Here is a 57,172-nt window from a genome sequence, read left to right as displayed (position 1 = left end):
GTTTGCGTCGTCGTCGTTTGCGCGCCCGTTTGATTCATTTTGGCGCCTTTCATCATATTTTGAAAATTGTCCATAAATTGCGGAAGCGAATCGATCACCCGCTCGACAAGATGCGTTTGGTTGTCGAGCGATACGATTTTCACCCCGTGCGTACCTACGACCAAAAACGCAATCGGCGTTATGGTAACGCCGCCGCCCGTACCGCCGCCGAACGGCAGCGCCACGCTCGCGTTATGAGCGTCGGATTTCGCAGCCGATTTATCGTCCGAAGGAAATTCGCTCCCCCCGGCCGCGAACCCGAAGCCTACTTTACTTATAGGCAATATCACGCTGCCATCCGCGGTTTGTACCGGTTCGCCGACGATCGTGTTGACGTCTACCATATTTTTCAAATTTTCCATAGACGTTTTCATTAAGCCTTGAATAGGATGTTCTGCCACGTCCTGAGACCTCCTTTCACTTTTAGAACGCGAACTATAAGTGCAAGTCCCGCAACTATAGCCTGCCCGAAGCGGATTTTCGCTATGCAGTCCAGTTCTGTGGCAAATTGCGGTGTATGAAATTGCGGATATACGGCGAGCTGCGGGTTCTGCATAAATCGGAACGTTGCGGCCGCCCAGCCGGCCGCAACGCTCTTGACCGCCCAGACGACGCCGGTCGCAATCGCCGTATCGGCCGCGCTGCCGATCCCGATATCGGTCGACCAATTCATTCTCGTTACCCGGATTTTGCGCAAAAATTGTTTGTACCAAATCGACCAGCCGCTCGTGGCATTGACAAGCAATTGAAATCGATCGTAAGCTTGTTTCACTTTTTCAAAATCGAGTTGTCCTTCAGCTTCCTTGCTATGAGAGCCGAATACGTTATCCGTTTCTTTCTGGCGGTACGCCAAACCTTTGTGCCATCCTTCGAACGAGAGCCGCGGCACTTTGTAATCCAACTTGACAAGACCAAGCAGCAGCCGGATTTGCACTGTGATGTCGTCGTTCTGAGCATATTTACGAAAATGAACATGTATTTGGATATCGGACAACCATATGGTTACGAGTACAACGAGCAGGATGCCGATGCAAATCCAAACCCACACTGTGGAACCCTCCTCACCTTGATCCGAAGAAACATCGCTTCGAATGAGCCCGTCTGCATAAAATTAGTATGGCATAGCGAGGGTAATATTATCATGTCGCACCTCAGGTCAAAAAGAAAAACCCCGACACTTGTCAGGGTTATGATATGATTTGAAATTAGTCCACATCGTCGATCGTAAGTTGACGCCCTTCCAGCTTCTCGAACAGCAGTTGCGTTTCTTCCTCCAGCAATTCGCCGCTCTCGAACGCCGACGAATCGGGCAAGCCTTCCAAGCTGTCCAGGCCGAAATAATCGAGGAACGCTTTGGTCGTGCCGTACAGAATCGGACGGCCGACCGCCTCCGCGCGTCCGACTTCTTCGATCAAGTCTTTGGCGGCGAGCGTGTGGATCGCCCGGTCCGACTTTACGCCGCGAATTTCTTCGATTTCAATCCGCGTAATCGGCTGGCGGTACGCAATGATGGACAGCGTCTCGAGCGCCGCTTGCGACAAGGCGGAACGGGAGGGCGAGTAGGCGAGCCGCTCAAAATAAGGCGCATGTTCGGGGATGGTCGTCAACTGAAACGCTCCGGCTATTTCCACGATTTGCAAGCCGCGGTTCCCCCGTTCGAAATCGCCCTTCAGATCGAATACGACGTCCCGGACCAAATCGGCGGGCTGCTCGACCACCTCGGCGATTTGTTTAGCGGTTAAGCCTTCATCCCCCACCAAAAACAGCAGCCCCTCAATAATCGATTTCAGCTTCTGAAAATCCATTCGCAGCTTCTTCCCCTTTCCACTGAATCACAATATCTTCAAACAGGCGATTTTGATAGCAGCTGATTTGCTTCATTTTCATCAATTCCAAAATCGCCAGAAACGTAACGACAATCTCATGCCGATACATTTCCTCATGAATCAGCTTCGAGAATAACATTCTATCTCCCGGAAGAAGCGTGCGCAGCGTATGAACGATGTCGCGAATCCGGTCTTTCACCGAAATTTCGTCGCGCTCGATCCGGGCGACCGTATGTCTGCGGGCCGCTTTGCGCAGCGCTTTTTGAAAGGCGATAATAAGATCGGCCGTATGCAGCCCTTGGACCGGATTTTCTTGAACGGTCGGCATGAACGGCGTCAAATCTTCGGGTTCCTTCGTATAAATAAGGCTGCGCTCCAACTCTTTATCGCGAAGATGCTGCGCAATTCCTTTATACTTGCGGTATTCCACCAGCTTCTGGATCAATTCTTCGCGCGGATCTATTTCATCTTCATATTCATACTCAAAATCGTCAATTTCAATAACGGGCGGTTTCGGCAGCAAAACTTTGCTTTTGATCGACAAAAGCGTCGCGGCCATCACTAAAAATTCGCTGGTGATCTCAAGTTCGAGTTCCTGCATGGTGTCTAAATATTCCATATATTGGTCCGTAATTTCGCTAATGGAAATTTGATAGATGTCGATTTCCGCCTTATCGATCAGATGAAGCAGCAAATCGAGCGGCCCCTCGAACGTTTCCAGCTTGTACAGTACCGCCAATGAACTTCCTCCCGCTTTCCGTCAAAAAATAGAACGATGCGCCGCTTAACCGACTGACGTATCGGCAGCATGAAAAATATCGTCTTCTATTTTAAATAGCACTAATTGAACTGTTTCGTCAAGTTCGCCATTTCGATTGCGGTTACGGCCGCTTCCCATCCTTTGTTGCCGGCCTTCGTTCCTGCGCGTTCGATCGCTTGTTCGATGCTATCCGTCGTCAATACGCCGAATACGGTCGGTACCCCCGTTTTTAAATTAATGGCCGCAACCCCTTTGGACACTTCGCTGCAAACGTAATCGAAATGCGGCGTCGATCCGCGAATGACCGCGCCGAGCGTAATGACCGCGTCGTACTTGCCGCTCTCCGCCATTTTCTGGGCGATCAACGGAATTTCGAACGCGCCCGGCACCCATGCGACATCGACTTCGCCGTCTTCCGCGCCGTGGCGTTTCAAGGCGTCCAACGCGCCGCTAAGCAGCTTGCTGACGATAAATTCGTTGAAACGTCCGGCGACGATGCCGTATTTTAATCCTTGCGATACTAAATTTCCTTCAATAAAGTTTGCCATTTGAAATCATCCTCTTCTCATAGATTTGGTATATTGCCGACTATACGGTCTCGTTTTGCTCGATCTCGTCAAATTGCAGCAAATGCCCAAGCTTGTCTTTTTTCGTATGCAAGTAATTCGTATTGTCTTCATTTTCTTCCATTTGCAGCGGAACGCGTTCGACCACTTGCAAACCATATCCCTCAAGCCCTTTAATTTTGCGCGGATTGTTCGTCAGCAAGCGCATTTTGCGCACGCCGAGATCTTTCAATATTTGCGCCCCGATGCCATAGTCGCGAAGATCGGGCGGAAAACCGAGCTTGACATTGGCGTCCACCGTATCCAAGCCTTGCTCCTGCAGCTTGTAAGCTTTCAGCTTATTGATCAATCCGATGCCGCGGCCTTCCTGGCGCATATACAGGAGCACGCCCTGGCCGGCTTCTTCGATTTGACGCAGCGCGGCGGCAAATTGCGGCCCGCAATCGCAGCGATGGGAGTGGAATACGTCCCCCGTCAAACATTCCGAATGCACTCGTACCAGAATCGGCTGGCTGCTGTCGATCATGCCTTTCACGAGCGCCAAATGCTCTTTCCCGTCGACATCGTTCGTATAGGCGACCGCTTTGAACAAGCCGAAATCGGTCGGCATCCGCACTTCGACTTCGCGGTGCACCAACTTCTCTTTCTCATTGCGGTAACGGATCAAATCTTGAATCGAGATGAGCTTCAGCCCGTGCTTCCGGGCGATTTCGACCAAGTCGGGCAGCCGCGCCATCGTCCCGTCCTCTTTAATGACTTCGCAGATGACGCCCGCCGGGTACGATCCGCACATGCGCGCGAGATCGACCGCAGCTTCCGTATGTCCGGCACGCCGCAGCACGCCGCCTTTTTTGGCGATCAACGGAAAAACATGGCCAGGCTTGCGGAAATCCGCCGCCTTCGTCTTCGCGCCGATCAGAGCCTTAATCGTATCCGAACGCTCGAAAGCGGAAATTCCGGTCGTCGTATCGACATGATCGACGGATACGGTAAACGCGGTGCCGTGATTGTCGGTATTATGCGCCACCATCGGCGGAAGCTCGAGCTCCTGGGCCCGTTCTTCCGTAATCGGCATGCATACGAGCCCGCGGCCTTCCTTAATCATAAAGTTGATGACTTCCGGCGTGGCCTTATCCGCAAGCGCCAAGAAATCTCCTTCGTTTTCCCTGTCTTCATCGTCGACGACGATGATCACTTTGCCCATCATCAGATCGTAAATCGCTTCTTCGATCGGATCTAAACGGAAATTGTCGTCCATCGCTTTCTTACCCCCTAATGATGTTATCGTTACTCGTTACAGAAAACCGTTTTCCGTCAAAAACTGCTCGGTCAAGCGGGAAGATTGCGGTTTGCCGGGAGACTTCCGGAATCCCAGCAAATGCTCCACATATTTGCCCAATACGTCGCACTCCATATTGACCGTATCTCCCGCCTTCTTATGCTGAAGGACGGTTTCCGCCAGCGTATGCGGGATAATCGAGACGGTAAACGTTCCGTCATCGATATCGGCAATCGTCAAACTGATGCCGTCAAGCGTGACCGACCCTTGCGGGATCATGTATTTGAACAAATCGCCATTTTCCGGTCTTACTTGAAACAACACCGCATTCGCCTCGTCGACGCGTTTCAGAATCGTGCCTACCCCGTCCACATGCCCTTGAACGATATGTCCGCCGAAGCGGCCGTTCGCCTTCATCGCCCGTTCCAGATTGACGGGGCTTCCCGCTTGCAGCAGCTTCAAATTCGTATGCCGATACGTTTGCGGGGTAACATCGACGTGAAACGACGATTCATTGAATGCTGTAACCGTCAAACAGACGCCGTTGATCGCGATGCTGTCGCCGAGCGCCACGTCGTCCATAATTTTGGAGGCGCCAATCGTCAACACCATCGCCTCTCCTTTGCGGCCGATCCGCCATAGCGTGCCGATTTCTTCCACAATTCCTGTAAACATGCTCTCCGCGGCCTCCTTTCTAGCTTTTCGTTTCCGCGGCCTGCGGATATCCGCTTATCCATACGTTATCGCCAATCCGTTCGACGGCCATATCCGTCAACGCGATCGCATCGCTCATCCGCGCAAACCCGTCGAATTCGAAGCTGCCCGGCGCCTGCGCGCCTCCGATAATTTTCGGTGCGAAGATCAGCATCATTTTATCGACCAAGCCGGCGGCCAGCATCGCCCCGTTCAATTTGCCGCCGCCTTCCAGCAGGATCGAGGCGATCTCCCGCTCGCCGAGCAGTCGCATCGCCAGAGGCAGATCTACGGTCGGTCCGGGTCCGCAGCGAATCACTTCGGCGCCCCGTCCGCGCAGTTCCTCCGCCCGCCCCTCGCTCGCTCCGTCGGTTGTCAGAATCACGGTCTTGGCCAGGCCGTCATTCAACATTCGCGCCTCGCTTGGAATGCGCAGCGTCGAGTCGACGACGATCCGGATCGGGTGCAGCCCCGGAACCGGAAGCCTTGTCGTCAGCTGCGGATCGTCGGCGATCGCCGTTTGGGCGCCGATCATAATCGCTTGATGGCGATGGCGCAGCGTATGAACGATCTGCCGGGATTCCGCATTGGATATCCATTTGCTGTCTCCCGTTTTGGCGGCGATTTTGCCGTCAAGCGTGCTGGCCGTTTTCAACGTGACGAAAGGAAGCTTTGTCGTAATATATTTATTGAATGCTTCGTTCATTTGCTCGGCTTCGCGCTTCAACACGCCGACCTGCACTTCGATGCCATGCTCCCTAAGCTTCGCAATGCCCGATCCCGCCACTTGCGGATTCGGGTCGGCGCAGGCCACGACGACGCGCTTCACTTTGCTGTCGATAAGCCGATCGCTGCAAGGCGGCGTCTTGCCGTAATGGCTGCAAGGCTCGAGCGTAACATAGGCCGTACCGCCTTCCGCTTCTGCTCCGGCCATGCGAAGCGCGTGAACTTCCGCATGTTCTTCTCCGCGCTTTAAATGCGTGCCGAGGCCGACGATGCGGCCGTCCTTGACGACGACGCAGCCGACGACCGGGTTAATGCCGGTCTGGCCGAGCGCTTTCTCCGCCATTTGCAGCGCCATTCGCATATAGAACTCATCGCCAATCGTCTCCATCTTCTCACCACCGTCCCGATTTAAATTCATGAAAAAAAGCCCCTTTGGCACTCATTACCAAAGGGGCTTGTAGGACGAAATCAAAAAACGCAGCCGGTATCAAATAAGCGCATGTGCAAACAAGCCTGAGAAAGGGCGAACTTTCGCAGGAAAAATAAGCACTATTTTTTCATGTGAAAAAAAGTACGACTCTACCGATATCAAATTGAATCACTGCGTCTCCTTCTCCCATCCAGACTGTTACTGTCGGTCTCGGACTTGCACCGAGTCAACCGTCAAGAATCGTTCGATTCGAGCCGGGTCACGGACTGAACGCAATCGTAAGGATCGCGTATCACCGTCGGTAGGGAATTGCACCCTGCCCCGAAGGATTGATGTTTGCCAGTAAACATCTTGTATGAATAGTAGCACTAAAAAAATGAAAAAGCAAGGATATTCATCCTTGCGCATCCCCGTTCTACCGTTTATCATGCAAACGGCTATGCCCATCGTCTTTCCTATCGCAAAAATACGATTTCCGGACTGGCCGCGAAGCGCATAACGCCAAGCCCCGGCACATATGGTTTTACAAAACGCCATAGGTGAGAGGATGGTACGAATGGAGAAATTCGATTTAAGAACGACGATTAAAATTCGCAACCAGTTAGACCAGATGCATGTCATGTTAATGACGCATGCTCAGGACGGCAATCCGAACTTGCTGCGCATCGTCGACAATTTATGCGGCATCGCCGCCATGTTCGCGGATATGAAAGTGCAGGAACTGAAGGGCGACGTTCAAACTCCGGATCCGCAAGACTATATTCAGAAAAAACTGTCCCTGATCCGGAGCGAATTGGATACGTATTTCACGCACTCCAAAGTGTAGCCGCACGCCGATTTTACGGCACGCGGCCCGTTACGAACAAGACGAGAATTTGATTCGCGCCGGTACGCTTTAATACGAAATAGCCGGTTTGCGCCGCCGTCGCTATGCCTTCGTCGTTCGGCAGGCAATAACCGTGCGTCTCGCATGTGCCGTCGTCCCTCACCAATAGTTGTCCCAGCAAGCCGACCGCTTCCCATTCCGGCCGTTCGAACCGTGGAATATAAGGTTGTGCGGGATCCCATTCCGGATCGGTCTCCGCATGGAGAATCGTGCGTCTTGGAACGGCGACGTTTCCTTCCGGATCGTAGACTTCCTGCATCTCCGTTTCGATATACTGTTTCCTGCCCCATTCGTCCTTCTTATATCTTCGATGCCAACTGAGCCCTGCGCTATTGCCGACGACGCTGGGCGCCCCGCTGACGATGCCTAGGATAAAGCGGTCTTGCGAAGTCGCTTTGCGGATTTTGTCTTCATGCGCGGGCGTTACGAAATATCCGGGACCGATCGGTTGTCCGTCCGCCGTCTCGAACATTTCGGCATAATCCGCCGCGGGGCTTAAATAAGCGCCGTCCACGAACATATTGCCGGTCGAACCGCTGAATTTCGCCCCCAAACCGCGCGCGTTGGCCGCCGTCCCGTTGCCGACGAACCAGGAGTTCGCCTCGTTCGCATCGCCGAACCGGCCCATAATATGGGAATTGTCGAACGTTGCCGTGGACGTATCGAAACCTTCCGCATGCGAGAAGTTGCCTCCGGCTACCGTAGCCGCTCCTTCGGCATGCGCGGTTACGCCGATTGCAACCGTGCTTGCTCCTTCAGCATGCGATGCGAAGCCGCTTGCATTCGTGCTCGCCCCTTCCGCGTGCGCGGCAAACGCGGCGGTCACCGTAAGCGCCCCTTCGGCATGCGAACCTTCGCCGTTGGCCGTCGTTCCAATTCCTTCGGCGTGAGAGTTCGCCCCTGCGGCGGTGCTCCCCTCGCCTTCCGCATGCGACGACAGCCCGCTCGCCACGCATCGGGCGCCTTCCGCGTGGGACGCCGCCCCGCTCGCCACGGTAATATTGCCTTCCGCATGCGAAACGATACCGCTGGCAAGCGTGCCCGAGCCTTCCGCATGCGCCCCGATCTGCGTCGCTTGGGTAACATTGCCTTCCGCATGCGAAGCAATGCCCATCGCCATGCAGTTAAAGCCTTCCGCATGCGCGTGATCCGCGCCGGCGACCGACGCCGCTCCTTCGGCATGCGAATTGGCGCCGGCCGCTTGCGTGCCGCTGCCTTCCGTATGCGACGCCACGCCGCTCGCCGTCGTGTTCACCCCTTCCGCATGCGAGGATCCGCCGCCGGCGAGGGTGCCGGAGCCTTCCGCATGCGCGGCCGCCGCGCCTGCCCGCGTGCTGAACCCTTCCGCATGGGAGAAGTCGGCGTTCGCCTGCGTGACGACCCCTTCGGCATGCGAAGCCGTTCCTATCGCTACGGTGCCGCTGCCTTCCGCGTGAGAGGCAACTCCGCTCGCGGTCGTATTCGCCCCTTCCGCAAAGGAGCAAACGCCGGAATTCACCGCATTACATCCATTTGCCATTTCTTTGTCTCCTTCCTGTAACGAAAGCATATCTATTACTATTCCGATTACTGCAGATTGGCAAGGGACAATAGAAACGGAACATAAGAAAAACCGCCGGACAAATCGCTCCAGCGGTTTACGCGGCGGTCGGCGCAACGGACCATTGAAAAACGCGCAACAGCGCGTTTAATCCGGTACGTGAACCGTACGGCAGATAAATCCGTGCATGAAAACGTACATAAAACCGTCATTCAAACCAGTACATAGCACCATATTCACAACCTTGCAAGAACCAGTACATAACACCGTACTTACAACTGCACAAGAACCGGTTAATTGCACCGTGCTTACATTCGCACAAGAACCGGTTCATAACACCGACTTACACCCACACAAGAACCGGTTCATAGCGGCGATCATGAGACCAGCACACAGAACCGGGCTTAGAACCATGCACAAAACCAGTTTGTAGAACCGCTCGTTGAAGCATGAACGGCACTGGCGTTGCATTAACTTCTACCGCCCTGCTCTCCAAGTTCGCGGACACAGGAGACGCTAATTGTGACAAATGACCCGATTTCGGCCAGTTTGCGGACAGATGATCCTTTATTCATTGCAAAAGCGTAAAAATAAGCCCTGCGACGAACGAATAACGGAACCAATGCCCGCCGAAACAGCGAATAAGCGGTTTTGACGCAAAATAACGGTCGTACGGTCCGGATAACAATTTCTCAATGCAACGCCATTGCATGAACGGTAAAAACCGGCGTTATATCTCTACAATCCTCAGCTTGAATCTTACTAGCTCGAAAATTTGGCGTTAATTCCCGGGAAATCACCCAGTTTGATCGAACCGCTAGAATTTAGCTCCAGAAATTGGCGCAATTCTCAACCCTACCCGCCAATTCATGAAATTAGCGGTACAATTTACCGTTAATGAAGCGGAATTTGCCCCATCTTATACTTCGTATACTTCCACCGACTCCATCTTGTCGCGCCCTTGGAATGCGTCGACATGCTCCATCCCCTTGGCCACTTTGCCGAAAACGGTATGTTGTCCGTCCAAATGCGGCTGCGGCTGGTAGCAGATGTAGAATTGGCTTCCGCCCGTATTGCGTCCGGCATGCGCCATCGCCAGCGTGCCGCGTTCATGCTTGTTCGGGTTAATCTCGCAATTGATCGTATAACCCGGCCCGCCAGCGCCGGTGCCGTTCGGGCAACCCCCTTGCGCAACGAATCCTGGAATGACGCGGTGAAAATTCAAGCCGTTATAAAAGCCGGAATTCGCCAATTTCTCAAAATTGGCTACCGTATTGGGCGCATCTTTCTCGAAAAGGTCGATTACGATTTCCGCACCGTTCGCCATTTTGATTTTCGCTTGTTTTGCCATGAATAGAGCACTCCTTTAACAATGTGAATGCCTACATTTTACTATGAATCGGACGGTTATACAAATGCGACGGCGGCATCATCTTTACAAATACACGACGGAGTCGTCATGTTCGGTTCCGGTACCAACGAATCGTTTCCGCAATCGCTTCATCGTGCGGGGTTACATCGAGCCCGAATTCCCGCACATATTTGCTGTGATCGACCATAAACGGTTCGGTGAATTGATACATCATTTCTTTCATTTCGCGCATCATCGGATCGAACAGCGCCAAGCACGACACCAGCCCTTTGCCTGCGATGCGGTACTGCGGCGCTATCTCCAGTTGCTTGAAGATGCGTTCCGCAAGTTCATGCGTGCTTACCGTCTCGGCGGCGGGTATATGCCAGATTTGGCCTAACGCCTTGTCGTGCCGCCCCAAGACGGCCAGTCCGCGCGCGAAGTCGCGAATATACAGATGCGTATGCGGCAACTTCGGGTTGCCGAGAAGATCGGCCTTTTTGCCGGCAAGCGCGTTGCCGAACACTTGCGCTCCCAATGCAGCGGTGAGTACGCCCGGACCGTAGAAGTCCGATCCGCGCCCGATAGCGGCCCGAACGGCTCCATTTCGATGCGCTTCCATCAACATATCCGCCGCTTCGCCGCGAACCTTCGTTTTCCTCCCGACCGACCGGCGAGGCAGCCCCTCGTGAATTTTCCCCTGCACCGGGCCGTACGCGTATAAATTATCCGCGTAAATCAATTTGGCATTCGCCGACGCGGCGCCTTCGATCATTCCCCGCATCATGGCCGGCATCGCGTCTTGCCATTCCGAATACGGCAATCCCATGCAATGATAGACCACCGTAGCGTCCTTGCAAACTTCGCGAACCGCCGACTCGTCGCGCGCATCGCATTGCCGCCTTTCCGCCCCGTGCGGAATGTCGCGAAAGTTGCCGCTCCGATTGACGGCACGAACTTGTTTGCCTTGCGCTAGAAGCTCGCTTATCACCGCCTGGCCAAGCGCTCCTGCACCGAATACGACGTGCAATTCCTTATCCTGCATGCCTATTCTCCTCCTATCGTTTACATATGGCTTTTCAACATTCGATAAATCGCAGCATACGTTTTGTCCGCATCCGTCCGGACATAGCCGAGCCGATCCTCAAGAAGCAACCCTAACAAATAGGTGGCCAATGCGGAACTAACCTCCGCCGCATCAATCGACGCGGGTATCGCCGAAGCGGCTTGCCCGACTTGGATCCAACGTTCAATCGCGCCTAGCAACGCTTCATGGAATTTGGATAGTATGGGCGTGACTTCGGAAGCGTCCTGAAAACCGATCAAGTAGAGCAGAATATCCCGGCAAACCCTGTCTTCCCCGATCATAAAGCCGTAGAAGCCGTCGACGATCGTCCGCAGCGGGCCGTCAAGCTCGCCTAGTTCCGTCTCGCACACTTTGGTGTGAAACCGTTCGTCGATCTGTTGAATCTTCTCCTGCAAAATGAGGCCGTAAAGCTCCTCCTTGCTTTTGACGTAATGATAAATGCCCCCCATCGATATTCCGGAGGCCTGGATCAGATCGCGAATCGTCGTTTTTTTGCAGCCTTTCTCTACGATAAGCCTTTCCGTCTCGCGCATTAAAAGCGTCAAGGTTGAACGATCGGCAATACCTGCCATATCCCATCTCCTCCTTCATCACAAACCGAACAACGTTCGGTATCAATTGTAACAGAACAATGTTCGGTCGTCAACAAAAACGAAAAAGACTGCCTTACAGTCATTCGACTGCAGGCAGTCCCGCATAGGGCTTTTATTTCGCCACCGCTTGTTTCCGAAGCCGTTCCGGCACGACATCGTTGCCTACGATATCGTCGAACGATTCGCGTTTGACGACGATGTCGGCTTCGCCGTTATGGACGAACACGACGCCCGGACGGCGAATCCGGTTATAATTGCTCGCCATTGCGTAATTGTAAGCTCCCGTGCACGACACGGCAAGGAGATCGCCGCTGACTACTTTCGGCAGTTCCACATCCCAAATAAGCATGTCGCCGCTTTCGCAGCATTTGCCCGCGATCGAGACGACCTCCTCGTTCGGTTCGCCGGCGCGGTTCGCAAGCAGCGCTTCATAACGGGATTCGTAAAGAGCCGGACGCGGATTGTCCGTCATCCCGCCGTCTACGGCCACATATTTGCGCACGCCCGGAATATCTTTCATCGTTCCGACCGTATATAGCGTCGTTCCCGCGTCGCCTACAATACTGCGGCCGGGTTCGACCCAAATTTCCGGCAAAGCTTCGCCGACGCCTGCGAAATGCTGTTTAACGGCATCGGTAATCGCTTTGACATATTGCGCTACCGGCAAAGGCGTATCCCCGTCCACATAACGGATGCCGAAGCCTCCGCCCAAGTTGACGACCTTCATCGCGACATGCAATTCCGCGTATACATTGCGCGCAAAAGCAGCGACTTTCTCGACCGCCATCTGGAATCCCTCAACTTCGAAAATTTGCGATCCGATATGGGAATGAACCCCCAGCAACTCGATATGCGGGAGCTGCGACGCTTGGCGCACCGCTTCGAACGCGGAGCCGTTGCCGATATCGAAGCCGAATTTCGAGTCGGTTTGTCCTGTCGAAATATATTCATGCGTGTGGGCCTCAACCCCCGGCGTGACGCGCAATAAAACATTGACGCGGCGGCCTTTCCCGCCCGCAATCGCATTCAGCATTTCCAATTCCACAAAGTTATCGACGACAAAACAACCGATTTCGGCGTCGATTGCCATTTCTATTTCGTCCGGCGTCTTATTGTTGCCGTGGAAGTGAATCCGCCCGACCGGAAATCCCGCCTTCAATGCGGTATGCAATTCCCCATCCGATACGACATCGAGCGACAGGCCTTCTTCCTCGACCAGGCGGCACATAGCCATGACGCAGAACGCTTTGCTCGCATATGCGACTTGAAACTTCAAGCCGGACGCGCGGAACGCCTCGATATACTCGCGGCACCGCTTACGAACCAAAGCTTCGTCCACAATATATAACGGAGTGCCGAATTTCTCCTTCAAATCCGCAACATCGCATCCGCCGATTTCCAAATGTCCACTTGCGTTAATTTTGCTGGTTCCATGTAAATGCATATCGTTTCTCCTCTACTTTCTTTGGTCTATCCGTTCACCCGCGCTGCGGACGCATAAGTCTCATTGTGATCGGTTCATTACAACTCAGTATACCAAAAATAAGAAAGCAGAGAAATGGACTAAACGACAATTCGTTTGTACTTTTTGACCAAGCATTTTTATTTCCGGGCCCGCCGCGGCATTTTCGTGCTATCGTCCGTTTTATTAAAACTCGGCCGCAGCTTCACATTGAGCACCGGCTTGCGGAAAACCGTACTTGTCAGCGCCTTTGCATTAAATGGTATAAACGGCCATAGATAAGAGGAATTGTACGACCGATGCGTAGCGAGCAGCAGAATGAACAGCGTCACTCCCACCACGAAGCCGGGCACGCCGAATATCGCTACGGCCACCAGCAGCGCCAGCCGCACGATCCGGTTGGCGAGCGCCAATTCATAGCTGGGCGTGGCGAACATGCCGATGGCCGCGACAGCCATCATAAGTACGACTTCGTTGACAAACAATCCTGCTTTTATCGCAATATCGCCGATCATAATGGCGGCGACCAAGCCCATTGCCGTCGCAAGCGGGGTCGGCGTATGAACGGCGGCTATGCGCAACAAGTCCACGCCGATGTCGGCGATAAGAAATTGGCCGATGATCGGAATTTTCCCCGTTTTATTCGGTCCGATAAATTCCAGAAACGCCGGCCCGATTCCCGGTTTCGTGGCGAGAAGAAGCCATAACGGCAACAGAAACAAGGAGACCGCGATGCCGAGGAAACGAACCCACATCATGTATGTTCCCATGAAAGGCGTCTGCCGGTTCTCTTCCACGTGTTGGCATAAATCGAAAAACGTGGTGGGCAGGACCATAACGCTTGGGGAGGTATCGACCATAAGAACGACGCAACCGCTCAACAGATGCGAGGCTACGACATCCGGACGTTCCGAATATCTTACAAGGGGATACGGAAACCACCCTTTATTGATAATCGCTTCTTCCAATTGTTTATCCGCGAGCGGCAGGCCGTCGATATTCACGTTCTCGATTTTGCTTCGTACGGACTCAACCAATTTCCCATCCGCGATATCGTCGATATATGCGATGCATACGTCCGTTCTCGTTCGCCGGCCTACCTGAACCAATTCCAGCTTCAATCCGGGATCGCGGATGCGTCTCCGAACGAGCGCGACATTGGTCAGCAACGTTTCGGTAAAGCCGTCGCGGGCGCCCCGTACGACCCGTTCCAGCGAAGGCTCCTCCGGCCCTCTGCTCGGGAACACCTTCGCGTCGATAATGAGGGCGGCTTGCTCCTGGTCGACGAATAGCGCCGTTCCGCCGGCCAGGACGTAATTAATGGCCTCGCTCATTTTCGTCACTTTCTCCACTTGAATATGCGGAACGTAGCAATCCATGAAAGCTTTGATCGCATTGGCCGATATTTGCTCTTTATCCAAATAAGTAAGACGTTTCAATATTTCGGTCAACACGTCGTCCTTGGCAAACCCGTTGACGTAAAACAACCCGGTCCGCCTGCCGCCGAACGTCATTTCGCGAAAGACGAGGTCGAACGCATTGTCGAGCCCGACGACTTCTTTTAACGTACGTTTCGATTCGTCCAATTTTTTGGAAATCCGGTCCGTGTCTTGCCAGTAAACGACGGATTCCTCCAACGAATTCGAGATCTCCTCTTTCCTTTTGCGCTTCAATTCGCTGTTTTCGCCGTCCGGTCCGGCCTTCTCCGGATGCTCGCCCGATGCGAGGACGGCAATCGGATCGGTATCCCGGTATTGATCTTGCGATGTCGTATCTTTATCCATAAGATGCATGCTCCTTACTATTGATGATAAACGAACCAATCGAACAGCGATCCGGCAATTTTTCCAAGGACCATGGCCAGCAGCAGTCCAAACATGTACGGGATAAGATGAAGCCGTTTGGCCAAGATCGGCAGAACGTTCAACACTTCCGTCAACGCCGCGGCAAGCATGCCGATGAACACGCCGTGAAACAAACCAACCGCGATTGTTGCAAGCTGCCCGGAGGGCACGATCCAATTCCAGAAGTCGGCGAACGTCCAATATAGCGCCCCGCTGACCATCGCTCCTTCGAACCAATGCACTTTATGGTACGAGCGCGTCAATTGGGCCAACCGGGGAATAATATCGAGTACGACGAACAGCGCCACCATGCCTCCTCCCACAGCGATTCCGCCCGCGAAACCGACAAAGGAGCTGAAAGCCGTTTTCAGTAAATCAGTCAATCCGTTCACCTTTTTCATGCAAGCGGCAATATTCTTCCGTAATGACAAATTGATTCAAATTTTCTTGATACAGAAACATTTCCACTTCCAGGGGCGTCGGCTCTTCGTTGAATTTTTTCTTGAACACATGGTTGAAGAATACGATCATCCCGAAGCCGATTCCTAGCGAGTATGCGAGTTGAAATAAATATGGATGTTCGTCTTTTTTGCCGGTAATCAATTCGACGATGCGCTGCTGAACCGGCATCATGCTGACATCGGCGTGAAAATTCATGATCGCCAAACCGGAACCGAAAAAAAGCAGCAGCCAAACAAGCAGAAACAGAACGATATTGGGGCGATTCGGGGCATCGCCGATTTCGACCAAGGTATGCGGTTCGCCGAAGTATTCCACCGCCATCTCGGGGACAACGCCCTTTACAAGGCGGACGATCTGCAGCATATCGACAAGCACGATGTTGCCGTCTTGCCGCTTCGGTCTGAAAACCTCCAAATCTTTTATTTTCGCCTCATATTCCGGTTCCGTGAGCAACTCCGCAATTTGCCCCAATATAATCGCTTCCCCTTTTCGCACCCGCACCCGTTTTCGCAAGCGAATATATAATGTGGGAGTGAGTTTTTGATGCAACTCGAATCACTCCTTTGCAAATCTTTCGTAGATGTAGTATGAGAAAATCCGGGCGAATCTAATCATTGGATTGGGGGAGCCGTTAACATTTGCCAGACGGGAGCGGAAGCGCGAATAAAATCAATCGAAAAAATCGATTTTATAGGCATAAATGCTTTGCGTTATTTCGACAATTGAATTATAATATATGTATAGATAATCATATAATCATGTTAGGCGGTGCGTTTATGGAGCAAACAGGGGATACGAAACAACCGTGCGAAACATTGGATGACGAGACGTTGTTTATGGTTTCGCAAACGTTCAAGGCGTTGTCGGATACGACGCGAATCCGGATATTGCATTTGCTGTCGCAAAAGGAATGCTCGGTGAACGAAATTGCCGATGAGCTGTCGCTGCTGCAATCGACCGTTTCCCACCAGCTTCGGTTTTTGAAAAACTTGCGGCTGGTGAAATTCAGACGGGCCGGCACGACGTTGTATTATTCCCATGACGATCAACACGTCATGGATTTGTTGTCGCAGGCGATTCACCACGCTTGTCACGATTAGCTACCTACTATCAACTGAAATGAGGGACCGGCATGTTGGAATTCAGAGTGAAAGGTCTGTCCTGCGCCAACTGTTCCCGCGAACTGGAACAAAAAATTCAAAAACTGGAACACGGCGAAGGATCTACATTAAGTTACAACACCGGCAAATTGAAGGTCGACGAACATATTTCGCTCGCCGAGGTTGAACAAATTTTGCGCAGCGACGGCGCTTATATCGATCAATCTTACGCGGGCGGAGCTTCCCATCCGGAGCATGCCGGGCATCATCATCGGCACAGCCATGCCGGCGAAAACGGAGCGCATGACCATTCCGCCGGCGACGGTCACGATCATAGCCATGGATCGACGAATCGAATGAAAGTATTGCTTATCGCCGCTGCGGCCGTATTCGTTCTTGCGATCGGATTGCAGCAATTCATACCGGACGTTGCGGCGATTGCGATGTATTTATTTTCGATTGCAATCAGCGGATATGTTACTTTTATGAAAGGTTTGCGCAATCTGGCGCGGTTCAAGTTCAATATCGACACGCTGATGACGATCGCGCTCATCGGCGCCGTGCTTATCGGCGAATGGAAAGAAGCGACGCTGGTCGCCATATTGTTCGGCTTGAACGAATTGCTTGAAGGCATGGGCATGGAAAAGGCGCGCCGTTCGATGGAGTCGCTGCTGCAAGTGGCGCCGAAGGAAGCCGTTCTTATCGCCGGCGGCCGGGAACGGGTCGTCCCGATTTCCTCGCTGGAAATCAGGGATATCGTGCTCGTACGCGCAGGCGAGAAAATTCCTTCCGACGGGACGGTTATCGCGGGCAGCAGTTCCGTCAACGAAGCGGCGATTACCGGGGAATCGCTTCCGGTAGATAAAGCGGAAGGACAACCCGTATTCGGAGGCAGCATTAATAACGAAGGAGTGCTGCAAGTTCGCATCGACAAGGCGTACAAAGATTCTTCCCTGGCCAAAATATTGCATCTGGTCGAGGAAGCGCAAGAAACGAAAACGCCGACGGAATTATTCATCAATCGATTCGCCAAATATTATACTCCGCTTATTCTCGCCGTCGCCATATTGGTCGTGCTCGTGCCTCCTTTGCTGCTCGGGGGCGACTGGAAAACATGGCTCTATCAAGGCTTGGCGGTATTGATCGTCGGATGCCCGTGCGCGCTGATCTTATCTTCGCCGATCGCGCTCGTGTCGGGAATTACCCGCAATGCGCGCAACGGCATTCTCGTCAAAGGCGGCGTATTCCTGGAACAGCTCGGCAAAATCGATACGCTCGCCTTCGATAAAACGGGAACATTGACTTTGGGCGAGCCGCATGTCGAGCAAACGGCCGTTTACGACAAGGAGCGCTTCTACTCCATCGCTGCGGGCATCGAGAAAACGTCCTCTCATCCGCTTGCAAAGGCCGTCATGAAGCATGTGGAGAAGGTCGGGGCTGCCGCCGCCGAACCGGAAGACATTCGTACCTTGTCCGGCCAAGGGATAGAAGCGCGGATCGACGGCCGAACCTATTATCTCGGCAATGAAAAAAGCGTCGAATCCGTTCCGAAAAGCCAGGCGGCGCGGAAAGATATCGAAAGGTTGAAAGCGGAAGGTTTGACGCTCGTCATCGTCGCCGATGAACACGGCATACTGGGCGTGTTCGGAATCGCCGACGAAATCCGCCCGGAGAGCGCGGAAACGGTGGCCGCCCTTCATCGCAGCGGCATCCGCCGCACGGTCATGCTGACCGGCGACCATCAGCGCACCGCCGAGAAGGTTGCCGCAGCGGTAGGCGTTACTTCCTGCTACGGCGGACTGCTTCCGGAGCAAAAAGTGGAGAAAATCAAAGAGCTCGCTTCCGACGGCCAAGTGGCGATGATCGGCGACGGGATCAACGATGCGCCGGCTCTCGCTTCCGCCGGGCTTGGCATCGCGATGGGCAAAGGCACCGACAGCGCCATCGAAACGGCGGACATCGTATTGATGCAAGATCATCTCGGCAAACTTCCCGAAGCGATTTCGATCGGCAAAAAGGTGAACCGCATCATCAAGGCGAATATTGCGCTTGCGCTCGGCTTGAAGCTGATCGCCCTGCTGCTCACCATTCCGGGGCTGCTGACGCTTTGGATCGCGATCTTGTCCGATATGGGCGCGACCATCATCGTCACGCTGCTTAGCTTGACCGTGCTGCTGGATCGCAAGCGCAGAGCGGAAACGCGAATATAACGAAACAAGGGGCGCACCCGCGCCCCTTACTTCATCTGCAACATTATTTTGCATAACCGGCAAACGATAACTCAATCCCCCTGTTTCAGAAGTTCTTCCACCCGAATATCCCTGATCGATGTTACAATGACATCCGCATTCGATAAGTCTTGATTCCCGGAATTCGGATTGTCGAATCCGATACATTTCATTCCCGCCGCTTTGGCCGCCGCGACTCCATGCATGGAATCTTCAAGCACGACGCATTGGCCGGGACGTACTTCCAGCAGCTTGGCCGCTTCCAAATATACATCGGGCGCAGGTTTGCCTTTGTTCACTTCCTCGCCGCTCACAATGCGGGCAAACTCGCCTACGATACCGAACTTTTGCAGAACCGCCATAATAAATGCGCGCGGTGACGAGGAAGCGAGCGCCATCGGGATTCGGAATCTCTTCAACTCGGAGATTAAATTCGCAATTCCGTCGATCGGGCCAATATCAAGCGATCTCAACCTTTCAATTTTCAGCGATAATTGATATTCGATAATTTCCGAAACCGACTGCCGCATTTGATATTCCCGCGTAAGAATGTCCCACATCTCGGGATTCGTCATCCCTACGAATCTTTCAAGTTCGGTCTGGGTGATCTCAATCCCGAAATGTTTCATCGTATGGATATCGACTTCGAAATGAAGCGGCTCGCTGTCGATAATCACTCCGTCCATGTCAAAAATAAATGCTTCCATCAAGTATGCTCTCCTTCGTTATGCGATATTGTTATGGCGGTTCATCGAACCTTCGTTTGAGCGGCGCGGCAGAAACGTTCCAACGCTTCATGCAGCACGGAACGCGGACAGGCATAATTGATTCTGATATACCCCAGTCCCGTTTCACCGTATATCGATCCTTCCGTAAATGCGACTTTCGCTTGCTTGAACATCAGATCTTTGATCTCTTCGGCACTGCCAACCAAATTACGGTAATCGACCCATAACAGATAGGTTCCTTCCGGGCGAATGGCCTTCACTTGCGGCAAGTGGCGTTCCAAATAATCGATCGCGAATTGAACGTTCCCCTGCAGGTAGACGAGCAGTTCGTCAAGCCACTCCTCCCCATCGTTATATGCGGCAGTCACTGCGTCCACATTAAAGTATGGCATTGAATGGAGGCTTAACATCTTAAGGCGATCATCGAAACGCCGCTTCAATTCGCGGTTGGAGATCGCTACGAACGAACTTTGCAATCCGGGCAAGTTAAACGTTTTGGTCGGCGCCGTCGCAGTAACCGTTTGTGCCGCAATTTCTTCAGACAACGATGCAAACGGAATATGCTTATATCCCGGCAGCACCAAGTCGCAATGAATTTCATCGGAGATGATCAGCACATTGTATTTCAAGCACAACTCGCTCAATTTTTGCAGTTCCTCGCGCTCCCACACTCGTCCCACCGGATTATGCGGGCTGCACAACAGCATGGTTTTGGCCCCTTGTTTCATTAATTGTTCAAGATGCCCATAATCCATTTCATATCGGCCATTGTTGATGATCAACGGACTTTCGGCGATTTTCCGCCCGTTCAACCGAATAACGTCATAGAAAGGATTGTAAACCGGGGATTGCAAAATGACTTGTTCGCCGGGAGCGCTGCACAAATCGATCGCCAAACTAAGCGCGGTAACGACGCCAGGCACATCCGCAAGCCAAGCGGGTTCAAGCGACCATCCATGCCTTCTTGCAAACCAGTTGACGATCGCCGCTTCGTATTCCGAAGATCGTATCGTGTATCCGTAGGTTCCTTGCATCGCCCGCTTGATCAACGCCTCCTTGACGGCAGGCGGGCTTTCAAAATCCATATCGGCAACCCAGAGCGGAAGGATATCTGCATCCCCGAACAATTGCTTCGTCTGGTCCCATTTGTACGAGTTCGTATTTCTCCGGTTTACGACGAGATCAAAATTGTATTTCATTAAGCATCACCTCATGGTCTGTTCTGTTTATATCGTACATGATTCGCAAGCAAACCGCCAAACCTTCTACTTCATTACATTAAATTCATAAGGATCGGACGATATTTTAAAATGATAGCTCTTACCCTCGTATCGAATTGTAAATTGCGCATGAGCCACAACGGTATACTCCCCCGGTTCTTTGACGGTCAATTCGTTTAGCGGAATGCTGGTGTGCTCGCGGCCGTCATAGCTGTATGCCGCATCGGGCGATAATGTCGTCCCGATTCCGATACTCGTAACGGCGATCGTGTTCCATTCTTGGAGAACAGGCCTATCGTTCCCGTCGTAAATGGAGTAGGTAAACATATCGGCGCCATGTTCCATCTCCCATGCGGTTGGACTCTTATTGATCAAAGCCCCTTCTGCCTTAAACGGTTGCTCTGCCGTAATCCCGGGCGGAACGGTTACTTCGATACGAAACATCGATTCGTCCGGACCGGGGGCAGGTCGATTCTCGCCACTGCGAACGGCTTCCTGCCGAGCGGCCGGCGCCGCCTCCGGCGAACCGTTCCCTCCCGTACAACTCGTCAAAATAAAACAAGCAAAGGATAGGACGATCAGCAATTTGAAAGCGATGGCCAACACCTCCTTCCATATTTTACACATCTGCGACTATTATAACTAGGCTCGGATTTCTCAACAATGATGTCGGCCGGGCGGCGCTTTTCACTCCGTCCAGGTCGTCCTTATATAACCTATCTTCATTCCGGCCCGCTCCATATTACGATGGCTTTGCGACAAAAAAGCGCATTGGCTTACGGCAAGCTTGCAACCGTTCCGTTTGGCTTCGCGAATTCTTCTTTGCAATAGCGTTTGCTGCAATCCTTGATTTCGATACTCGGGCAAAGTCGCCGCGAACGTTAATGAAGCGATGCGGTCCTTTATATACATAACCCCTACCGCTGCCGGGTTTTCATCCATGTAGGCGATGTAAAATTTCCAGCCGGGCCGATTGTACAGGACTTTATTATTCTCCGCAACGTACGGAATTCCGTCGTCTGTTAATCCCGTTCCTCTGCAATGAATGGTCGCATAGAGATCAAATTGATCTTCCCTTAACTCATGAATTGCAATGCGGTCCCGGTTGTCGTCTGCATTTTCTGTCGGTTCGATATATAATGACGTATGAAACCCGGATTGATAAAAGCCGCGTTCGGACAATGCCTCCAGTAGATTCCGGTCTTCGCGGGAAGGAACAATTTCGAATTGGGCTTTCCGGTCTCTCGTCCGATAAAAATGAATAATCCGGTCCAGATATTCCAGGTCGCCGCCGCCGATTCCTTTGACAGTATTAAACGTTGGCCAGGGCATGGTTCTGCTGTATAAACAAAGCGCATTTCCGAAATATTGCATTTCTATCCCTTCGGGATTACCGCTTCGATCCCGGATTGCGGCCATACGGTCATACATATACGCTAATTCCGATAATTCGATTTCTCTAATCAACTGTTCAGATGGGAGTAAGGAAGTCATAACTCACCTCAATCCTATTTCTTCGAAATAAGTACCGCATTCTAATCGTTGCGATGTTCCATGTATGCGAAATTCCTCTACCTATTGTACCATCTTCCCCCAACATTAGCATGGAATACCCGGACTTTTTGCAGAAATCCCGCACCGATCGCGATCGGCTTCATGGCTAACATGGTATTGTTCAACTAGCATCGTTTCTATATTATAATAAGAGATAATCTCGCGGGACTATTTACGCCAATCTCTTAATCTCTCGCTATTAGGCCAGGAGACCAGCAAAACGATGAGTTCAAGCAATTGTCATATTTATCCGCCATTTCGGACACAATAAGGACACTTGACAAATGCAGTTTAATATAATTAATATTAGATTATAATAATTACAAATACCTTGAAGGAGGAAATATCAATCATGTCATTAATTGGAAAAGAAGTACTGCCATTCAAAGCTCAAGCCTACCATAACGGTGACTTTATCGAAGTAACGGAAGCGAATTTCAAAGGCAAATGGAGCATCGTTTGCTTCTACCCGGCTGACTTTACATTCGTTTGCCCAACCGAGTTGGAAGATCTGCAAAATCAATATGCAACATTGAAGGATCTTGGGGTTGAAGTTTACTCTGTTTCGACGGATACTCATTTTACACATAAAGCATGGCACGACACCTCAGAAACGATCGGCAAAATTACTTACATCATGATCGGCGACCCGTCGCACACGATTTCCCGCAACTTCGACGTGCTGAACGAAGAAGATGGCCTTGCGGATCGCGGTACGTTTATTATCGATCCGGACGGCGTCATCCAAGCCGTTGAAATTAACGCAGGCGGTATCGGCCGCGATGCGAGCACTCTCATTAACAAAATCAAGGCAGCCCAATACGTCCGCAACAACCCGGGCGAAGTTTGCCCGGCCAAGTGGCAAGAAGGTTCTGCGACGCTTAAGCCAAGCCTTGATCTAGTCGGAAAAATTTAAGGAGCGGGTGAAAAATGGCACTGGACGCGGATATAAAAGCACAATTAGCACAATATCTTCAACTGATGGAAAACGATGTAGTGCTAAAAGTCAGCGCTGAGTCCGATGCCGTATCTATTGACATGCTGGCGCTGGTGGATGAAATCGCCGGCATGTCATCTAAAATTACGGTAGAAAAAACCCGATTGCCTAGAACGCCAAGTTTTAGTGTGAATCGTACGGGCGAAGATACTGGCGTGACGTTTGCCGGAATTCCTTTGGGTCACGAGTTTACTTCATTGGTGCTTGCTCTGCTGCAAGTTAGCGGAAGAGCGCCGAAAGTGGAACAAGACGTCATTGACCAAATTAAAAACATTCGCGGCGAATATCACTTTGAATCCTACATCAGCTTGACCTGCCAAAACTGTCCTGACGTTGTGCAGGCGTTGAACTTGATGAGCATCCTCAATCCGGGCATCACGCATACCATGATTGACGGAGCTGCGTTCAAGGAAGAAGCCGAGAGCAAGAACATCATGGCGGTACCGACGGTGCTCCTCGACGGAGAGTTTTTCAGCAGCGGCCGTATGTCGCTGGAGGAAATTCTCGCCAAGTTGGGTGATGCTCCGGACGCTTCGGAATTTGACAATAAGGATCCATTCGACGTTCTTGTTGTCGGGGCGGGCCCAGCCGGCGCTAGCGCAGCGATCTATGCGGCGCGCAAAGGCATTCGCACAGGCATCGTAGCCGAACGCTTCGGCGGTCAAGTCTTGGATACGCTCGGCATCGAGAACTTTATCGGCGTCAAATATACGGAAGGTCCGAAACTTGTGGCGACGATTGAAGAACATGTGAAAGAGTACAACATTGACGTCATGAAACTGCAGCGTGCCAAACGTTTGGAGAAGAGAGACTTCATCGAAGTTGAACTTGAAAACGGCGCTGTTCTGAAGAGCAAGACCGTCATCATTTCGACAGGCGCCCGTTGGCGCAATATCGGCGTACCTGGCGAAGCAGAGTACAAGAATAAAGGCGTGGCCTACTGTCCTCATTGCGACGGTCCTTTATTCACCGGGAAAGACGTTGCGGTCATTGGCGGCGGCAACTCCGGTATTGAGGCGGCGATCGACCTCGCCGGCATTGTGAAGCATGTTACGGTGCTTGAATTCATGCCGGAACTGAAAGCCGACGCCGTATTGCAAGATCGTCTTTATAGCCTTCCTAACGTAACGGTCCTTAAAAACGTTCAAACGAAAGAAATTACCGGCACTGATAAAGTAAACGGCATTACCTACATTGAGCGTGACACGGGAGCGGAACGTCATATTGAATTGCAGGGCGTATTTGTTCAGATCGGTCTTGTACCTAATACGGATTGGTTAGAAGATACCGTGGAGCGTACTCGCTTCGGGGAAATCGTAGTCGACCGGCATGGCGCTACAAACGTACCGGGCGTATTTGCGGCAGGCGACTGCACCAATAGTCCCTACAAGCAGATCATTATATCGATGGGATCCGGCGCAAATGCTGCCTTGGGCGCATTCGATTATCTCATTCGAAATTAAGAAACGAAGTGGAACGAATAGAAAGTCGCTAGCTACTCACTGTAGTTTGGCGACTTTCTTGCTTTCGGCATAACAGAATAAGGTTTCCATACTAGGCGGCCGGGCTATTATTCTTGTTCGTCCCATTTCCTGGAGTAAGCCTTCTTCGTGACCCAGAAAGTGATATAACTGATAAGAAAAATGATGATGATCGAGCTAATCCATACGCCAATCGGCACATCCATTGAACTCCCCCCCAACGATGCACGATCCTTTATTCAATCATTATGAAACACCATTCTACTGTCTCTATCTACTTTAACATAGAGCCCGCCCTTTAACCATAAGCCGACCGAATTTGATATGGCTCATAACGACTCGCTTTATTCCTCTAGTCCGTCAAAAATGCTTTCTATGATGTCCGTTTCATCCTTATATATCATAAACATGAAATACATTAAGCATGTTAACGAGAACAGCATCCAATCTCCCGCAACTTCCTCGTCCATTACAATCGTTGCTTCAAGAGAAATGGTATTCGGTTTCATTAACGCTGCCTTCCGGCCGTCCACTTTCACTTCAATCTCTTCGTCCCAATTCTCTTCGATCCGCAGCTTCTTCCCGAAAGCCGTGCCGTCCACACAGAAATAAAGAAGGCTGTTGACAGCGTTATCCTTCAAAATAAATTCTTCTCCATCGATTTGAAACCTGTAATTTGCAAAGACGAGACGCCCTTTTTGTATCCCTAGAACAGCTTGATCTCCGTTTCGCTCTAAGACGAAGGTTTTGCCCGCCTCATTTCCCGAGTTTGATACTTTCATAACTTTGGCGATGGTACGATCCCCTTCGTCTAGAACGTTGACGTTCTTTTTTTCATGAAAGAAAAGGACATTTTTTATTTTAAATGTTGCCAAACTCCGCACCTCTTCCTGTAATGCATAAGATAATCCTACATTCTACACTACACGTTAGGAACAAGTGTTGCAACAAGTTATCATCCCGGCAGAATTGCTTTTTCATTCATCCTGGCATATGAGCAAGCCGTTTGTACCTCCGATCTTGTTCAAAAACATCTTCGCCCTGATCGCCGCATCGTGACTGCGCAATGGCTGACCAACCGGCAGTTCGGACAACCTCATACATTAAAATATTTAAAAATTATGCACAAAAAAACCGTCTTTTCCTGTAAAATGAAAGTTAACATTGGTACAAAAAAGCAGGGCGGAAAAACGTCTCATTTTTCCGCCCTGCTTTCGTTTTAGGGACTTATTGGGCAGCCCCAGTGCCTGAAATTTAGTAGCTGAATCTACATATTGAACAAGCAACAATGACAAGGAGAATGAAAAGGACAAGAATAACACCTGTGCTTGTGAACCCGAATCCTCCAACAACAGAAGACATTTTGTATGCTCCCTTCGTATTAAAGTCATTACCTTATATATGTATGTCCATGATGTTAGTCATGATTGGACGTATGTAATGCTTGATCCAGTTTGGCCTCCTGCCCATAACTCAACGAAGGGGCTGTCCAGAAAGCAGTGAAAGCTGACTTTCTGGAGGCCCCGTTTTTGTTGAATGTTAAAAAGGGCACAAAAAAACCGTCTTTTCCTGTAAAATGAAAATTACTCGTATGCGGAGGGGGAGGAAAAACAGCCACACTTTGATTTTCTCATTCCTTACGGCAGTTATATGAAAGAGAAAACACGCCGCTACAAGAAGGACATCCGGCACGTTTGCTGCGTTAAAATAAGCGGTCCGTCCTTCGTGATCGCTATCGTATGCTCGTATTGGGCCGAACGTTTCCCGTCAACGGTTCTTGCCGTCCATCCGTTCGCATCCATTCGGCTGTGCCACGTTCCTTCGTTCACCATCGGTTCGATCGTAATGACCATGCCTTCTTTCAATCGCAACCCTTTCCCCGGCAAACCGAAATGGGGAACTTGCGGTTCTTCATGGATGACAGGTCCAATGCCATGGCCCGTAAAATCTCTGACGACGGAAAACCCTTCCGCTTCGACATAAGATTGAATGACATGCCCGATATCCCCGATACGATTGCCGATGATCGCTTGTTCAATCCCTTTATAAAGACTATTGTATGTAACTTTCAACAACTTTTTCGTTTGATTCGAAATATCCCCAACCGCGTACGTCCATGCCGAATCCGCCAAACTGCCGTTAAGATTCACGACGAAATCGATCGTAACGATATCGCCGTTTTGAAGAGAGTCTCTCCGCGGATAACCGTGGCAAATTTCATCGTTAACGGAGGCGCAAGTCGCAAATTGGTAACCCTTGTATCCTTTCTGTTCCGGCGTGGCCCCATGCTTTTTCAAATATGTTTCTACAAATTGATCGATGGCGAACGTTGAAATGCCGGGCTCGATCATTTTCGCAATTTCTCGATGGCAAGCGGCCAACAATTTGCCCGCTTCGTGCATTTGTTGTATTTCTCTTTCCGATTTTAACGTTATCACTGTCATCTCTCCTCCTTATGGTCTAATTTGTTACACCAGTTTCCGCCAATCCGCTTTTCTACGCATATAATGGTAGTTTACGAAGTGGGCTCATTGGTGCCACGAATTATAGCCGTTTGATCATATGAATATCTTTGGGCTCTTTCAGAAATAGCTCTTCATCAATCTCATCCGCGATCTGACTCCCGTTCCTTTTGTAGAAGGATACCGCCGATCCGGTTTCCGTCGACGAAATGTACAAATATTTGGCCCCTCTTCCTTTCGCTTCCGCGGCCAACCGGTTTAAAATGTTGCTTCCAATGCCTTGTCTTCTGTAATTTTTGGATACGTACATAAGATCGATTTGGAGCCGGTCCCGATTCATCCCTCTAAATGTATGGGCAAGAACGCCGAATCCTGCTAGTCTGTTTCCGTCAAATGCGCCAATGGCGAGTCCGCCGTTTTGCAATTCATACAAATATCGTTGTTTGATTTCGGTTAATTCCGTCTCGTTCCAATTCGCACAATCATGTCCGGCTTTACGTTCCGTTACGATGCCGTCCCGCATTTCATATATTACATCAATATATTCCGACCGGTCGATTTCCTGCAACTTGTCGGCCTGTTCCTGGGTCATATAACGATATTCAATCATAATGAACCTCCCGTGAAAACATTATCGTATTTTATGGATTTTACGGAATGCTGTCGGTGTAATGCCTTCCATTTCTTTAAACAGTTTGATGAAATAGCTTGAATGATCGTAACCGACTTGGCGGGCCACCTCCTTGACATCCATATCCGGATCGTTGAGCAGCATTTCCTTCGCTTTGCTCATCCGGACTTGCGCGACATATTCGAAAGGGCGCAGCCCCATCGTTTTTTGAAACAACAGGCAGACGTATTGCGGAGACAGCTGCATGCAATCCGCCAGCATGGCAAGCGTAAGCGGCTCGCCGTACCGCTCTTCGACGAAGCGGAGCGCAGGGGCGAGCTGTTCGTAATGCTGTCTCTTCGAACGGACCTCCGCCGGGGAAGCATGGATAAACAAATCTACAATGATCTGGTACATCAGTGCCGAACATAGAAAGCCGCGCATCGGATCGGCCGAACGAAGCAGACGAACGACCGCGTGCATGTGCTGCAACAACCGGTCGGGATTGGATATGCGCATCACTTTCGATTCCTTCATATCCATCGCCGCAAGCAATGGATGCGCTTGTTCCCCATTGAACGCGACCCATCGGACTTCCCACGGTTTGTCGACCGGCACATATTCATGAGTTTCATTCGGTAACAGAAACATGCCCTCGCCTTGCGTTACGGCGAATTCCTTCCCCGAGACGCGCAAGAGTCCGGTTCCGTTCATCGTTTGGATCCATTGGAAGTCCGGATATCCTTCCTCGCGCCGCATCGGCTCCTGATTATCCCAACCTCCGGCGCTCGTAATGTAAAACGGCAGCCGTTGTTCTTCTTCCGTAATCGAAGGAAAAATGCATTCATTCACCGCCATCGCCCCTAAATGCGAAATTAGTTATATCGATGCGAAAATGTTCTGATTGAATAGATTATATCATCTAACTATGATATTCATATAGTATTATTTCAATGGGAGGATTTTATTATGGCATCCATGCGCATACCTTTTCCAGACAAAATATGTTACGGCGGCGATTACAATCCGGAGCAATGGCCCGAGGAGGTCTGGCGCGACGACATGCGTCTCATGAAAAAAGCGGGCGTCAATTTCGTAAGCGTCGGCATCTTCAGTTGGGCGCTGCTGCAACCGGACAAAGAGCGTTACGACTTTGCCTGGCTCGACCGGCTTATGGATTTGCTGGCGGACAACGGCATTTACGCCGATTTGGCGACGGCCACCGCTTCCCCGCCCGCCTGGATGGCGCGGGACTATCCCGAGACGCTGCCGGTCGACGAGAACGGGGCTCGCTATACGAACGGTTCGAGGCAACATTATTGCCCCAATAGCCCCGTCTATCGCGAATACGGGCAGAAGCTGGTACGGCGACTGGTGAACCGCTACAAATCGCATCCGGCGCTGGCGATGTGGCATATTAACAACGAGTACGGTTGCCATATTTCGCGATGCTATTGCAAGCAATGCGAAGCCGCATTCCGGGTTTGGCTCAAGGATCAATACGGATCGATCGAAACGTTGAACGACCGGTGGGGCACCAATTTCTGGAGCCAAACCTATTACGATTGGAGCGAGATTCACTTGCCGGGCAAAACGCCGACTTACGCGAATCCGGGACAGCTTCTGGATTATCAGCGGTTCATGTCGGACAGCTTGCTGGAATGCTATTTGGGCGAATACCGCGTTATTAAGGAAGGAACGCCCGACTTGCCCGTAATGACCAATTTCATGCCCCACTTCAAACCGCTCGATTACTTCAAATGGGCGAAGCATATGGACATCGTAACATGGGACAGCTATCCCGAACCGACGGCAGGCATACCGGTCGGAGCGGCGATGGATCACGATCTGATGCGCAGCTTGCGCGGCGGGCAACCGTTCATGCTGATGGAACAAGTGACGAGCCAAGTGAACTGGCGGCAGCATAATCCGTTGAAACGTCCCGGGGTGATGCGCTTATGGAGCTATCAAGCCTTGGCGCGCGGCGGGGATGGGATCATGTTCTTTCAATGGCGCGCTTCCCGGGCAGGGGCGGAGAAATTTCACGGGGCGATGGTGACGCACACGGGCGACGAGCACAGCCGTGTATATAAAGAGGTGGAACAGCTCGGAAACGAGCTGAAGATGTTGGACGAAATCGTAGGATCGCGCATTTCCGCCAAAGCGGCGATAGTATTCGATTACGACAACTGGTGGGCGCTCGAACTGCCGTCCAAGCCGAGCGCGGATGTTAAGTATATCGAACAAATCCGACATTATTACGATCATTTATTCCGGAAAAATATTGCCGTCGACTTCGTGCAACCCGCCGACGACCTCTCCCGTTACGACCTCGTCATCGCCCCCGCGCTGTACATGGTCGCCGAAGGCGTCGCCGACAATCTCGAACGGTTCGTAGGCAACGGCGGTACGCTGCTAACTACGTTTTTCAGCGGCATCGTCGATGAGCACGACCGCATTCATCTCGGCGGATATCCCGCGCCGCTGCGCAAACTGCTCGGCATTTGCGTCGAAGAGTTCGATCCGATGCTTCCCGGACAAACGAATCGGGTCGCCGTTACGGAAGCCACGCTGTATGGCGAATATTCGTGCAATCTGTGGGCCGACTTGATTCGACTGGAGGGCGCCCAATCGATCGCGGCATTTACAGACGATTTCTTCGCGGGCATGCCTGCCGCAACGGTGAACGCTTTCGGCAAAGGCAAAGCTTATTATGTCGGCACGCAAGCGGAACCGGCATTTATATCGCGCCTGCTCGATCGATTGCTCTCCGATTCGAACGTCGAAGCGCCGCTCGCCGCTCCGGAAGGAGTCGAGGTGACTTGCCGGGAACATGAAGATCGGCGTTATTGGTTCATCCTTAACCACCTGCCGGAAACGGTCACGATTCCGCTGCCGCCAGGGCAGTTTGACGACATGCTTGGCCGGACGACCGTTTCGGATAACATCGTTTTACAGAAAAATGAATTGAGTATTCTCCGGTCCTTGAACGTTTGATTTTTATAGTCACAAGAAAAATGAAGTCCTGGGCTGTTCCCGGGACTTCATTTTGGAATGACTAACTTGTCAAGATTTTTTCCCTGCCACCTCTTTCGTCCGTCCGTTGGATTATGTCCAATCCAATTCGCCTTATTATGGATCAAACCGCATTGCCATTGGAAATCATCCAACAGATTTCTCCTAATGGCCGTCTTTCAGCCTTATTTGATGAGATTTCAATTGGATGAATTCCAACGAAGAGCTGCCTTTTACCCTATGAAGGGTTGATCTGTTGGACGAAATCCAATGGGCGGGCATCAACGCCGCGCACTTACTCGTTCCAATAAGTCGTCAACCCGGTTCTGCCGAATGGGAAAGAGAAGAGTCCCCCTGCAGCAGGAATCTTCTCTTCTATGACATTTCGTTGCAATATGATAAACTTGGTTGCATACTGACTATACTTAAGGAGAGTGATGAAAATGGCCGAGAACGAACTTTTGACAAGGCAACGTGAATTGCAACTCGAGGCGAGTACGGTAGCGGTTGAATTGAACATCGATGAATTGCTGTCCTCGGCGGGCGAGCCGGTGCGAGTCGGCAGCGCCGCTCTCGGATTGATGGTATGGAGGGATCTGGATATCACCGTAGTCTGTTCGAAGCTCGACATCGCTGCGGTAACGAAAATCGCTTCCGAACTCATGATCCGCCAAGGCGTACGGGAGCTTCGGTTCTTGAATGACTCCGGCGACTGGAATACCGATCCTAACTACCCTGACGGATTTTACATTGGGTTAAAGTACAAGGCGCTGAACGGGATGGATTGGACGCTTGATATCTGGTTCGTCGACGAACCGGATAAACAGCCCGATCTTATGCATATTCGAACGATGCCCGATAGACTTACCCCGGACTTGCGGGAATCCATCCTAACAATCAAAGATTTCTGGGCATCCCGTTCAGAGTACGGAAAAGAAGTCAAAAGCTATGACATTTACAGGGCTGTTCTGGACGATAATGTAAGAACATTAATGCAATTTCAAGATTGGATCACCCAATCGCAAACGAAACAGCGATCAGAATCGCCATAACCGCCTGCGTACCGGTCCAGACCGCCAGCCTCCAGGGCCGGACTTTCCATTTCCGCTCGGATTCGGACAAGTAGACGCCTTGTGGAATCCGTTGCAAAAGTACATAAATGGTCGGCTTGAACTTGTCTACAATAATCGGAATGCCGGATTTGGCGTTTTTGATGCGGAATAGACTCCTGCTTTCGTGGAAAGTCTGTTTCTTTCCGTTCGGCGCCGAATAATATCCGATATAAACATGGTCGCCCTTCGACGTTTTGTAATAACGAGTGCATGTCGCGGTACGCGCAACGCCTCTCTTCATCGTCCCCAATCTTCTTATATTGATCGAGACAAATACGGTCACGGCAATGCCCGAAACGACGAGGCCGATCACGTATGACACGGTAGCCAGTTCGACCGGCGCCGTGCCGGGCAGTTTGGAGACGGCAGGAGACTCGGGATTGTATAGAACCGCCGTCGATTCCAATTCGTGAAGCGGGACCCTGTACGACGAAGAGATCGATTGATACGAGATGCCGGTATAGGGGGTTCCGTTGACTTCGTAAGTATACGTGAACGAATAATCGCGGTATCCCTTGCCTTGATTTTCAAGCTCCACCTTCGTGATCTGTCCTGTCGTCCGCCCTGTCAGCAATCGGTCCGCATGGGCAGCTTCCAGCTGGAGGTTTCGAACGATGCCAAGCGCGGCGAAGATGAACAACAGGGCGGCAATCCACATGCGCAGCGACAGCCAATGGACTAGGTTGACGGGTATAGACAGTTGATTATGCATAGAACCTCCTTTACCCTTTGTTTATTCGACATCTTTCGGCCCGATCCTCCCGCAAGGATGATTAACCGCCGCTTATGCAATATCGCGCCTCTTCTCCCGTCTCCATAACAGCAGCATAAACGCCGCGCCTGAGACAGCCGCCAAACTGTATAGCACCGGTGCCATCCATTTCGCCATCCGAATGTCAATAATATGATCCAGACAATAATATAACCCGAAAAAAAGCGCCCCGAAAACGAATGGGATTTGTACGCCGATTAATGCCACATAGTTCGACATCAAGCCGGAGAAGCACATCGCGAGCAGAGCAAACGCCAATCCGAGGACGACCACCGCCGCAATCGTTAATATAACGTACTGCAAGAACGTCGGATCATACCAATAATACGAACCGGTAAACGTATGGAGCGGCACCTGAAAAAATACGGACAGGTTGTCATGGCGCAATACCTTGTGGTTGATAATGAATGCGTACAGTCCCAAATAAACGATCAACAAAGACGCTATCGCGATACATGCCGAAACCAGCCCTGCCGCAGCTTTGGTCTTATATAAATTCCGTCCTTGCCGGGTCGTATACTGCAAATCCAGCATTCGTCCCAAACGATCTTTAATAAAAACCGGAGACAGTGCCATCACGACGCTTACGATCACGGCGACGGCCACACTTGAGATAAAATCCTTATAATTTTGAAGAACAATTCCCGGATACGTTTGAACATGCCCGGCTGCTCTTAATTCGCCCAAGCGCGCCTTTTGTTTGGCGTCCCCCGCGTTTTCCCAGGCGCGTTCCATCCATTGGGCCCGATTGTCGTGCCATTCTTCGATCAATATTCTTCTCGCCTGAAGCTCCCAGAACAGATCGACCTTTTCCTTGAACAAGACCTTATTGCGAAGGGCGTTCTGCTCGCTATCATCGGAATCAAAATGCATAAAATCCTCATAAGACCGAATGCCTGCCGCCGCAAACTCGGGCCTTGCCCGCAAATAGTTCCCGGCTTCCCCGATTTGCGCTTCGTAAGCTTTTTTGAAATGGGCAAAGTCCTCCTCCTCCATATCGCTTCCGTATTGGCGGGCCATCTCGGCGGCAATGCGGTATTCGTCAAGCGCCGGTCTTCCGCGTGTAATCGCCGTAGCGGGATTTTCTATAAACAAGAGGCACATTAACACATTCGCAATACAAAGCAGCAGGAGTATTTTCCAATTCCATATTTTCTTGATTTCATTCCATAACACTCGCATGACGGTTCTCCTCAATGAATTTCTTGTTTTTGAAACCTTCGCAAAGAAAACATACATAAAGCGGCTGTGATGATCGTCCAACTTCCCACCGTAACCGGTTCATAACTTTGGAACATTGTCAATCCGCCGTTGCCCATAAACCAGACATGAGGATTCATGAAAAGTACGGACAAGTTATGGACCGCGATGAACAGCAGAAGCGGAGACGGTACGAAGCTCGGCAGAAGCAACGCAGAAACGAAAAATGCCGCAAAGAGAAAAAAAGCAAAATAACTGTTCTTCACCCATACCGACAGGAAAAAGACAATGCCCGACAGGAGCAGCATGCATAGATATACCAGCAAGACGCTGCACAGCAAATAACCCGCAAACGATAGATTCCACCAGGAAACATACGGAAGATCGTCTAAACTATACTCCCAATTCAACGCGCTGCTGATCGAACTGCCCCACAAACGCGAGTAATCGAATACGGAGAAATAAAACCCTAACGTAACAGCCAACAGTACCGTCAACATACCGGTTGCCGTCAATAAGGAAGCCGCCAGTTTATCCTTCATCAATAATCGGCCTCTTCTTGTTGAGTAGGTAACAAGGTATGTTTTATTTTCGAATTCATAGTTTGCAATCAGAGCCGTAGCCAGAACGACCAAAATCAATGCTTCATAGAGGATCGGTCTGAATACCGACGCAAACAGAAAACCATGCATTCTGTATGGTTTCCCGGCGAAAAACCACGTTTTATGCTCATCCTGTTCTTTCATCGCTTCGAAACGTTGCGACAACTTGCCATACTCGCTCTTGAACATGTCCGCCACGCGGCCGCTCAGCCGATACTTTGCAATTTCGACATTCGCAATCTCGTTCCAGTCGATCTTCTCGTATTCGCTGTCAATGTTTCGGGCTATCTGCCAATACATTCCTTTCAGTTGCAACTCGGCAGGTACAGGTTTTCCATGCCGCTCGGCCATACCGGTTCTCAAATCTGCTTCCAGTTGGCGCAGCGACTCGTCCGTAATCCGGATTCCGTACGTTTCCGCCAATTGACCCGCAATTTTCAGCTCGTCGGTACGATAAGATTCATTCCAAATGACGTAAATATTAAATGCGCAGAACAATACAAGAAGGGCAATCAGTATCGGCGAACGGAACGCTTTTTTACATTCATAGATAATCACCCTCATACCGGCTGTGCTTCCGTTCGCATTTCGTCGCGGTATTCGTACAAGAAGACGTCCTCCAAATGAGGCGCGACAGCCTGCCACTCCGGTTCCCCTTCGCCATGATGGACAAAGCGTACGATCATGACGCCTCTCTCCTGTTTTTCCGCAAGAACGACATGCCGCTTGCGAAACGAATCCAGTTGCTCGTAACCGATGGACGCTTCATACACATGCCCTTCAAGCGAATCGCAAATGTTTTTCACCGTATCTTTATACAAAAGCCGTTTATTTTTGATCATAATCACTTCATTGGCGATCGACTCGATATCGGACACAATATGCGTGGATATAATCACGAGCCTGTTCCGGGCCAGTTCGGTAAGCAAGTGGCGGAAGCGTGCGCGTTCTTTCGGGTCCAATCCCGCCGTAGGCTCGTCGAGGATGAGAATTTGCGGATCGTTAAGAAGCGCCTGCGCAATGCCGACGCGCTGAATCATGCCGCCGGAGAATTTTTTCATCTTTTTGTCGGCCACATCGCTTAACGCGACTTTATCCAATAGTTCCGCAATGTTCCCCGCAGCCTTCTTTTTCCCGATTCCTTTCAAAGCGGCCAAATACGATAAATATCGCTTGGGAGAATCGTTTTTGTAAAACCCGAACTGCTGCGGCAAATAACCGAGCAAATCGCGGTATTGTTCGCCCATATCGAAGATGTTGCGTCCATGATACAAAATTTCTCCTTGGCTCGGCGCGATCAATGTGACCAACATTTTGATCAAAGTCGTTTTCCCGGCGCCGTTCGGAGCGAGCAAACCGTACACCCCGTTGGAAAATTCTAAATTAAGATCGGTTAAAGCGGAAAATGCGCCGTACTGTTTGCTTACATCTTTGACGACGATCATGTTATTAAGCTCCTTTCGCATGGTTTAAGCGGATCAATTTATTTATATACCGCAAGTAACAATAAAGGCTGATCGCGAGTACAATCGCATAAACGATGAGCGGCAAACCGAGAAGAATGTCGAAGTATAACATGTTCCCTGCAAAACGTAATATCACGTTGCCCGCAATCCAGGCCGCAACCGTTGCCAGCAGGGCCGGAACCGAACATCGTCTTATCATGACGTATAAAAACAGAATGGAGAATACGAACAGAGCCGTTATCGAAATCATAAACGCCCGCAAAAAATGAATTTCAGGATAGCCATTGACGATGAAGAGGATGCCGATGGTATTCACCAACACGGAGACGACGCTGAATGCCAGCATCCGAAAGGCAGTTGCCTGATATACGTTGAATTTGCATGCCATCTCCACTTCGTAAGTCCGGTGCATCATTTTATTGAAATAAGTAAAGATCGAACAAGCGAGAAATAAAATCGGCGAAATGACAAATAGAAACGAGTAAACGTCATGGGCCCGGTCCGGTTTCGGTCCGAAATGGGCGAAGCCCAGCAGGGTAAACGCGATCATCAGTATAAAGGCAAGCTCCGAGCGGTCGGAGAATATATGCCTGATGCCGATATGCCGGTATAAGGCCTGCAAATATTCCAGGAAAGACTCCTTCGCCTGACGCGTTGCGGCAGCGGACACAATGTTCTGAATTTCCGCCTTAATGGTTCGTTCGTCCGGCATAGGGACGCGAAATTTTTCTTTATCCATGGCCGTGGCGATCCTCCTCCAATTTTTTTCTGATCCATTTCAATGCCGCATAGTATCTCGTTTTCACCGTAGAGAGCGGAAGCGATTCGCTTGCGGCGATTTCCTGCAGCGTATATTCTCCGAACAGTTTCAACCGAATAATTTGCTGCGAACCGGCGTCCAGCCGATTGACAAGCGAAGCGATTCGTTCGAAATCTTCCCGGTACTCCAGCGAAACGGCCATATCGTGCCCGTCGCTCCAGTCGTAATTGTCGATCGGTTCCGAATATTTCGCATACTGGTAATACTTCGACCTGTAATAATCGACAAGGCGGTTGGAGGCCAGCTTATACAACCAAGTCCGAAACGACGCCTTGCCGGAATCGAAGCTTTTGATGGAACCGAGAACGCTTATGAAAATCTCTTGCGTGAGATCAAGCGACAACTCGGGGTCGAGCGTTTGTTTATAAATAAAGGCGTACATTTCTTTGTAATATTTCGCAACGAGCCGATTCGCCGCAGGATCTCTGATATTCCTCTTTAGCTTTCGAATCCAACGTTGTTCGCAGTCCATAGTTCACCTCACAGCGCTTTGTCCGTACGTAAATTGGCGGCTTGTTACTATATTCGTAAAAAGAACGCAAAAAGTTTGAATACGGAAAATCAAACTTACATCCTCGCGTAATGTTGAAGTTGTGTAAATGAAAAAGAGAAGTTCCCATCCTCTAGGAATCTTCTCTCGGAAATAGAATCGTGAACAGCACGCCCCGATCCGTGTTGGCGATGGAATACCGGGCGCCATGCTTGTCCAGCATTTGGTTTGACAATATACAAGCCGAGCCCGCTTCCGCCGGTATTGCGGTTTCTCGATGTCTCGATGCGGTGAAACGGTTGAAACATATCGGCCAACTGGTCTTCCGGAACCTCTTGCCCGTCGCGATTCATCCGATCCAATGCGGAATTCAGCGCGTTAATTTTATATTATGGTCGTTACGCTCCGGCAACCTTATACACCTTGGTATACAATATTTCTTGAAAAAGAGCAAATTCCTCTTCCGTAAGAAGCTGAGGATAGCTCATCATTTGAAGCGGCAATTCCGGCTGCCCCTTCTGAAGAGGGGGCTGTACATATTCGAAAGGATTAAGACGGAATCCCAACCGCTCGTAGAAGTGTATTCTCCGTTCCGCTACGTCCGTCGCGGGAGGCTCCACTTCCAATAGAATGGGTTTTGACGACTCTCGGATATACGCGGTCATAAGTTTTCCTCCTATCCCTCCTCCGCGTATGGCCGGATCGACGGCAATATGTTCCACAAAACGAAATGAGGAAAATTCCCACACGGCAAGAAAAGCGATGATATCGTCGCTGTCATCCGTTTCCGTAATGAGACGATAATGCGGATCGGACAGCAACTTCTTCTGCCCGGCATAGGTTCTCCGTTCAATCTCGGGAAATGAGGCGTTCATAATCGTAAACACTTGATCAAATCGTTTGTCGTTCATCATCGTGTGCTCCTTTATCTAAGCTGCTTTTATTTTTTTCGGCAATACATTAGTGCCTTCTGTTTCCATAGTTTGCGCTAACGAAACTCATAATCCTTATTGGGCTCAAAACGAAGGCGTTCCCATTATAACGAAAGTACGTGTCGTTATTCATTGGAAACGGGCCGTTTTACCGCCTTTTCCCCCTCATTAGCGTGTTACTGTTTCGTTACACGAGCAACAAGGTGATTTCAGGCTATCAGCGTGTATTCGTTTCGTTAGCCCGCCCGACGGCGCGTCAGCCGCCTGCGGATTTATGAAAATTAACCGTTCCTTTCGTCTGTATGACGGAAATAGGGCCGCGTATTTGCGCGGCCATGAGGACGGTATGCAATGACGTGCGAATTAAGTCAAATAACATTTAATAATATGGGCTGGAATTCCACACCATTTCTTGCCTGGACTTGTTTCGGGCGGTTTCCCCAGAAAGCAGATGTCCTGCACATGAAATATCGAACATATCGGGATATGAGTCCTTATCTCTATGACGCAATTCAATCATATACGACTTCCGTTCCTGCAATAAAATCGTGAAGCGCTCGTTTGTCTTCGCGCAAGGCAACCATGAAGATGCTTACAATCAGCGCGATTCCGAACGAAAATCCATATATAATGCCGGCAACGACATTGCGCAAGAGCATTGTTCCTATACTTGGCGGCAAATGATCGTATACTTTTCTGATTCGTATCCCGCAGATCCGTTTTCCAACCGTATATCCATTCCAAAAAACCGGCACCAGCAGTGAGTACAAACCCGTTAATACATTGGTCATCCATTCCTGGGCGTTCCCTCCGCCCGTCAAAATGAGAGCGACGATCGATAACGCAGGGAAACCATGAGCGCATCCAATAATATCGCCCCCAGCCTTATCCAAAAGCCTGCTTCGCGATTCATCCTAACTCCCCTCCTGCGCATTTTTTTCCTTTTGGCAATGGTCCCGTCCTGACATTACTTCTATTGTAGAGCAAGGAAAAAGGAAGTCAATCATACGGATTCATGAAACGTACGAACATTTTGTACAGCCCAGGTTACCGCATCGCCATGCAGCATGACGGGTCGGCCGTCCCTTTCAATTTGGATATTATAGGGCTTTACTGTATGTTTCAATAAACTCCACTCCTGATAGAACGTCCGAAATTTATGAATGATCTCATTCGTTTCGAACAGCAGCTCATACATCGGTTCTTTCGTCAAATAAATCCATAAGCTCCATTATCGTTTTTACCGGCTTATGCAACCAAGTACCTTCCTCAAATAATTGATGCCGATTATAGTAGGAGTCATGATATTGCTTTTCTTTCCTTCTTATCTCTTCCAATCGGTTCATAGAACATCACTCTTTCTTTCAACATACTCACCCGCCCATGGCCCGGACGATAATAAGAGCCTTCCCAAATAAAAAAGCATCCTAATACACTCTGTCATTAAGATGCCCCTTGGCGTTGATGAAGATATTTATTATTTACATCGGCTTATACCATCTCGGCACGATTTCGTCGAAATCGTTGTGATCATCCAATACTCTATTTATTTTCTCCATCATGCGAGTCAATTCCTCAGGCTTCACCTTGAGAATCCACACGACGGACGAAAAAATGGACATCGCCAAATAGAGCGAATATAAGGTCCAAAAATATTGGTCGGGATCGCGGCCGTTATGATAGCCCCGGATCTGTCCGATCGAAAACGGGATGCTGATTTCGGAACTGAACATTCCCGTTTTAAGAAACTCGTGAATCGGATCTCCCCAATCGTACCGGTTGAAGTCTATAATTCCGGATAGCCTCGTCTCTTTGACGATGATATTCGCTACATGGAAATCATCGTGTTGAAAAAGATTTGGACGATGTTTTATTAACGGGATATGTCGATCGATAAAAGACATCAACTTTGCATCGTTTCTCACCCTTACGCCGCAGGACGAATACTGCTCTAAGTAACGCGTATGCTTGTTTCGTTTCGTCTCGTGCCACGGCGGTATCGAATCCGGCGCCCGCCATTGATGCATCTTGAACAATTCCTTGCCGGCTTCGACGCCGACACGATACTGCTGATGCTCGGCGAGTCTCGGGAGCTCGTCGGCGGCATCATTGCCTTCTATATATGAAAGAATCATATATGCGATCCCCAAGCTTGCTACTTGCCCGAACTCGATGGGAACCGAACATTTCACGCCTAAGTTTTGCATGTTCGCAAGAACATCGAACTCACATTTTTTCGAATCCGAATGCTGCAAATCGAAAATCCGCAGCAACACACGTTGTCCGTGATGCAATACAACATCAAACTTCCGATCGCTGGAATAACCCTTATGAATTGAATGAATGCCTTTATTTCCAATCAAAATCGGAATATATCGATCCAGGCGGGAATAATCAAAATGAGGAAACACCATGAAAACTACTTTCGTCTTTTGAAAACGACAATAATATCTTTGGACTGCCCTTGATATATGCTTGTGTCGAAGCAAGAAACAAGCTCCCAACCTTCACGACCGTGGCGGTTTAATTCTTCCTCGAACTCATCCTCTCTTACTTTGCCGCCGAAAAATCCGCCTGTTTCATATTTAATCGTTCGATATTCCCATTGTTCCATCTCGATCTTCCTTTCTACATTCGATTTTTTCTATTATCTCATTGTTGGGTTGCACAGCCAAGTTCTGAAGACTTCAGTTTATTTCCTTGTATGAAAAAATCGGTTTCATACGCAAAATAACGAATGTTCATCGATTGAACCATTAATCATGAGGCGGTGAAACAGTATGCAATGGATGCGTTCCATCTTGCAAAGGGTAAATAACCGGAGAACGATCATGTCCTTAGTGGCTCTAGGGGCAGCAGGGGTTACAGCGCTTGGAATCGCCCAACGGCGCAGATTCAAAGGAAATGCTTTCCGTCCCATGTTGCAGCCGTTTCGCAAATGATTATTGCTTAGCAAAACAAACAGCCGGGCGGCGTAAGCTCCGGTTGTTTGCCAACTAACCCGGTAAACTCATGAAATGATACGAACAAGGAGATCGACTTTCGTATCCAGATTATCTTTCCACCACCGGACTTCCTCCGTCATGAAACCGGAAATAACCGCTAAATACACTTCCAGCAATTCCTCGGGGGCGCCTTGAATCAATTCGCCCGCCTTTTGTCCCTCGATAAACAAGGGCAAGAAATGGGCTGAATACCGGGTTGAAATATCTTCGATCAAATTCATCGTTCTTTCCGGAACGTCTTCGGATCGCAGCGCTTGCTTCATGACCATGAAGATATCGCCGTTTCCTTCCATTAGCGCCAATGGCTGATTCCGGCTTCCGCAGCGATCATTGATAATTTTCGTGCCTTCGATTCCTTTTCGGGCAAACACTTTTAAGCCTGCGGCAATTATCATTTCTTTGCGTTCATTCGCGAATTTGTGCGAATTGTTCGTTGGCGACTGCATGAAAGCCATCATGCTGCTTATCGTTATTGCCCCGCAATTTGCATTGAGGTTGTCGGAGAATGACTATAGTTTCTAAGCAGAAGACGAAGTCCATTGGATTTGATCCAATATTCTAACCGCTTAATCCTCGTTTTACAGCTTTTCATTGGAATTTATGCAGCGGATTTGGCCGAAAATGAAACTGAACAGCGATAAAACCAAGAATCCATTGGAGGTTTTCCAATGGAAGCACGTTTCGAACGGCAGATTAGCTGTTTCTATTGTATATTTTCCAATGACTTTCGCAGCAGAGCCTTGACGTTCAAGGAGATGATCGCCGCAATTGCGATACTGACGTTGGCAACAGTATTGAATCCGTTGACAAACGCTTCGCGCGGCTGCCGTCAGTTCGGTACCAAGCTCCGCGGGGATGTTCTTGGCTGCGGCAATTGCGCCGGCGAGGCTATCTCGGCAGGTACTTCCATTCCCCCGCGGTACACTGCTGTGCCGATGCTCCCCAACGCGGCGACGCCCAATGCGGCGCCCAGCTCGCCGCTGGTCTCCGATAGCGACGAAGCCGCTCCGGCCCTTTCCGGGGGGCGGACCCGACGATCAATGAGAAATCCGGCGGATACGACCAGCAGGCCGAGCACAATAGCATAGGCGGGACAAATTCTGCTCGCAACGATCGGAGCCGCCAAAGCGCCGAGAATGACTCTTTGATTGAATAATCCAGTCAAAACTAAGGCGAAGTGATCCGTTCCTTCTATTGGAGCCCGCTGTCTATATCCTATTATACCAGTAGAAACGCTGCTGGAAACGGTCTGCAGAAGGATACGAAATCCTCCTAGAGCTTAAATATTCGGTTAAAAATCTGCTTTAAATTCGTCTATTGGATCCCAAACGGACCATGCCGCTTCCAATAGGTTTCCTTCATTATCTCTGAAGTAAAAATATTTCGCCTCTCCGTTGCCTAGCGTATGCAGTTCCCCGACTTCCCATCCTTTGTCCTGCAGCTGGCGATGCGTAAATTCAATATCCGGGCAGTTGAGCGCCATAATCGGAAAGGGTTGTCCGTTTCTCGCAATTTCCAACGGTTTCTTATCTGTCGTCTCAATGAGCAATAAAGCAATCGAATGTTGATGCGGATGATGCAGCACCGCAATATACGAACCCCTGTCTTGAAATTTGTTTATCAATTTAAATTCCAGATTGGACGTATACCATGCAATGGATTCGTCGATTTGTGCTGTAGGAACGTAGACATAGCCGATACGCGAAAATGCAAACTTTCCGTTCATATAGAACACTCCCTTGTTCGAATTTTTGAAACCGCTTTTACCGAAGACAATTACGAATTTGCTCCCAGGACAACATACCAGTACATACCCGGTATAATGTGCAAGGTTCACACAGATGTCTCTTCCGGTTTAATCCAATACACGCAACGATTGTCGCCTTTTAAAATATGCTCGCCTCTTGCGATCTCGACACCGTCGCCGATGACTTGCCGGAACATCTCCATTTCCTTCTTGCAAAGATTGGAGCATGCTCTCGCCGCCTCGCAAATCGGGCAATGCTTTTCCACATAACAATAGGTTCCGTCGGGATTCTCTATAATTTCTGCCATATACCCTTCATCTGTCCGCGAAGTGGCAAGTGCGGCGCTTAGCTGGTGCATCATCGCCATTTTGCAAGCTCGTTGGGATGCTGCAGTCCAATCATCCCGGTCAAGCCGTCATGTTGGATAATACTCCGTCCGATCAATACGTGTAGATAAATAACGGTTTCTCTGAAAGATCATCGTAATCGCTAACATGAAGGGCTGCCTCCGAGCAGCCCTAAATACAAATTCCATCGGTCTTGTTAAACGCCTTGCTGCTCACCGCAGGAACGCACCAACGCTTACACATCCGTTTTGCCTGGTCTCCAGCCGATTTCCTGCGACCATCGATGAGCCTTTTGCAATATATTCCATACCATCGGTCCTTTTCCTTCAACATATTTCGGCCGTTCATTCTTATACATACTCATTAATCGATGTTTCTCCCGGGCATATCTTATCGCATCTGCCGGATGCGTTCTTAAGTAGTCACGAAAAAGCAACGTCATTTGTTCTCCAAAACTTCCCGCCCGCCGTACATGAACATGAGTTCTCCTGGCTCCCGGCATTTCTCGAAAATACTTTTTCGTTTTGTCCGGATTCATCTCCCGCAGAACAAACCCCACTTGTTCTATCTTGGTTTTATACACCGATACATCATCAAAATCGATAACGGAAACTTGAATGTCGATGATTGGTTTCGCATCCATTCCAACAACCGATGTCGATCCGATATGATCGATCCGGATCGCCAGTTCGCCCAACGACCGCCTTAAATGGGACCCTATCCGTTGAAATTCCGCTTTCCAATCTGAATTGTATTGCGATATGATCCACTGATCTTCCATTTATATCTCCTTCAAATGCGCAGTGTATTCGTTACTTCCATATTCGTTCCACACCGATTCGTTTCGTTAGATATGTGTATCCTTATCGTCTTTCAACATCCGTTGTCTTTCACGCAAGTTTGATCTAATCGATTTAATCAATGCAAAGATATAAAAAGATCCAAAAACAATATAACTCGCCATCTTTTCCTCAAATTCCGCATTATGATTCACGATCACTAAACCAATGATTGAGATGCAAGTGATAAGGAGAACGTCAATACTTAACAGCAAATTCCAACCATTTTTTCGTGTAATAAGTTTGCCACTCAACGGCTCGTAAATGAATCGATTCGCATACTTCAATACGAGGCCTATAATGACAATAATAATGATAGCTCCGGCAAAACCTTGAAAAGTCGAATTCCCGGACAGTACACTCGCAATGAAAAAAAATGCTAAAGTTGCAAAAAAGAAAACATTCTGAAAGTTCTTCAAACGATCGCTTCCTTGTTGATTTGATGAAAATTCGTCTAATGCCGGTCATAATCGGGGTCGTCTGACCATAAATCTTTCGGCGTCTTTTACAAATCCATACTGTTCGTATAGCCTACCGTATTAATGCTGTATTCCTCGAATTTCGCTTCCATGTGCATTCCCTCCGCCATATACGTACGCAACTCGGAACAACACCCCGTCCTCTTACGGTTTATTTTCGTCCCGCTTTATTTATTCTCGATCGTAAATACAAAACCCTTTCGGCGGCGCAAATCGCACCTGAGGAAATGCAAATGTTTCTGCAAAATCCTCTTTTCCAATCCGAAAAACAAGCGGGGATCGTTGCCGGACGATTATAGATTCAACATTAGTTTGGCCATTGTGAAGTAGATGATCAATCCGGTTCCGTCAACCAATGTTGTAATAAACGGACCTGAAACAACGGCCGGGTCGACTTTTAATTTGTGTAAAACGAGCGGCAAGATCGCCGAAACGAGGGATGACCAGATGACAACAAACACGGCGGTGACGGCAACTACCGAGCCGATGTCGAATCCCACCCCCAGAAACTCCGCCCGCACAAAGGCGGCAAGTCCCATACAAATCCCGAGAAAAATACCTGTGGCTACTTCTTTGCCCATTACTTTGAAAATATCCTTGAATCTGACTTCGCCGAGAGCCAGTGCGCGAACGAGCGTCGTTACCGTCTGCGTTCCCGAGTTGCCTCCCGTGCCGATCAGCAATGGTATAAAGAAGGTTAAGGCAATCACTTCGGACAGCGTATCTTCAAAGTGGCGCAGCACATTCCCCGTATAAGCCTCCGCGACAAACAAAATGAGCAGCCATCCGATACGTTTGCGGAACAATTTCCAAATGGAGTTTTTAAAATAAGGCTCTTCTAGCGGCTGACTTCCACCCAGTTTCTGAAAATCCTCGGTCGCTTCTTCATGAATGACATCGATCAAATCGTCTACGGTAACAATTCCAATCATCCGGTTGTCGTGAGTAACGACGGGGATCGCAACCAAATTATAATTGGTTAAAATATTCGCGACTTCTTGCTGATGCATATCGGCGGGAACGGAAATGACATCTTCTTTCATGATATCCCCTATTTTCGATTCGGTACCTGCCATGATCGTATCTTTCAGCGATACGATGCCGACTAGCTTTCCATAAGTGTCGAGAACATAGATATAGGAAACAATTTCGGCCTCATGTCCGACTTTTCGAACATGCCGCAAAGTCTGGTCTCCCGTCCAAGAATCCCGAACGGCAATGTATTCCACTGTAGCGAGACTCCCTGCCGTTTCCGGGGGATAGTTCATCAACGTGCTCAGTTTATCCCGATAATCGAGCGGCAATAACTCCATTAATTTATCCGCTTGATGAGGATGAATGGCTAAGAGCAAATCGACGACCTTATCGCTTGACATTTCATGAAGCAGCAAGGTGGTCGTTTCTTTGCTGCTCCGAACGAGAATGCGATATTGCAGTTCCGGCTCGATATATTCGAGAACTTCCGCACTTAACGGAATGGGAAACATGGATATAAGCGCGAGCTGTTCCTCACTGTCAAGATCTGTTGTTAACATTTCCGCTACATCAAAAGGTTGAAAACGGGATATGAAGTCGCGTATTTCGGACTCCTTATGATGGGCTAGCAATTTTTTGAGTTCTTGTACCATGAACATTGCCTCCTTCATGAACATTTTTTTCTCCACACAAAAAAACACGCCCATAACGAATGAAGGCGTGTTATACCCGAAAAATCGACACCTCCATTCGTTGAGTTTTAGCACTGTATGGCATAGGAGCGGAATCCAGCTACATTAAAAACCACCTTATGTCGATGGCTTCTGTTGACCCATTGGCGTCTTTGGACATTTCTGGGCAGCAGCATTTCTCCATACAGGAGCCTCACCTAACGAGGTTCGTATTTTATTTCCGTGGAAATCGACCGAAACCAAAAAAGCCCTCCCATAAAGAGAGAGCCTTCATCCGTTTCCTTACGCGCAAAGGTTGCTCGCATGTTACATAGGCCCGCACAAATCGAAGCACGCCTCGCACATATCGCGAAACATGCGCAAATCGCCGCATGGGGAACATGGGAGGGCCGTAGGGAAAGGACTCTTCCTCTTTACTGAATCTCGCCTTCGGTTATCGTTTCGACTCGGACTTCCTTCCATGATCCCACCCCTTTCTCAAAATGAAAATCCTCCGGAGTCTGAAGGTTTGTATAGGAGACTCGCCTAACGAGGACAGAACGACTACAAGTTTTATCGTACTCCCAACCGTTTATGCTGTCAATGACAATTGCTGATCGCCAGAAAAAGTAGCGAGTAACGGGAATCCGTTTTGACAAAATGTCAACATCGATATATATTATAAGCAAACCGGTTTTTAGAAAGGATCGTCAGTATGTCTGAACAGAAGAACAGCGGCACCCTTGGCTTATTGTTGAAGAGACTGTTACAGGAGCGCTCTTTATCCATAAGGAAATGCAGCGAACTCACCCAGATTGATCCGGCCACCGTCTCGCGGATCATAAACGGGAAGCGAAAAGCGACTCCGGAACATTTGCAACGATTTGCCGATTGTCTCGAGGTTCCCGTCTCGGAGTTGTTTGCCGCTGCCGGTTACTCTGTCAATCGGCGGGAATCGGATATTCATGCCTCGATCGACAATATTCAAGACATCCTCGAATCCTCCAATGTACATTATAATCAGTTCAGCGTAGAGAATGTCGAACGGGAATTGGCCAAATACGAACAGTATGCGCAAACGGAAGAAGGCAAAGAAACGATACTGCGGCAATTTGAGACAAAGCTTCAAAAAATAAGCGGTACCGGACCGTTTATTCATCAGCTAAAAGATATGTACGAGAAATTCCGCATAAACAAAGGCGCTCCATGGGAGATGGCATTAATCGGAAGCGCATTGATTTATTTTATTTCGCCAGTGGACGTTATTCCGGATTATATTTTTCCGATTGGTTATATAGACGATGCTATTGCCGTAAAACTGATTGCGAACGCTCTCCAGACACCGAAATTGTTCAAGCCGTCCGAATAACGGGACGTTCGTGAAAATCAAAAATAGATGTAATGGGTTGTTGAGACGGACTCGGCGACCCTTTTTTCTCGACATAAACGGTTATTCCGTTCTATTGACAAAATTCAATCAACTCGTTTCCCATTTGTCAACATTTCATGTAAATGGATATGCACACTGTTGCTAATCGCCAATATAATGTTCATTAAATAATCGTCAAAAGGAGTTTTTCATATGACATCATGGTTTATTATTGCTGCGTTAACCTTCTCGTCAAGCATTGACAATTTGGGAGTAGGCCTGTCTTATGGGATTCGCAATATCCGTATAAGTTTGCTTTCAAATTTGCTCATTGCGGCAATTTGTTTTCTTTTCAGTATGTCCGGCATATATTTCGGACTCTGGATTTCGGAAATATTGCCCGGGATCCTGCCTGTCTTGCTCGGTGCCTTTATTTTAGTTGTTATCGGCATTCGAATTATGTTGCTGGCCGTTCCGCGTAACAAGGACACATTATCCGGACAGAGCGAATCGAAGTCGGAAGGAATAAAAGGGATCTTCCGGAACCCTGCATCGATCGATTTCGATTACTCCAAAAGCATCGGTTTCTGGGAAGCAATCGTGCTCGGTATCGCCCTTTCGGCTAATGCTTTAACGAATGGTGTCGGGGCGGGCTTGTTAGGTTTCTCCCCTCTAGTCATATCGATCCTGGCGGCAGCCGGCAGTTTTGTGACCGTCTGGGCCGGCGTTACTTTCGGACGGAAACTAACGCATGTTCGAATCGGCAAGTTTACGATAGGACAGTTCGGAACGTTAATCAGCGGGTTTCTACTGCTATTAATTGCAGTTTCCGTTTTTTTTGATTAGGAGTTCGCTTCTTCGAACAATTGGCACACGTCAAAGCCCCTCAATACCGTTTCGATATTGAGGGGCTTGTTCACTGAGCGATTTGTTCTTTGATCAGCTGCAGTATTTTTTTCTCCAGCCGGGAGACTTGCACCTGGGAAATGCCGAGACGCGCCGCCACTTCGGACTGGGTCTGGTCGCGGTAATAACGCAAGTAGACGATGAGCCGTTCCCGTTCGGACAATCCTTCGATCGCTTCGTTCAAAGCCAGCTTGTCGAACCAACGCTCCTGGGAATCGTCCGCGATTTGATCCATAAGCGTGATCGGATCGCCGTCGTTCTCGAACACCGTCTCATGGATCGAAGTCGGCGGTTTATTCGCTTCCTGCGCGAACACGACTTCCTCCGGCGAAATGTCAAGCGCCTCCGCCACCTCTTTAATGGTTGGCAAGCGGTTTAGCGTTTTGGAGAGTTCGTCCTTCATTTTACGCACTTTATTCGCCATTTCCTTGAGCGACCGGCTTACCTTCAACGTGCCGTCATCCCGCAAGAAGCGCTGAATTTCGCCGATAATCATCGGAACCGCGTACGTCGAGAACTTGACATCATAGGATAGATCGAATTTATCGACCGATTTCAACAAGCCGATGCATCCGATCTGAAACAAATCCTCCGGCTCATACCCGCGGTTCATAAATCGTTGAACAACCGACCATACGAGCCGGATATTGCAATTGACAAGCGTATCTCTGGCCAACGTATCGCCGGATTGACTAAGCGCGATTAATCGCTTCACTTCCGTATCGTCAAGGTAATTTTGCGAGGTTCGCTTCATATCGACATCCATAGACCCAACCCCTAATTATACAACGCTTTTTTGGATTCAATCCGTTTTTTCATCCGGATTTTCGTACCGCTGCCCATTTCGCTGACGACTTCGAACTCATCCATAAAATTTTCCATGATCGTAAAACCCATGCCGGACCGGTCCAATTCCGGTTTCGACGTATAAAGCGGCTGTTTCGCCAGCTCCAAATCTTCGATGCCTCGCCCTTCATCTTCCACCGTTAGCGTTATCGATTCGCCTTCGATGCTCGCCGTAATCGTAACGATGCCGTCGGGATCGTTATCGTAGCCGTGAATGATCGAATTCGTCACCGCCTCCGATATAACGGTCTTAATATCCGTCAACTCCTCGATCGTCGGATCGAGCTGCGAGACGAACGCGGCAACGGCTACGCGGGCGAACGATTCATTTTCCGATTTGCTTGAAAATTGCAGTTTCATCGCATTGTTTCCGCTCATGATACGACCTCCAATCCCGAGAGCGCCATTCTCTCGTTATCATATTGGGCCAATATTTTGAACAGGCCTGACAGTTCCAGCAACCGATGTACGGAAGGGTTGACGTCGCAAACGGCCATCTTGCCGCCTTTGCTTTGGATCAGCTTGTAACGCCCCAGAATGACGCCGATCCCTGAACTGTCCATGAACAGCAAATCCTTCAAGCTCAAAACCAAATGATTCGTTTGTCCCCGATAGATCGACTCGTCGATTTTAGCGCGAACGGCATCGGCTGTATGGTGATCCAGTTCGCCCCTCAGACGTACAATCAATACGTCCCGTTGATGTTCCAATTCCACTTGCAGATTCATAATGTTCATTCCCTCCCCATGATGAACAATCGGTTTTCTCTCGTTCAATTCTACATCGGAAAATCCAATTCCTGCCTGCCGACAAAACTAGAAGAAAACTGCTATCAATCTACAAAAAAGAGCTTCGAACACGTACGCTTGAACAAAATCCACCATCCGGCTTTCTTAATTTCGAGCGGCGATTCCACCGCAAATTCCTTCAGCACTTTATCTCCTTGATATACGACCAGCTTCCCGAGCGGCTGTCCCGCCTGGATCGGCGCTGTAATATGCTGCGGAATGACAAGCTCATGCCGGATCGATTTCTGGTCCGCACCCTTCTTCATCAATACGCTGTATTGATGTTTGGCGGTTAACGTCAATTCCGGCACGGAACCCTTCTCGATCTTCACCGTTCCCATCTCGTCGCCCTGTTTGAATATTGGGAAATTCGTGTATTGAGCGAAAGCATAGTCGAACATCTTCGTTACTTCCTGATTGCGGGTCTTCACGTTCGGCTCGCCAAGCACGACGGAAATGACGCGAAGCGTGTCGCGTTTCGCCGTCGCCGACAAGCAGAACTTCGCTTCGGACGTGTACCCCGTCTTAATGCCGTCCGCACCGGTGTAGAATCGGACTAATTTGTTCGTATTGACGAGCCAAAACGGTTTAGGCGTTTGCTTGCGCAAATAGTCCTGGTACGCTCCCGTATATTTCGTAATTTGATCATACTTAAGTAATTCTTGAGACATAATGGCGATATCATGCGCGGAAGTGTAATGGTTCGAGACGGGCAACCCGTTGCAATTGACAAAATGGGTATCTTTCATCCCCAACTGCTTCGCTCGCTCGTTCATCAATTCCACGAACGCTTCTTCCGACCCCGATATTTTCTCTGCCATCGCGACGGAAGCGTCGTTCCCCGACGCCATGGCAATGCCCTTCAACATTTCGTCGACCGTCATCACCTCGCCCTGTTCGAGGAAAATCTGCGAACCGCCCATCGATGCCGCATATTCGCTCGTTTGCACCGGATCGTCCAATTTCAGCTTGCCTTGATCCAACGCTTCCATAATAAGCAGCATCGTCATAATTTTCGTAATGCTTGCCGGAGGCAGCCGATCGTGGCTGTTTTTTTCGAAAATGATCGTGCCCGAATCGGCGTCCATCAACACCGCAGACCTGGCGTTCGGCGCTAAATCCAATTTTTTCTCCGTTTTCTCGCTTGCCGTCGGCTGCTTCTCGTCGGCAAATGCCGCCGGAACGAAAATACCGTTGATTAGCGCCAAACTAAGCGATAGCAATAGCCATTTTTTCAAGCGTATTCCCTCCATCGATGAACTCTGTCGCTATGAATCGTACTTCTACTTATTGTTGTCCGAAAGAAAACAAATTATTCCATTGCATATTTTGCAATTTCGTAGTAAGATATAAAAATCACTGCTACGATTCATCCTCCGATTTGTTCCATTTCATTTTGGTTTGAATCCAACTTTCCAACAATTGTAAGACGTTTTACCGCAGGCAAGGATTGTATTTCACGGCGATCCGCGAGCCGAATATTTACTGATTCACACTGGCGCGGTCATCGGAGCCGCAAGGATGGAAGAGAGGCAGGGCTTTCATTGTTTTGGTATGTAAACGTTACTTTGTATGAAATATAGGAACAACAAAGAAGATCCGCCCTATGCAGGAAATTGCATAGGGCGGATCTTCTTGTCATTTCAACCGATTCACAGGCGCTTGACGCCGTCTTTGGTCACGATCGCGTATACTAACGGTTTGTTCCCGATCGGATCGGGCCCGATACGGTACGCCTCCAATACGCGCGCCGACGCTTCTTCGATTTTCCGTTCATCGTTTACATACAGTACGGCGAGCGTGTCCCCGGTTTGCACGGCATCGCCGATTTTGCGGCGCAATTCGATGCCGACCGCCAAATCGATGACCGATTCCTTCGTTTCCCGTCCTGCTCCGAGCACCATGGCCGCCGTGCCGATCTCTTCCGCTTGAATCGCTTGTACGATGCCCGCTTGCTTCGCCTTGACCTCCACCTGCTTGGCGGCGGCCGGCAATTTGTCGGTATGTTCGATTTGCGAGACGTCTCCGTCTTGCGCCGCGACAAGCTGCTTCAGCTTCTCAAACGCACTGCCGTCCGCGATATGCCGTTTCAGGATCGTGCGTGCCTCGTCTTCGTCCTTCGCCTGTCCGCCTAATACGAGCATATGCGCGCCGAGGAGCAAGCAGATCTCTTCCAGATCCCGCGGCCCCTTCCCGCGCAGCGTATCCACCGCTTCCTTCACTTCGAGAGCATTTCCGATCGTAAATCCTAACGGCTGATCCATATCGCTAATGACAGCTACCGTATTGCGGCCGACTTCGGTCCCGATATCGACCATCGCTTGGGCAAGCGCGATCGAATCGTCCAACGTTTTCATGAACGCCCCGCTTCCCGTCTTGACGTCCAGGACGATCGCATCGGCGCCCGCGGCAATTTTCTTGCTCATGACGGAACTGGCGATGAGCGGGATGGAATCGACGGTTGCCGTCACATCGCGCAATCCGTACAGCTTCTTGTCGGCCGGAGTCATATTGCCGCTCTGGCCGATGACGGCGACACCGATCTCGTTCACTTGCTCAAAAAACCGTTCCCGCGACAACTCGACCGAAAATCCGGCTATCGCCTCGAGCTTATCGATCGTGCCGCCGGTATGTCCGAGACCGCGGCCCGACATTTTGGCGACGGGAACGCCTGCGGCGGCCGCAAGCGGAGCGAGCACCAGCGTTACTTTGTCGCCGACGCCGCCGGTCGAATGCTTGTCCACTTTCACACCTTTGACCGGACTCAAATCGACCTGGTCGCCCGAACGCGCCATCTCCAGCGTCAAATCGGCCGTTTCGCGGGCTGTCATTCCTTTGAAATAAACCGCCATCGCCAACGCCGACATTTGATAGTCGGGAATACTGCCTTCGCTGTATCCGCGAACGAAAAACGCAATTTCTTCCGATGTCAATTCCCGTCCGTCTCTTTTCTTTTGAATAATTTCGACAGCTCTCATCTCGGTCACCTCATCGTATCGATTTTTGTCAGAAATATTATAACATTTTCCATTTAAGGATATACTTAGAATATCTTAGCGAAAGGGGTAAAAAGTCGATGGAGATTCAAATGAATGCTGAAGATGTATTAACCCGCATAAAGCAATTGCACGCTAACGGAGAAACATTGAGCAAAAAAAGCGTTAAAAAATCGTACCCGGATTTAATGCAAAACGCATTGTACTACTATCCGAGTTGGGAACATGCGTTACAGAAAACAGGCATTCGCTGACAGCGCAGCATATTATATTTCAAGCAACCGGCAGTCAAGAGCTGCCGGTTGTTTGCGTCATACGCGAGAAACGAGCGAACGGCCGAATATGCCGCTGCCGCCAAAGCAAACGCCTAATCCTAAAAGCCTTGACGCATCTTACATATGCGGAATCACGGCCAGCACCAGATTGAGGAACTTCTCCTTCACCAGCTCGGTCGTTTCCATCACTTCCTCATGCGACAACGGCTGGTCCAGTATGCCTGCCGCCATATTGCTGATGCATGAAATGCCCAGCACTTCGATGCCGGCATGTCTCGCCACGATGACTTCGGATACGGTGGACATGCCTACCGCATCCCCGCCCAATACGCGCAGCATGCGAATTTCCGCCGGCGTCTCATAGCTTGGCCCGAGCATTCCGGCATATACGCCTTCTTGCAGCGGGATTCCTTGCTCTTGGGCGATCCGCTTCGCCAATTCGCGCAATCGGCGGCTGTACGCTTCCGACATATCCGGGAAACGGACGCCGAGCGCATTATCGTTCGGGCCGATGAGCGGATTCCGTCCAGTCATATTCAAATGGTCCGCGATCAACATTAAATCGCCGGCGCGATAATCGGTGTTGACGCCTCCCGCCGCATTCGTCACCAGCAGCGACGAGATGCCGAGAGCTTTCATGACGCGAACCGGGAAAGCAGTCACTTCCGGGCCGTAGCCTTCGTACATATGGAATCGGCCTTTCATCATAACGACCGCACGGCCTTGAATCTGCCCGATCAGCAATTCGCCCGCATGCCCCTCTACCGTAGACTGCGGGAAATGCGGAATTTCGCCGTACGAAATCGTAACTCCTTGTTCGATCAAGTCGGCCAAGACGCCGAGTCCCGATCCGAGAATCAGTCCGACCTCGGGCTTAAGCGGCGTCTTGGCGCGTATATAGGCGGCGGCTTCTTCGATCATGTTATAATTCAATGCTTGTGTCATGGTTTCCCCTCCGTAAAATGATCATCCTTCGTCTTCGTTAACGCAATTGGGATAGAAAACTGGTCCCGTTCCCCGGCGGGGCCACCTGGAAGTTGTCCGCGATCGTCGCGGCGACATCGGCGTACGTCGCCCGAACGCCGAGCGATGCCGGCTGCTTCAGCGACGGGCTGTACACGAGCAGCGGCACGTATTCGCGCGTATGGTCGGTTCCGGCATGCGTCGGATCGTTTCCGTGGTCCGCCGTAATCATAAGCAAATCATCCGGCCCGATCCGCTTCGTCAATTCGGGAACGGCGCGGTCGAATTCCTCCAGCGCCGCCGCATAACCGGCCGGGTCGCGGCGATGTCCGTACAGCGAGTCGAAATCGACCAAGTTTACGAACGCCAATCCTTGGAACGGCGAATCGAGAACGGCGAGCGTTTGTTGAATGCCGTCCGCGTTGCTCTTCGTCGGATGCGACGCCGTGACGCCTTCCCCGGAGAAGATGTCGTTAATTTTGCCGACCGAGATTACGTCCTTGCCGGCGTCCTTCAACGTATTCATCACCGTCGGCTCCGGCGGTTTCACCGCATAGTCGTGCCGGTTCGGCGTTCGCGTGAACGCTCCGGGCTTGCCGACATAAGGGCGGGCGATGACGCGGCCGACGGAAAACTCGGGACGCAACGTCAGCTTCCGCGCGATTTCGCATCCGCGGTACAACTCGTCGAGCGGTATGACGTCTTCATGCGCGGCGATCTGGAATACGCTGTCCGCCGACGTATAGACGATCCATGCGCCGGTGCGCATTTGCTCTTCCCCGTACTCGACGATGATCTCCGTTCCGGAGGCCGGTTTATTGCCGATCACTTTCCGTCCCGTTTCCCGTTCGAATTCGTCGAGCAGTTCCTGCGGGAACCCGTCCGGATAGGTATTGAACGGGGTGTCGATTTTCAGTCCCATAATCTCCCAATGTCCGGTCATCGTATCTTTGCCGACCGATACTTCGGCCATTTTCCCGTAATAGGCCGAAGGCGATTCGGCGGGATTCACATGAGGCAGCGGCGCTATATTGCCAAGCCCCATTCGCTCCATATTCGGGAGCCGCGTAGCGGGGACGCTCTCCATAATATGGCCGAGCGTATGCGCTCCCGCATCGCCGAAGTGCGCGGCATCGGGCAATTCGCCGATGCCTACGCTGTCCAGAACGATTACGCAAATTCGTTTAAACAAAGCTGTTCATCTCCTTCGTCTGTATGTCGAGCTATCTCGCGCCTGCGCGCGGATGCGCTTGCTCGTATACTTCCTTCATGCTCTTCTTCGCCATCTGCGTATAAATTTGCGTTGTCGATATGTCCGCATGTCCGAGCATTTCCTGAACCGAACGCAAATCCGCGCCGCCCGCAAGCAAATGCACGGCGAAGGAATGGCGCAGCGTATGCGGAGTAATATCGTGGACGATATCCGCTTCCCGCGCATGCTTTTTAATAATTTTCCAAAATCCTTGCCGCGTCAGCCTTGTGCCCAATTGATTGATAAACAGCGCCCGCTCTCCGCTTCTTCCCTTCAAGAGACTTTCCCGCGCACGCTCCAAATAAACGGTCAAACAGCGCGAAGCGACCCGCCCCAGAGGAACGATTCGTTCTTTGCCCTGATTGCCGATGCACCGTATAAAGCCCAAATCGGGATAAATATGGTCGAGATCGAGCGAGATCAACTCCGAAACCCGAATGCCGGTCGCATATAACGTCTCGAGCATCGCCTTGTCGCGAATGCCTTGAACGGTATCGGGCTTTGGCGCTTCGAGCAGCCGTTCGATTTCTTCAACCGACAATACGACAGGCGCTTTCTTCACCAACTTCGGCGTTTCCAGATCAAACGCCGGATCCTGCTGGATAACTCTTTCTTTGATCAAATAATGAAAAAAAGAGCGGATCGATACAATGTTGCGGTTTAACGTCGCCGTAGCGCGTCCGCGCTGCTTCAATTCATACAAATATTGAACGATATCCGGTTTATGGATGTCGGACATCGACTCAACTTCTTTCTTTTCCTGCAAAAAATGCAGAAACTGCAGCAAATCGTTTTCATATGATTTCAAAGTGCTGCTGGACAGGCCTTTTTCCTCTTCGAGAAAATGCATGAAGGCTTGCAAATGTTCGTTCATCCGAAGAAAACTCCTAAACATTTTGTAGTTCTTGACATGCGTATTCCATCACGTCGACTTGGCATTTGAACAACCACATAATAGTAGTTCAACAACGATCGCCGATTTCCTGCCCGCAGCGCATTTTACTCTCCATACCAATAGAAAAGCCGCAGCCGGTCCGCCATCGTAGCGGCGGTTAAATCCTCCATCGGTACTTGCCGGAATACTTTGACCGCCTTGCCTTGAGGCTCGCGATAACGGTCGACAGGCGCAATCCAATCGCTCAGCAATCCGATTAAGTAAATCATCAAATAAGTCAATGCGACAAAAAGGATAAGAAACCGCAGCCGTTCCAACCATTTGCGCACGGAAACTACCATAACTCGCCCTCCGTAGCTTATTGAACCTAAATTTCGAAAGCCCGTAATATCAAACACTGAATATAGTGGATCTGCCTCGCGGACTGTAAAAAAGTGGAGGTTTCCCAGTTCGTTCGGTTCAAGTCAACATTATGTGGATACACT

62 protein-coding genes, 1 pseudogene and 2 riboswitches (1 of these 65 cut by a window edge) are annotated in these 57,172 nt (G+C 50.1%); of the genes and pseudogenes, 10 read left to right on the top strand and 53 right to left on the bottom strand.

Translation table 11 applies throughout. The features are described from left to right. From ytfJ to ribD, 8 genes are all read right to left on the bottom strand, one after another. Positions 1–440, bottom strand: the 5' portion of a protein-coding gene (gene ytfJ / locus KQI79_RS18900) for a GerW family sporulation protein (protein ID WP_216539855.1). 43 nt of this gene lie to the left of the window's left edge; only the first 440 of its 483 coding nucleotides appear in the window; it begins with the start codon at positions 438–440; the stop codon falls past the left edge of the window. Next, positions 413–1,087, bottom strand: a complete 675-nt coding sequence (locus KQI79_RS28325) for a DUF2953 domain-containing protein (protein ID WP_216539854.1) — start codon at positions 1,085–1,087, stop codon at positions 413–415. Before KQI79_RS28325 ends, ytfJ begins: the two co-directional genes overlap by 28 nt. 157 nt (positions 1,088–1,244) lie before the next feature. After that, a complete protein-coding gene (gene scpB / locus KQI79_RS18890; RefSeq protein ID WP_216539853.1) occupies positions 1,245–1,844 on the bottom strand; it encodes an SMC-Scp complex subunit ScpB in 600 nt (199 codons plus the stop codon). Beyond that, positions 1,813–2,604 carry a segregation and condensation protein A gene (locus KQI79_RS18885; protein ID WP_216539852.1) on the bottom strand — a complete coding sequence of 264 codons (792 nt, stop codon included), beginning with the start codon at positions 2,602–2,604 and terminating at the stop codon, positions 1,813–1,815. The genes scpB and KQI79_RS18885 overlap by 32 nt, the downstream gene beginning before the upstream one ends. Positions 2,605–2,705: 101 nt before the next feature. Beyond that, entirely contained in the window at positions 2,706–3,173 is a 468-nt protein-coding gene (gene ribH / locus KQI79_RS18880; protein ID WP_216539851.1) for a 6,7-dimethyl-8-ribityllumazine synthase, read from the bottom strand. Between the two features lie 40 nt (positions 3,174–3,213). After that, positions 3,214–4,449, bottom strand: a complete 1,236-nt coding sequence (locus KQI79_RS18875) for a bifunctional 3,4-dihydroxy-2-butanone-4-phosphate synthase/GTP cyclohydrolase II (protein WP_216539850.1) — start codon at positions 4,447–4,449, stop codon at positions 3,214–3,216. Positions 4,450–4,485: 36 nt separating this feature from the next. Further along, positions 4,486–5,145, bottom strand: coding sequence for a riboflavin synthase (ribE, locus tag KQI79_RS18870; protein ID WP_216539849.1), 660 nt, complete (start codon positions 5,143–5,145; stop codon positions 4,486–4,488). A gap of 19 nt (positions 5,146–5,164) precedes the next feature. Continuing rightward, positions 5,165–6,277: a bifunctional diaminohydroxyphosphoribosylaminopyrimidine deaminase/5-amino-6-(5-phosphoribosylamino)uracil reductase RibD gene (ribD, locus tag KQI79_RS18865; RefSeq protein ID WP_216539881.1), complete on the bottom strand. Its 1,113-nt coding sequence runs from the start codon at positions 6,275–6,277 to the stop codon at positions 5,165–5,167. Between the two features lie 216 nt (positions 6,278–6,493). Further along, a riboswitch (FMN riboswitch) is annotated at positions 6,494–6,652 on the bottom strand. Positions 6,653–6,875: 223 nt separating this feature from the next. Here ribD and KQI79_RS18860 point away from each other — a divergent pair. Further along, a complete protein-coding gene (locus tag KQI79_RS18860; protein WP_216539848.1) occupies positions 6,876–7,145 on the top strand; it encodes a hypothetical protein in 270 nt (89 codons plus the stop codon). Between the two features lie 13 nt (positions 7,146–7,158). Here the strand turns inward: KQI79_RS18860 and KQI79_RS18855 are convergent, their stop codons facing one another. The 8 genes from KQI79_RS18855 to KQI79_RS18820 form a co-directional block, all read right to left on the bottom strand. After that, positions 7,159–8,724, bottom strand: coding sequence for a peptidase G2 autoproteolytic cleavage domain-containing protein (locus tag KQI79_RS18855; RefSeq protein ID WP_216539847.1), 1,566 nt, complete (start codon positions 8,722–8,724; stop codon positions 7,159–7,161). A gap of 940 nt (positions 8,725–9,664) precedes the next feature. Further along, positions 9,665–10,096: a peptidylprolyl isomerase gene (locus KQI79_RS18850; protein WP_216539846.1), complete on the bottom strand. Its 432-nt coding sequence runs from the start codon at positions 10,094–10,096 to the stop codon at positions 9,665–9,667. Positions 10,097–10,202: 106 nt separating this feature from the next. Continuing rightward, positions 10,203–11,141 carry an NAD-dependent epimerase/dehydratase family protein gene (locus KQI79_RS18845; protein ID WP_253298261.1) on the bottom strand — a complete coding sequence of 313 codons (939 nt, stop codon included), beginning with the start codon at positions 11,139–11,141 and terminating at the stop codon, positions 10,203–10,205. Between the two features lie 20 nt (positions 11,142–11,161). Next, complete coding sequence (locus tag KQI79_RS18840) at positions 11,162–11,755, bottom strand: TetR/AcrR family transcriptional regulator (protein WP_216539845.1); 594 nt, start codon at positions 11,753–11,755, stop codon at positions 11,162–11,164. Between the two features lie 133 nt (positions 11,756–11,888). Continuing rightward, complete coding sequence (gene lysA / locus KQI79_RS18835; protein WP_216539844.1) at positions 11,889–13,220, bottom strand: diaminopimelate decarboxylase; 1,332 nt, start codon at positions 13,218–13,220, stop codon at positions 11,889–11,891. A 158-nt stretch (positions 13,221–13,378) separates the two neighbouring features. Then, positions 13,379–15,022 (bottom strand): spore germination protein, encoded by a 1,644-nt coding sequence (locus KQI79_RS18830; protein WP_253298260.1) that lies wholly within the window; start codon positions 15,020–15,022, stop codon positions 13,379–13,381. 17 nt (positions 15,023–15,039) lie between these two features. Further along, the gene (locus tag KQI79_RS18825) at positions 15,040–15,483 is read right to left on the bottom strand and encodes a stage V sporulation protein AB (RefSeq protein WP_216539842.1); all 444 of its coding nucleotides are present in this window, start codon (positions 15,481–15,483) and stop codon (positions 15,040–15,042) included. Beyond that, the gene (locus KQI79_RS18820) at positions 15,458–16,093 is read right to left on the bottom strand and encodes a stage V sporulation protein AA (RefSeq protein WP_216539841.1); all 636 of its coding nucleotides are present in this window, start codon (positions 16,091–16,093) and stop codon (positions 15,458–15,460) included. Before KQI79_RS18820 ends, KQI79_RS18825 begins: the two co-directional genes overlap by 26 nt. A gap of 227 nt (positions 16,094–16,320) precedes the next feature. Here KQI79_RS18820 and KQI79_RS18815 point away from each other — a divergent pair, with 227 nt between their 5' ends. Next, entirely contained in the window at positions 16,321–16,644 is a 324-nt protein-coding gene (locus KQI79_RS18815; RefSeq protein ID WP_216539840.1) for an ArsR/SmtB family transcription factor, read from the top strand. 32 nt (positions 16,645–16,676) lie between these two features. Then, the gene (locus KQI79_RS18810) at positions 16,677–18,854 is read left to right on the top strand and encodes a heavy metal translocating P-type ATPase (protein ID WP_216539839.1); all 2,178 of its coding nucleotides are present in this window, start codon (positions 16,677–16,679) and stop codon (positions 18,852–18,854) included. Positions 18,855–18,925: 71 nt separating this feature from the next. On the opposite strand, the gene KQI79_RS18805 is transcribed toward KQI79_RS18810, so the two are convergent. From KQI79_RS18805 to KQI79_RS18790, 4 genes are all read right to left on the bottom strand, one after another. Further along, positions 18,926–19,579, bottom strand: a complete 654-nt coding sequence (locus KQI79_RS18805) for an HAD family hydrolase (RefSeq protein WP_230191155.1) — start codon at positions 19,577–19,579, stop codon at positions 18,926–18,928. Positions 19,580–19,620: 41 nt separating this feature from the next. Further along, positions 19,621–20,799, bottom strand: coding sequence for a MalY/PatB family protein (locus KQI79_RS18800; protein ID WP_216539837.1), 1,179 nt, complete (start codon positions 20,797–20,799; stop codon positions 19,621–19,623). Positions 20,800–20,865: 66 nt separating this feature from the next. After that, positions 20,866–21,423, bottom strand: coding sequence for a hypothetical protein (locus KQI79_RS18795; RefSeq protein WP_216539836.1), 558 nt, complete (start codon positions 21,421–21,423; stop codon positions 20,866–20,868). Positions 21,424–21,507: 84 nt separating this feature from the next. Continuing rightward, positions 21,508–22,314, bottom strand: a complete 807-nt coding sequence (locus KQI79_RS18790) for a GNAT family N-acetyltransferase (protein ID WP_216539835.1) — start codon at positions 22,312–22,314, stop codon at positions 21,508–21,510. Positions 22,315–22,726: 412 nt separating this feature from the next. Between KQI79_RS18790 and ahpC the strand changes: the two genes are divergently transcribed. Together ahpC and ahpF are read left to right on the top strand one after the other, a co-directional pair. Beyond that, positions 22,727–23,290, top strand: coding sequence for an alkyl hydroperoxide reductase subunit C (gene ahpC / locus KQI79_RS18785; RefSeq protein ID WP_216539834.1), 564 nt, complete (start codon positions 22,727–22,729; stop codon positions 23,288–23,290). 14 nt (positions 23,291–23,304) lie between these two features. Further along, the gene (gene ahpF, locus KQI79_RS18780; RefSeq protein ID WP_216539833.1) at positions 23,305–24,834 is read left to right on the top strand and encodes an alkyl hydroperoxide reductase subunit F; all 1,530 of its coding nucleotides are present in this window, start codon (positions 23,305–23,307) and stop codon (positions 24,832–24,834) included. Positions 24,835–25,196: 362 nt separating this feature from the next. On the opposite strand, the gene KQI79_RS18775 is transcribed toward ahpF, so the two are convergent. The 5 genes from KQI79_RS18775 to KQI79_RS18760 form a co-directional block, all read right to left on the bottom strand. Next, positions 25,197–25,493 (bottom strand): hypothetical protein, encoded by a 297-nt coding sequence (locus KQI79_RS18775; RefSeq protein ID WP_216539832.1) that lies wholly within the window; start codon positions 25,491–25,493, stop codon positions 25,197–25,199. A 613-nt stretch (positions 25,494–26,106) separates the two neighbouring features. After that, complete coding sequence (locus tag KQI79_RS27725; protein WP_230191150.1) at positions 26,107–26,214, bottom strand: YjcZ family sporulation protein; 108 nt, start codon at positions 26,212–26,214, stop codon at positions 26,107–26,109. A gap of 308 nt (positions 26,215–26,522) precedes the next feature. After that, on the bottom strand, positions 26,523–27,290 hold the full coding sequence (map, locus tag KQI79_RS18770) for a type I methionyl aminopeptidase (protein WP_216539879.1): 768 nt from the start codon (positions 27,288–27,290) through the stop codon (positions 26,523–26,525). 106 nt (positions 27,291–27,396) lie between these two features. Continuing rightward, positions 27,397–27,924: a GNAT family N-acetyltransferase gene (locus KQI79_RS18765; protein WP_216539831.1), complete on the bottom strand. Its 528-nt coding sequence runs from the start codon at positions 27,922–27,924 to the stop codon at positions 27,397–27,399. Between the two features lie 21 nt (positions 27,925–27,945). Next, entirely contained in the window at positions 27,946–28,776 is an 831-nt protein-coding gene (locus tag KQI79_RS18760; RefSeq protein WP_230191149.1) for an AraC family transcriptional regulator, read from the bottom strand. Positions 28,777–28,893: 117 nt separating this feature from the next. Between KQI79_RS18760 and KQI79_RS18755 the strand changes: the two genes are divergently transcribed. Both KQI79_RS18755 and KQI79_RS18750 read left to right on the top strand, forming a co-directional pair. Continuing rightward, complete coding sequence (locus KQI79_RS18755; protein WP_253298258.1) at positions 28,894–30,921, top strand: beta-galactosidase; 2,028 nt, start codon at positions 28,894–28,896, stop codon at positions 30,919–30,921. Between the two features lie 461 nt (positions 30,922–31,382). Next, the gene (locus KQI79_RS18750) at positions 31,383–31,991 is read left to right on the top strand and encodes a hypothetical protein (RefSeq protein WP_216539829.1); all 609 of its coding nucleotides are present in this window, start codon (positions 31,383–31,385) and stop codon (positions 31,989–31,991) included. Here KQI79_RS18750 and KQI79_RS18745 read toward each other — a convergent pair. The 19 genes and pseudogenes from KQI79_RS18745 to mgtE all read right to left on the bottom strand — a co-directional run bounded on the left by KQI79_RS18745 (position 31,951) and on the right by mgtE (position 46,379). Then, positions 31,951–32,763, bottom strand: a complete 813-nt coding sequence (locus KQI79_RS18745) for a DUF3592 domain-containing protein (protein WP_216539828.1) — start codon at positions 32,761–32,763, stop codon at positions 31,951–31,953. The genes KQI79_RS18750 and KQI79_RS18745 overlap by 41 nt on opposite strands. A gap of 72 nt (positions 32,764–32,835) precedes the next feature. Beyond that, complete coding sequence (locus KQI79_RS18740; protein ID WP_216539827.1) at positions 32,836–34,005, bottom strand: hypothetical protein; 1,170 nt, start codon at positions 34,003–34,005, stop codon at positions 32,836–32,838. An 11-nt stretch (positions 34,006–34,016) separates the two neighbouring features. Further along, the gene (locus KQI79_RS18735) at positions 34,017–35,189 is read right to left on the bottom strand and encodes a hypothetical protein (protein ID WP_216539826.1); all 1,173 of its coding nucleotides are present in this window, start codon (positions 35,187–35,189) and stop codon (positions 34,017–34,019) included. Continuing rightward, positions 35,186–36,070 carry an ABC transporter ATP-binding protein gene (locus KQI79_RS18730; RefSeq protein WP_216539825.1) on the bottom strand — a complete coding sequence of 295 codons (885 nt, stop codon included), beginning with the start codon at positions 36,068–36,070 and terminating at the stop codon, positions 35,186–35,188. Before KQI79_RS18730 ends, KQI79_RS18735 begins: the two co-directional genes overlap by 4 nt. 4 nt (positions 36,071–36,074) lie before the next feature. Next, positions 36,075–36,830, bottom strand: a complete 756-nt coding sequence (locus KQI79_RS18725) for a hypothetical protein (protein ID WP_216539824.1) — start codon at positions 36,828–36,830, stop codon at positions 36,075–36,077. Then, positions 36,823–37,383, bottom strand: coding sequence for an RNA polymerase sigma factor (locus KQI79_RS18720; RefSeq protein ID WP_216539823.1), 561 nt, complete (start codon positions 37,381–37,383; stop codon positions 36,823–36,825). Before KQI79_RS18720 ends, KQI79_RS18725 begins: the two co-directional genes overlap by 8 nt. Before the next feature lie 95 nt (positions 37,384–37,478). Then, positions 37,479–37,709, bottom strand: a complete 231-nt coding sequence (locus KQI79_RS28320) for a hypothetical protein (protein WP_483311399.1) — start codon at positions 37,707–37,709, stop codon at positions 37,479–37,481. Positions 37,710–37,799: 90 nt separating this feature from the next. Next, entirely contained in the window at positions 37,800–38,312 is a 513-nt protein-coding gene (locus KQI79_RS18710; protein ID WP_216539877.1) for a GNAT family N-acetyltransferase, read from the bottom strand. A 533-nt stretch (positions 38,313–38,845) separates the two neighbouring features. Next, positions 38,846–39,246: pseudogene (locus KQI79_RS18705) on the bottom strand (RDD family protein). A gap of 90 nt (positions 39,247–39,336) precedes the next feature. After that, entirely contained in the window at positions 39,337–39,546 is a 210-nt protein-coding gene (locus KQI79_RS27720; protein WP_253298257.1) for a hypothetical protein, read from the bottom strand. 268 nt (positions 39,547–39,814) lie between these two features. Further along, positions 39,815–40,747, bottom strand: coding sequence for an aminoglycoside phosphotransferase family protein (locus tag KQI79_RS18695; RefSeq protein ID WP_216539821.1), 933 nt, complete (start codon positions 40,745–40,747; stop codon positions 39,815–39,817). Between the two features lie 5 nt (positions 40,748–40,752). After that, positions 40,753–40,947 carry a DUF4177 domain-containing protein gene (locus KQI79_RS18690; protein WP_216539820.1) on the bottom strand — a complete coding sequence of 65 codons (195 nt, stop codon included), beginning with the start codon at positions 40,945–40,947 and terminating at the stop codon, positions 40,753–40,755. A gap of 396 nt (positions 40,948–41,343) precedes the next feature. Next, a complete protein-coding gene (locus KQI79_RS18685; protein WP_216539819.1) occupies positions 41,344–41,784 on the bottom strand; it encodes a hypothetical protein in 441 nt (146 codons plus the stop codon). A 383-nt stretch (positions 41,785–42,167) separates the two neighbouring features. Then, entirely contained in the window at positions 42,168–42,503 is a 336-nt protein-coding gene (locus KQI79_RS18680; RefSeq protein ID WP_216539818.1) for a hypothetical protein, read from the bottom strand. Between the two features lie 126 nt (positions 42,504–42,629). Beyond that, complete coding sequence (locus KQI79_RS18675; RefSeq protein WP_216539817.1) at positions 42,630–43,064, bottom strand: VOC family protein; 435 nt, start codon at positions 43,062–43,064, stop codon at positions 42,630–42,632. 107 nt (positions 43,065–43,171) lie between these two features. After that, positions 43,172–43,453, bottom strand: a complete 282-nt coding sequence (locus KQI79_RS18670; protein ID WP_216539816.1) for a helix-turn-helix domain-containing protein — start codon at positions 43,451–43,453, stop codon at positions 43,172–43,174. 215 nt (positions 43,454–43,668) lie between these two features. After that, positions 43,669–44,214 carry a GrpB family protein gene (locus KQI79_RS18665; protein WP_216539815.1) on the bottom strand — a complete coding sequence of 182 codons (546 nt, stop codon included), beginning with the start codon at positions 44,212–44,214 and terminating at the stop codon, positions 43,669–43,671. A 66-nt stretch (positions 44,215–44,280) separates the two neighbouring features. Beyond that, entirely contained in the window at positions 44,281–44,691 is a 411-nt protein-coding gene (locus KQI79_RS18660; protein ID WP_216539814.1) for a hypothetical protein, read from the bottom strand. Positions 44,692–45,044: 353 nt separating this feature from the next. Next, positions 45,045–46,379: a magnesium transporter gene (gene mgtE / locus KQI79_RS18655; RefSeq protein WP_216539813.1), complete on the bottom strand. Its 1,335-nt coding sequence runs from the start codon at positions 46,377–46,379 to the stop codon at positions 45,045–45,047. Between the two features lie 84 nt (positions 46,380–46,463). Next, a riboswitch (M-box (ykoK) riboswitch) is annotated at positions 46,464–46,630 on the bottom strand. Between the two features lie 482 nt (positions 46,631–47,112). Here mgtE and KQI79_RS18650 point away from each other — a divergent pair. Continuing rightward, a complete protein-coding gene (locus KQI79_RS18650) occupies positions 47,113–47,766 on the top strand; it encodes a DUF1232 domain-containing protein (RefSeq protein WP_216539812.1) in 654 nt (217 codons plus the stop codon). Positions 47,767–47,979: 213 nt separating this feature from the next. Then, a complete protein-coding gene (gene ytaF / locus KQI79_RS18645) occupies positions 47,980–48,612 on the top strand; it encodes a sporulation membrane protein YtaF (RefSeq protein WP_216539811.1) in 633 nt (210 codons plus the stop codon). 70 nt (positions 48,613–48,682) lie between these two features. Here the strand turns inward: ytaF and sigF are convergent, their stop codons facing one another. The 5 genes from sigF to KQI79_RS18620 form a co-directional block, all read right to left on the bottom strand. Continuing rightward, the gene (sigF, locus tag KQI79_RS18640) at positions 48,683–49,438 is read right to left on the bottom strand and encodes an RNA polymerase sporulation sigma factor SigF (RefSeq protein ID WP_216539810.1); all 756 of its coding nucleotides are present in this window, start codon (positions 49,436–49,438) and stop codon (positions 48,683–48,685) included. Between the two features lie 11 nt (positions 49,439–49,449). Then, complete coding sequence (spoIIAB, locus tag KQI79_RS18635; protein WP_216539809.1) at positions 49,450–49,896, bottom strand: anti-sigma F factor; 447 nt, start codon at positions 49,894–49,896, stop codon at positions 49,450–49,452. After that, positions 49,893–50,246, bottom strand: a complete 354-nt coding sequence (gene spoIIAA / locus KQI79_RS18630) for an anti-sigma F factor antagonist (protein ID WP_216539808.1) — start codon at positions 50,244–50,246, stop codon at positions 49,893–49,895. Before spoIIAA ends, spoIIAB begins: the two co-directional genes overlap by 4 nt. 104 nt (positions 50,247–50,350) lie before the next feature. Next, on the bottom strand, positions 50,351–51,559 hold the full coding sequence (locus tag KQI79_RS18625) for a D-alanyl-D-alanine carboxypeptidase family protein (RefSeq protein ID WP_216539807.1): 1,209 nt from the start codon (positions 51,557–51,559) through the stop codon (positions 50,351–50,353). A 399-nt stretch (positions 51,560–51,958) separates the two neighbouring features. Then, positions 51,959–53,284 carry a pyrimidine-nucleoside phosphorylase gene (locus KQI79_RS18620; RefSeq protein WP_216539806.1) on the bottom strand — a complete coding sequence of 442 codons (1,326 nt, stop codon included), beginning with the start codon at positions 53,282–53,284 and terminating at the stop codon, positions 51,959–51,961. Between the two features lie 98 nt (positions 53,285–53,382). On the opposite strand from KQI79_RS18620, the gene KQI79_RS18615 reads away from it, so the two are divergent. Next, complete coding sequence (locus tag KQI79_RS18615) at positions 53,383–53,556, top strand: hypothetical protein (protein ID WP_216539805.1); 174 nt, start codon at positions 53,383–53,385, stop codon at positions 53,554–53,556. A 138-nt stretch (positions 53,557–53,694) separates the two neighbouring features. On the opposite strand, the gene KQI79_RS18610 is transcribed toward KQI79_RS18615, so the two are convergent. From KQI79_RS18610 to KQI79_RS18595, 4 genes are all read right to left on the bottom strand, one after another. Next, positions 53,695–54,522 (bottom strand): purine-nucleoside phosphorylase, encoded by an 828-nt coding sequence (locus KQI79_RS18610; protein WP_216539804.1) that lies wholly within the window; start codon positions 54,520–54,522, stop codon positions 53,695–53,697. Between the two features lie 37 nt (positions 54,523–54,559). Then, positions 54,560–55,732 carry a phosphopentomutase gene (deoB, locus tag KQI79_RS18605; protein ID WP_216539803.1) on the bottom strand — a complete coding sequence of 391 codons (1,173 nt, stop codon included), beginning with the start codon at positions 55,730–55,732 and terminating at the stop codon, positions 54,560–54,562. Positions 55,733–55,763: 31 nt separating this feature from the next. Next, positions 55,764–56,666: a site-specific tyrosine recombinase XerD gene (gene xerD, locus KQI79_RS18600; protein WP_216539802.1), complete on the bottom strand. Its 903-nt coding sequence runs from the start codon at positions 56,664–56,666 to the stop codon at positions 55,764–55,766. 125 nt (positions 56,667–56,791) lie between these two features. Next, complete coding sequence (locus KQI79_RS18595) at positions 56,792–57,028, bottom strand: YqzK family protein (protein WP_216539801.1); 237 nt, start codon at positions 57,026–57,028, stop codon at positions 56,792–56,794. Positions 57,029–57,172: the final 144 nt, after the last annotated feature.

It is taken from the genome of Paenibacillus sp. MSJ-34, from assembly GCF_018918005.1.
Taxonomy (GTDB): Bacteria; Bacillota; Bacilli; order Paenibacillales; family Paenibacillaceae; genus MSJ-34.
The sequence above is the reverse complement of the archived record's forward strand: the minus strand, read 5'-3'. Positions and strand labels throughout refer to the sequence as shown.

Bases quoted from the DNA above. Each gene is read 5' to 3' on its own strand.
- scpB (WP_216539853.1), bottom strand. From the start codon at position 1,844: ATGGATTTTCAGAAGCTGAAATCGATTATTGAGGGGCTGCTGTTTTTG.
- ribH (WP_216539851.1), bottom strand. From the start codon at position 3,173: ATGGCAAACTTTATTGAAGGAAATTTAGTATCGCAAGGATTAAAATAC.
- KQI79_RS18875 (WP_216539850.1), bottom strand. From the start codon at position 4,449: ATGGACGACAATTTCCGTTTAGATCCGATCGAAGAAGCGATTTACGAT.
- ribE (WP_216539849.1), bottom strand. From the start codon at position 5,145: ATGTTTACAGGAATTGTGGAAGAAATCGGCACGCTATGGCGGATCGGC.
- ribD (WP_216539881.1), bottom strand. From the start codon at position 6,277: ATGGAGACGATTGGCGATGAGTTCTATATGCGAATGGCGCTGCAAATG.
- KQI79_RS18860 (WP_216539848.1), top strand. From the start codon at position 6,876: ATGGAGAAATTCGATTTAAGAACGACGATTAAAATTCGCAACCAGTTA.
- KQI79_RS18855 (WP_216539847.1), bottom strand. From the start codon at position 8,724: ATGGCAAATGGATGTAATGCGGTGAATTCCGGCGTTTGCTCCTTTGCG.
- KQI79_RS18850 (WP_216539846.1), bottom strand. From the start codon at position 10,096: ATGGCAAAACAAGCGAAAATCAAAATGGCGAACGGTGCGGAAATCGTA.
- KQI79_RS18845 (WP_253298261.1), bottom strand. From the start codon at position 11,141: ATGCAGGATAAGGAATTGCACGTCGTATTCGGTGCAGGAGCGCTTGGC.
- KQI79_RS18840 (WP_216539845.1), bottom strand. From the start codon at position 11,755: ATGGCAGGTATTGCCGATCGTTCAACCTTGACGCTTTTAATGCGCGAG.
- lysA (WP_216539844.1), bottom strand. From the start codon at position 13,220: ATGCATTTACATGGAACCAGCAAAATTAACGCAAGTGGACATTTGGAA.
- KQI79_RS18830 (WP_253298260.1), bottom strand. From the start codon at position 15,022: ATGGATAAAGATACGACATCGCAAGATCAATACCGGGATACCGATCCG.
- KQI79_RS18825 (WP_216539842.1), bottom strand. From the start codon at position 15,483: ATGAAAAAGGTGAACGGATTGACTGATTTACTGAAAACGGCTTTCAGC.
- KQI79_RS18815 (WP_216539840.1), top strand. From the start codon at position 16,321: ATGGAGCAAACAGGGGATACGAAACAACCGTGCGAAACATTGGATGAC.
- KQI79_RS18810 (WP_216539839.1), top strand. From the start codon at position 16,677: ATGTTGGAATTCAGAGTGAAAGGTCTGTCCTGCGCCAACTGTTCCCGC.
- KQI79_RS18805 (WP_230191155.1), bottom strand. From the start codon at position 19,579: ATGGAAGCATTTATTTTTGACATGGACGGAGTGATTATCGACAGCGAG.
- KQI79_RS18800 (WP_216539837.1), bottom strand. From the start codon at position 20,799: ATGAAATACAATTTTGATCTCGTCGTAAACCGGAGAAATACGAACTCG.
- KQI79_RS18790 (WP_216539835.1), bottom strand. From the start codon at position 22,314: ATGACTTCCTTACTCCCATCTGAACAGTTGATTAGAGAAATCGAATTA.
- ahpC (WP_216539834.1), top strand. From the start codon at position 22,727: ATGTCATTAATTGGAAAAGAAGTACTGCCATTCAAAGCTCAAGCCTAC.
- ahpF (WP_216539833.1), top strand. From the start codon at position 23,305: ATGGCACTGGACGCGGATATAAAAGCACAATTAGCACAATATCTTCAA.
- KQI79_RS27725 (WP_230191150.1), bottom strand. From the start codon at position 26,214: ATGTCTTCTGTTGTTGGAGGATTCGGGTTCACAAGCACAGGTGTTATT.
- KQI79_RS18765 (WP_216539831.1), bottom strand. From the start codon at position 27,924: ATGATTGAATATCGTTATATGACCCAGGAACAGGCCGACAAGTTGCAG.
- KQI79_RS18755 (WP_253298258.1), top strand. From the start codon at position 28,894: ATGGCATCCATGCGCATACCTTTTCCAGACAAAATATGTTACGGCGGC.
- KQI79_RS18750 (WP_216539829.1), top strand. From the start codon at position 31,383: ATGGCCGAGAACGAACTTTTGACAAGGCAACGTGAATTGCAACTCGAG.
- KQI79_RS18745 (WP_216539828.1), bottom strand. From the start codon at position 32,763: ATGCATAATCAACTGTCTATACCCGTCAACCTAGTCCATTGGCTGTCG.
- KQI79_RS18740 (WP_216539827.1), bottom strand. From the start codon at position 34,005: ATGCGAGTGTTATGGAATGAAATCAAGAAAATATGGAATTGGAAAATA.
- KQI79_RS18735 (WP_216539826.1), bottom strand. From the start codon at position 35,189: ATGAGGGTGATTATCTATGAATGTAAAAAAGCGTTCCGTTCGCCGATA.
- KQI79_RS18730 (WP_216539825.1), bottom strand. From the start codon at position 36,070: ATGATCGTCGTCAAAGATGTAAGCAAACAGTACGGCGCATTTTCCGCT.
- KQI79_RS18725 (WP_216539824.1), bottom strand. From the start codon at position 36,830: ATGGATAAAGAAAAATTTCGCGTCCCTATGCCGGACGAACGAACCATT.
- KQI79_RS18720 (WP_216539823.1), bottom strand. From the start codon at position 37,383: ATGGACTGCGAACAACGTTGGATTCGAAAGCTAAAGAGGAATATCAGA.
- KQI79_RS28320 (WP_483311399.1), bottom strand. From the start codon at position 37,709: ATGTTTCAACCGTTTCACCGCATCGAGACATCGAGAAACCGCAATACC.
- KQI79_RS18710 (WP_216539877.1), bottom strand. From the start codon at position 38,312: ATGAACGACAAACGATTTGATCAAGTGTTTACGATTATGAACGCCTCA.
- KQI79_RS18695 (WP_216539821.1), bottom strand. From the start codon at position 40,747: ATGGTGTTTCCTCATTTTGATTATTCCCGCCTGGATCGATATATTCCG.
- KQI79_RS18690 (WP_216539820.1), bottom strand. From the start codon at position 40,947: ATGGAACAATGGGAATATCGAACGATTAAATATGAAACAGGCGGATTT.
- KQI79_RS18685 (WP_216539819.1), bottom strand. From the start codon at position 41,784: ATGCAGTCGCCAACGAACAATTCGCACAAATTCGCGAATGAACGCAAA.
- KQI79_RS18675 (WP_216539817.1), bottom strand. From the start codon at position 43,064: ATGAACGGAAAGTTTGCATTTTCGCGTATCGGCTATGTCTACGTTCCT.
- KQI79_RS18670 (WP_216539816.1), bottom strand. From the start codon at position 43,453: ATGGCGATGATGCACCAGCTAAGCGCCGCACTTGCCACTTCGCGGACA.
- KQI79_RS18665 (WP_216539815.1), bottom strand. From the start codon at position 44,214: ATGGAAGATCAGTGGATCATATCGCAATACAATTCAGATTGGAAAGCG.
- mgtE (WP_216539813.1), bottom strand. From the start codon at position 46,379: ATGGTACAAGAACTCAAAAAATTGCTAGCCCATCATAAGGAGTCCGAA.
- KQI79_RS18650 (WP_216539812.1), top strand. From the start codon at position 47,113: ATGTCTGAACAGAAGAACAGCGGCACCCTTGGCTTATTGTTGAAGAGA.
- ytaF (WP_216539811.1), top strand. From the start codon at position 47,980: ATGACATCATGGTTTATTATTGCTGCGTTAACCTTCTCGTCAAGCATT.
- sigF (WP_216539810.1), bottom strand. From the start codon at position 49,438: ATGGATGTCGATATGAAGCGAACCTCGCAAAATTACCTTGACGATACG.
- spoIIAB (WP_216539809.1), bottom strand. From the start codon at position 49,896: ATGAGCGGAAACAATGCGATGAAACTGCAATTTTCAAGCAAATCGGAA.
- spoIIAA (WP_216539808.1), bottom strand. From the start codon at position 50,246: ATGAATCTGCAAGTGGAATTGGAACATCAACGGGACGTATTGATTGTA.
- KQI79_RS18625 (WP_216539807.1), bottom strand. From the start codon at position 51,559: ATGGAGGGAATACGCTTGAAAAAATGGCTATTGCTATCGCTTAGTTTG.
- KQI79_RS18620 (WP_216539806.1), bottom strand. From the start codon at position 53,284: ATGAGAGCTGTCGAAATTATTCAAAAGAAAAGAGACGGACGGGAATTG.
- KQI79_RS18615 (WP_216539805.1), top strand. From the start codon at position 53,383: ATGGAGATTCAAATGAATGCTGAAGATGTATTAACCCGCATAAAGCAA.
- KQI79_RS18610 (WP_216539804.1), bottom strand. From the start codon at position 54,522: ATGACACAAGCATTGAATTATAACATGATCGAAGAAGCCGCCGCCTAT.
- xerD (WP_216539802.1), bottom strand. From the start codon at position 56,666: ATGAACGAACATTTGCAAGCCTTCATGCATTTTCTCGAAGAGGAAAAA.
- KQI79_RS18595 (WP_216539801.1), bottom strand. From the start codon at position 57,028: ATGGTAGTTTCCGTGCGCAAATGGTTGGAACGGCTGCGGTTTCTTATC.